We start from the raw sequence: 52,889 nt of genomic DNA on the forward strand, positions 1-52,889 counted from the left end.
CAACCTCAACCAGTCCAGGTCGGAGACACCAGGCTGCAGCAGGTAGGGGTGTATGCGGGTCGTCTTGTGGACCACCGCGGACAGGCCGTAGTCCTCGGCGATTTTCAACGCGATACCGCTATCGGTGATCTTGCGCCAGTCCTTGGTCCGCTGGGTCTCCATCGCGTGGCCGGTGCCGGCCAGCACGTAGGAGACGGCCTCCATGCCCGGCCCCTCGGGGTGGTCGTGGTCGGGCCGCGAGTGGTGGACATAGCCCCACCAGGTCCGCAGCTGCGCCGGCGCGATCCCCCACTGGACCTCTACCGGCGTGCCGGCGGCCGGCAGCTGCGGCCGGTAGCGCATCGGCAGCGCCTCGGGGTACAGCGCCCGCACGGTGGCCACGGTGTTGTGGGAGACGGCCCGCTCGAAGGAGACCGAGAACGGTGCCGGCGACAGTTTGCGGCCGGCGAACCGCACCTCATAGTGAACGCGCAGGTCAGACATACTGCACCCGGATGACCGTGCCGGGCTTCAACGTCCCCCAGTACAGGATTTCGGGGTTGACGTCGGCGATCTCCGACCACAGCCGGGCATCTCCCCAGTACTTGGCGGCGATCAGGTCGACGCGCTCGCCGGCCTCGTCCACCTGGTGGAAGGTGAAGGAGAAGGCCCGCGCCGGGTTGGGCCGCAGCGGTATGCACCGCGTCAGCTTGCCCCGGTAGGTCGTCATCTGGGGCGCCATGGTGTCGTAGCGGCTCATCGCTACCTCCAGACCGTCGGGTAGGGGCTGCCGTTGGGCACCCATCGGTTGGGAATGTCTCCCAGGTCGAAATCAGCCGGATCCCAGGTGGCCTTGTCGGACGGGAACTGATACCCGTCAGCCCACGGGCCGGGGCCTTGACCGTTTCCGGTGTCCCACCCCAGGTAATCGTCCAGCGTGCGCACCGGCGGCGGCTGGTACAGCGAACTGGACTTCATGGAGGGAAGCATGTTCGCGCTCATCCGCATTCCCACGCGGATGGGCACCATGTCTTTGCTGAAATGCGTGTACTCGATCGAAAGGCTGGTCAGGTATCCGTAGTAGGTCAGGCCGCTGCGCTGGTTACCGAAATGGAAATACATGGGGATCGGCAACATCGGCCCGGTGTCGAAATTCGACCCTGAGGAGTACATGGCTTCCTCGCCGACCCGATTCATGATTCCGGTCATGGCCAAAGCTGCCCGCACGTCTCGCCAGGCGCCCTCGTTGTCGCCGTCCATGACCTCATACGTCCGGTCGAACAGCAGGGAGAAGTCCAGGCCCTGCTGCAGCTGGGTGAGCGGGTCGGCCTGGCCGGAGTCGGTGCGCACGGCCAGCGCAGTGGTCGGCGCGTCCCACTGCATGCCGTAGTTGGTCGAGATCGTCGCGGGGTTATACAGGAAGTACAGGTAGCGCAAGGCCGGCTTGGTGCCGTCGGCTCCGAACGCCTTGGGGTCGGTGCGGATGTAGCCGCGCTCGGGCGCCACCTCACGGGCGGCGACGCCGCGGCCGTAGGAGTCGACAGTGCCGACGGACCCGTAGGTGGTGATCCGTCGGTCGAACGTGCCGTTGCTGTTGGGATTAACGGGCGCCAATGGTCTTTACTCCTCCGCGTGCGATCTGCTGATACAGCTCCTTGCGTTCCAGTTCCTTGATGAAGGCCGACGCGGCGCTCTTACCGGTCTCCGGGGAGGTGCCGGCGCCGAAGGTGAGCACGACGGATCCGGGGCCGAAGTTGAGCGTCACCCCGCCCGTGCCGGGCGCCCCGGTCGACGACGTGCCGCCGTTGCCGGTCACCGCGCCGCCGAGGTTCTGCTGGATCAGGGCGTCACGGATCGTCTGGGCCTGGGCGGACGGGATGATCATTTCGCCCTTGTGGACGACGGCTTCCTGGTCGTCGGGCACCTGCCAGGCGCCGGAGTCGTACCACCCCTTGGCCACGCTGTGCGCCCAGGCCTTGGTCGGGCTGCCATAGCGGTCCTTGATGTAGCCCATGCCCCACTTGATCTGGGTGGCCGGGTTGACCCGCCAGTCCTCCCCCGCGCTGGACATCTTCCAGGCGGGCAGCGCTTGGGGGATGCCGTAGGCGTCGGAGCCGTCGTTGTCAGCCCACTCGCTCCAGCCGCTTTCCTTGGTCCAGAGCTTCTCCAGCGGCGACCACTCCTTGTCGCTCCAGCCCTGCGCCTTGAGCATCCGCTTGGCCAGGCCCTTGTTTCGGCCGGTGTTGGCGGCCGGGTGGCCGGCCGGGGCGTAGTTCAGCGTCAGGTCGCCGCCGAAGCCGAGCTTGTTGCCCGCCCGGGTCAGGGAGGGATCCCCGCGGCGCTTGGCGTGACGGTCGGGGTTGACGGGGGCGTCCTTCAACCCTCCCAGCCGCTTTTTGTCCTTGGAGCTCAGCGCCGTGGAGACCTCGGAGTCCTTACCGCTGGGCTCCTGGCGAGTGCCGCGCAGCTCCTGCGGCAGTTCCTCCTCTGAGGTGGCTGCGTCGCCGGCCGCGCCGCTGACCACACCACCGCCACCACCCCCGCCGCCGCCGCCGGCCAGGATGCCCGCCAGTGCCGACAGTTCGCTGGTGGAGTAGGCCGCGGCGTTGGGCGAGCCGAGCCCCATCGAACCGCCGCCACCGCCTCCCCCGCCGCCGCTGTAGCCGGCGGTGCTCGCGGTGGAGCCGGAGGAGTCCGCGGAGTCCGCGGAGTCCGTGGCCGCGGTGGCGACGTCGCCTCCCCCGCCGTCTGGGCTGGTCTCCTTGGTCGCCTTACCCCGCTTTGATCCGGAGCCGACGATGCGCCGCGCGTCGTCCCAGTCTCCGCGGCGGAACTGCTGGATCTGGATGGTGTTGCCGTTCTTGCCCTGCGAGCTCGTGCCGACGGTTTTGCCGTTGCCGATGTACATCTCGGTGTGCTCGGCCGCACCGGAGGCCGCCCCGGGCTTGCCGCGCGCCCACAGCAGGATGTCGCCGGGCTGCAGATCGTCCCAGTCGACGTGCTCACCCTGGGACCACATGTTGGTCGTGATCGGACCGACCTTGTAGCCCAGCTGCGAATACACCCGGGACACGAAACTGGAGCAGTCGAAATAACCGTCCTCGTCGCGGTACCGCATCGAGTACTTGTACTTGCGGCTGCCGGTGGCGTAGCTGGTGGCCAGGCTGGCCAGCCGCTTTTGCTGGGCCTCAATGTCGCTGCTGCCGGCCCCGCCACCCGGGGGAAGGCCACCGGACAGCACCGGAGCCGAGGCGCCGCCGGCCGGAGCGTCACCCTGGGAGAGCATGTACGACTGGCCGTTGATCATCATCTGCTGGGGCATGTCGCCGGCGCCGGAGAACCCGGCGGCCATGCCCTTGAAGAAGTTCTTGATGTCGCCGATGATCGGCGCGTTGACGAAGGCGGCGACCGCCTCGGAGAAGGTGTGCATGGCGCTGGAGGAGGTATCCAGGGCGTCCATGTACTCTTCGTTGCCGGTCAGCTCCGAGGCGCGCGACTTGGCGTTGGCCCGCTCCTGGACCTTGGAGAACTGGTCCTTGATGCCGTACTTGGTGTCATTGATCTTGCGGAATTTGTCGTACTTGTCGCCGGCCAGGTTCGACTTGGACTGGACCTCGTCGAAGTCCTTGGTGTCCTTACCCTGGGCCGTGGCGCGGTTGTAGCCGGCCAGGTAGGGCAGCATGGCCTGCGCGCCTTCCTCACCGACGATCATCCGCAGGTTTTCCAGGCCGACGCCGCCTTCGCGGAAGTCGTCAGAGAAAACGTTCTCGGGAACGGCTTTGCGGCCCTGGTAGATGCGCTTGAGGAAGGCGGAGTAGAACGCCGCATTGCCCTTGTAGGAGCCGTCGGAGGCCACCGGGTCTGGCAGGCCCATCAGCATCATGTTGAGCCTGTTGGAGGGCTTCATCATGTTGCCGACCAGCTGCGTGCTCTTGGACCAGCCCATGCCGACGTTGGCGTAGCCCAGGCCCGCGGCGGCGTTCTTCAGCGCGTCGTAGCGCTTTTGCCCGGAGTTGCTGTTCATCCCGCCGGAGTAGGCCGCGGCCACGCTCCAGCCGCCCATCGCATCCTGGGCGTTCTGTACCGACGCCTGGGCGTTGATCCCGATGCCGCCGTAGGTTGCGGGGGTGGTGCGCGAGGCGCCGAGCACGCTGCTTAGGACGCCGTTTCGGTCGACCTGGCTTTGGGTGTGGGAGCCGTAGGTGTTGAGCAGGTTGTTGTGGGCGCCGATGCCGACCTGAGCGTCCATCTGATCGACACCGCGCTGTGCGGCGATGCCGGCGCCCCAGCGCAGCGTGTTGAGGCCGGCTTCCATCCGGTTGTACTGGGTGCCCCAGGACTTGGGGGTGGTGCCGGACACCGCGGCCATGGTGCGCGCGAAGTAGCCCGGTCCGTGGCCGCCAGCCGGCGCCGCGCCGGCGGCCATGCCGCCGAAGGTTGATCCGCCGCCGTTGGTGCCGTAGGAGTGTCCGCCGGTCGGGGTGCGAGCTCCGCCCCGCGGGGTCTGGCCGCCGGCCTGCTGGGGGCCGTGCTGGTTTGTCCCAGGCAGGCCGGAGCCGGCCACCATGTTGTTGAGCTTGGCCCAGACCGACCCGGCCGGACCGCTGCCGTTACCCGCCCGGACGCCGCCGGAGTTGCCCAGCGCGGCCGACAGGCCATTGAGCGCCTTGGTCAGCTGGCCGAGCTCGGTCACCAACTTCTTGTGGTCGCCGGAGATGAGGGAGGTCGCGTGGGCGAATTTCTCGGTGGCGTCCTGCAGCGGCTTGAGACCGAGCATGGGTGACTGCCCGTCGGGCGGGTTGGTGCTCACAGGGTGGCCAGACTCCTTCGTTGGGCGCGTTCAGAGGCGCGGTGCAGGAAGAACCTGCGTTCGGCAGCCGTCAGGGCGCGGGCGTCGGCGAGAGTCCATCCGGTGAAGCTCAAAATGATCAGCTCGTAGGCGTCGAACAGCAGGTCTCGATCAATCGCGAAACAGCACGTCGAGAGACAGCGGTACCTCCGTCTCCTGCTCGCACTCCGGGCAGGTGACCGTGGCGTCTTCCTGGCGGGGGCCGGGCCGCTGGTCTTCCAGGGCGCGCAGGATGGCCGAGCGGTCGGGCATCGACATTGAGCGCGCGATGTCGAGCGCCTCCCCATTGGGCAGTCGGATCCCCGCGCCGTGGGCGTCGGTCAGAGAGGTGAGGGTCCGGGCCAGCAGGATCGTGTCCTGCTCGGCGCGGTTGATCTGGCGGTCGCGGATGGCCGCGAGGATGGCCTTGGTGTCGGCGCCGGTGGCGAAACGGGCCTGGGCTCGGCCGCCCCTGCGCAGTGCAACGGAAACCACCGCGGGGACCGTCTCGTCAAGGCTGGTGGTGGGGACGTCGTCCAGGTCGTAGCGGAGCTCGAAGTCCTTGCTGCAGCGCTGGCAGCGCAGCTTCTCGAAGTGGATTTCGGAGCCGTAGGTGGCCGTGCGGATGGCCAGCAGCAGCGCGTCCCGCACACCGACGGGCAAGTTCTCCAGGTCCGCCGGCGAGGGCTTGGTGTCGCCGAGAGCGACTACGCCGCGCTGCAGCAGGGTCTCGGGCATTCGCTCGGGGATCCCGGAGTTGGCGGCGCGGGCCAGCTCCTCCTCGTCGTATCCGGTGAGCTCGCGCACGCGGCCCGTTCGCACCAGGACGCCGTTGAAGACGACGGGGACGGGCAGGGTGATGGTGTCGGGGGCCGGCGCCCCGATGGTGGTGTGGTTGATGGAGGAGGACATCACCGCCGCGACGTCGGAGACGACGCCGGGGTTTTCGGCCGGGTGCTGGGCGTCCGCCATGGGGTCGTACGGCGCGGGGGCCATCGGGTCGAACACCGCGGGCTGCGGGAGCGGGGGCAGGCTGGGGAAGCCTGCGGGGTCGTTGCGGGGCAGTACCGGAGCGGCCGGGACGATCGGGTCGTGGATGATCTGGTTGTCCATGGGGGTGTCCTTGTCGGGGTTGTCCCGGCCGCCTGAGCGACCGGTTTGGAACGGTCCAAATTGCGTTTAGAGAACGACGCCGGTACCAGAGATGTCCGGGTTGAGCTTGAAGTACCAACCCTCGTGGGCCAGCGACATCTGGTTGATCGAAATACTGTTGGCGCCGGCGTCAAGATCACTGAACGCAACCGACGTGGGCCATGCATTCAGAAGACGCCAACCGGCAAGCGCGATCGGGTCGGGACCAGGCCACGGGTGAGCCAGAAGATAAATGTCGATGTTCATCCGGAAATCCGGAATCTTCGACCCGGCAGAACCCTGAAGGGCGTCGAACAGGTCATTCATCCAAAGCATCATCGCCGGCTCGCCGACCATGAGGCCGCGCGACATCGACACCGGAGAGAAATCGCTCTGACCAGGCATTTTCCGCGTGGTCGTGTTCATCCCGCCCTCGCGGTACGGAATTACCTCCGTGGTCATGGAAAGGCCGGAGACGTTCATGAAGCCGGCCTGGCCAAACTTATAGCGGTCGCCTGTACCGGCGCCGCCGAAAACGACCTTGAATCGGAAAGACCGCAGCGGGTCTTCCTTCAGTCGGGTGGCCTGAGTAGCCATAGGGGGAACCTACCTCCGGGGGTTTAGAAAATGGCTTCCTCGTTGGTGTCAGTGCCACCGTCGAATTGCCCGATTTTGATGACCACAAATTCGGCCGGATACCTCAGGGCAACCCCGATATCGACGTTCACCCGGCCTGCGTTGATTTCGCTCTGCGGGTTGTTGTCGCCGTCACAGCGGACGAAGAAGGCCTCGGAATCCGACTTGCCCTGGAGCATTCCGGCCTTGCGCAGCATCGACAGGTAGTGAGTGATCGACAGCCGCAGCCGGTCCCACAGATCGGGGCCGTTCGGCTCGAACACCGCCCACCGCGACTGGTCGGACAGGGACTTGCGCAGGTAGATGAGGAACCGGCGGACGGGAACGTACTTGTCCGGAAGCTCCCGCTTCAGCGTCCTTGAGCCGAAAATGCAGTGGCCGTAGCCGGGGATCATCCGAATGACGTTGATGTGCGCGTCGCCCAGGATGTCCAGCTCGGGCTCAGTGAAGCGCGCCTCCGCGGAGAGGACGTTGGCCAGAACCGTCTCGATGCCGGCCGGCGCCTTGGCCACGTGCCGGAAAACATCGGTCTTGGCCATCTGGCCGATCACCGCGCCGCCCGGGGGAAGCAGCCGCACCGCACCGAACATCGAGCTCGCGGGATCCGAGCACATCAGCCACGGCCCGTACACACCCGCGTAGGAGTTGGCCAGCAGCGAGGTCGGACCCTCCACCAGCGCCTGGTAGCCCTGCATCACCTGCGCACTGGTCGCGCCCTCGGCCGCCCGTGGGCCGTCGATGACCACGAACACGCGGCCGTTCTTGGAGGCCCAGTCGACGATCGGGTTGATGATGTTGGGGTCAGAGATCGCCGGCAGATTGAGATCGAACGTCGCGCCCGGCACGTCGGCCAGCAGCTTGGTGTTCTCCACATAGTCATACGGGCCGGTGCCGTCGGCGCCGCCGGTCAGGGTGACCGACTGAGCCGGGATGATGTCCTTGACCTCGTCGTAGACGTAGGCTTCGGTGATCTTCTTGTTGGTCAGCTTCACCAGCAGCGATCCCGCGTACGGCGAGTTGACGATGGAGATGACGTAACGCGGGTCGTTGGGGTCGCTCGACATGTCGCCGAACCGCTCGGCTACCCGGCCGTCGTCGATCACCTGCAGATCGAACCGGCCCCGCGTCGCGCCGGTCGGGAGGATCCGCACGCTCGTGGTGTTGGACCACGATCCCTCGGCCAGGGCGGTCACCTGGAAACCGGCCAGCGGGGTGCCCGTGGTCGAGTCCATCAGATCTGCCTTGGCCGCCACGGCGTCAGAACGGGTCGTACGCACGATGAAGCACGAGCCGCCGCCGTTGGAGAAAAAGGTGTAAACCGCGTACGGCAGATAGGACCCGTTCGAGCCGGAAAAGCCGCCGAACAGGTTGACGTACTGCGCCCAGGACCGAACCCGGGTCGGGATGGTCGGCCCCTTGGGAGCCAGGCCCACGAATGCGCCGATCGCACGCGAAGCAGATCCGTCGCCACGATTCGCGGGCGCCAGATTCTCTTCGACGTAAACTCCGGGCGTCAAGTAGGTTGCCAAGAAAAACTCCTAGACTTCAGGTGCGGTGAAGGACCCGACGACGGCCCCGTCACGGTCGGACTGGTAATCGAAATCGTTGATTTTCCCGGTGACCTTCTCGACCGCCTCGAAGCGCTTGACCTCATACGGCGAGAATTCGGTGAACACCCGTACGACGTAGTTGACGGAGAACAGGCGCTTTCCGTGAGAGTCGACCTGGGAAGAAAGCTCAGGGCCGCCCAGCAAATCCAGGCTGGCGATGACGCCCATGGGCTCGATGTGGATGTAGCCGCCGCGCTCGGGGAGCAGGTCTCCGCGGGCCAGGCGTGCCATGAGCTCGCTCTGCTGCGCCTGCAGCCGCGTAAGTACGCTGACCTGGTAGTCGATGTTGTAAGGGATGGGCCGGTCGCCGTAGTAGCCCCACCGGTCATCCGGACCGGGCATGGGCCGGCCCTCTTGGATGTAGCGGAAATCGGTGAACCCGCGGCGCTCTCGATCCGACGCCCTAGTCACAGCGGTGCGCGTAAGAACAATGACGGGATATGTCATTGACGTGTTTTCCGGCTCAGGGGTTGTGAAACGCGCCGGAACAGTCGCCGGACCTGCAGCCGAGGACGCCTGAATGCCGGACAGCTTCGCCTTGATGGCGGCGTCCTCATTCAAAATCCACGGCATCGGATCACCTAAACCTGAAAGGAATCAATCGTCACATTTCAGGGTAGGGCGGAGCCGCTTTCAAATGGTAAAACCAGTTGGTCGTCAGCTCACTCCGACGAGCGGCATGAATGGCGAGGGGACACCGATTGCCGTCGGGTCGAAAGACGCCGGAAGCGCCGCCTGCCCAGATTGATAAAACCCGCGACGGTGCGCCGGACCCGTTGCGGGAATCGCGAACCACACCCCGTTGGCGTCGTTCGCCGCCGCGGGATACGGAATGGTCAGCCCCGTCATCCCGCCGGCGAGGGCGATGATGTAGACGAAGCGCCCGCCGGCCTCGGCCGCGATCGGAGCCGGCAACGCCCCACCACGCCACCCTGCCGCGGTCCACAGGGTGGGGTCGTTCGGCAGCGAGGAGACGAGCGCGCCTGCGTCGGTGTAGAGCCCGAGCACGTTGGGGGTCGCGCTGGTGGCGTAGGTGCCTCCGTTGCGTACGGCCGCCCACAACTTGGTGATCACGACTCCGGCCGGAATCCACACCCGGGCACCCATCAACGTGTTGTTGAGCACGCCGCTGTTGCCCATGTACTCCATCGGGTCGGCCGAGGCCGCGAGCAGACCGTAGCCGCTCAGCGGAAAAACAGGCCCCCCGCCTGAGCCGCCCGGGTGGCTATGGCCGATCGGTGCGTAGGCGGCGTTTCCTTCGGTGAGTGTCAGGTACTGCGGGTGAGGGTCGCCGGCCGACTCATGGGCGGAGATGCTCGCCGGATCTCCGGGGTCGCCCTTCGGCCCCTGCGCGCCAGGAGCGCCGTCCGCGCCGGCCGGTCCCCTCTCTCCGGTGTCGCCCTTGGGTCCGGCGGGGCCTGTCTCACCAACCGGACCGGTACTGCCGGGAGACCCAGGGATGCCCGGAGGACCAGTCTCCCCCGCCGGCCCCGCCGGCCCGGTAGCGCCATCTGCGCCCGGGGCTCCCGGAGCACCTGTCGGCCCGGATGCTCCCTGAACGCCCTGCGGACCAGTCGGCCCAACGGGACCTGTGTCACCCTTCGGACCCTGCGGGCCGGTAGCACCGACCGGACCAGCCGGGCCGGTGTCACCCTTCGGGCCGGCGGGACCGGGCGGCCCCGCGGTACCTGACCCGGGCGGCAGGGGCTCCCACGGGGTGCCCTGAATCGGCGCGGTCGCCAGATCCCCCGTCCACCAAGCGGCGAACTGCGGGTCGTTGGCGATGTCTTCCTTCTTCAGCTGGATAGCGTCGACACCGACCACGACGTCCCGGGTCTTGAGCTGGCCCAGGACCGCGACCTTCGTGACACGGAAAAGCCGCCCGTCATAGGCCAGCCTGTCGTTGAGGTAGGAGCCATGCTTGACATCCAGCTCAGTCAGGCCGGTTTTCGTCAGGTGCGAAAACGACGCGGTCAGGTGCAGGGTGTCAGTCCAACTCAGACCCGCGGGCGCCTGCTCGGCTGGGCCTTCCTCGCGCACCACACTGAGCACCGGTACGGCGACTGGCGCGAAGTAGATCCGGCCGGCGTCGTCGGCCTCGCCGTAGACGTCGTGAGTCTCCGAGTCGGCCCGGTCATACCGGAAGTACGTGATCTCCTGGCCGTAGACGGTCTGATAGCCCTCCAGCGCCCCGTCGATCTCGTCCGACTCGTAGACGGGATCGAAGCGCCCCTTCTTACGGTCCAGGCGGGCCATCATCAGTACGGCCCCCAGATCGGCGAGGGCAGGCCGGAGGTGTCCTCGTTCGGAGCATCGATGGGCGGCAGCAACCGCTTGGGGTAGGACTCCGGCCCGGACTCGTCGTACTCGCGCTCTCTGAAGACGGGGACCAGGCGGCCGGTGGTACGGCTGACGCGCCGCAGCGTGGTTACCTGGATACGGGCCATGCCGATGTTGAGCTGCTGACACAAGGTGGCGTAGCGCTCGCGCAGCAGACCGATGTGGGAAACGATCTGGCTGTAGCGCTGGGACCGCGCCAGGTGCGTTCCCTCGGCCGTCCACACGTCGGTGTCGGAGGCGGCGTCGGTCGCCATGTCCCACAGGGCCTCGATGGTGGCCAGGACGACCAGCGGCTCTTCCTCCACGATCGGGAGGTTGGCCAGGGTGATCGGCTCGCGCTTGTACCTGATGTGGCCGTTGGTGTCGCGGTAGCGCTCTGAGGTCTCGGCATCGTGGGTGTGCTGGACGACGGCCGTGGTGATGTAGGCGTCCATCTCGGCGTCGGTGAACAGGCTGTATGCCAGGCCGGAAATCAGGATGCTCGCGTCCGCGGGGATGGGCGCGGGGAAGGTGATCGTGCCTTCGAGCGGATCCAGCACATAGTCAGCCGGCGTCAGCTCGGTCACCGTGGATCCGCTCACCAGGTCCACCAGAAGCTGCGTGACGCGGCGCCGGCCGATCTCGTAGGTCGCTTTGCCTCCGGGCAGGGTCACACGGAAGCGCTCCCCCAGGTCACCCAGCGCCGATCGGACCTTCTTACGCACATCGCCAATCACAGCCATAACAAAAGTGTCCGTTTTCTCACGGTAAATCTGGTATTTCGAGTTCCTGGGCAGTACCATCCGCGCCATGGGCCACAACGGATTTGGGCAGTACGGGGGCTACAGCGACCCCTACAACCAGCGCGACAACAGCTTCCACTCCGTCGTGGAATCAGCTTTGAACGCCGACGTCCAGGCCCGTGCGCTGGAAATCGCCCTGGACCCGCAGTGGCAATATGTGCGCCACCCCGAAACCGGCGAAATCCTCTACGACCTCAACGGAAACCCCGTGGTCGAGCGGATCCCCATGGAGCAGCGGCTGGCGCCGGCCGTCGAACGCAGCAACATGATCATGGGGATGCTGTTTCGCATCATCCCCGGGATCGGAATCCTGGCGCTCATCATCTACGGCATCATCGCGACGATCGCCAAGGGGTAACTCCCAGCGCTGGGAGTTGGCACTGCGAAGGCCCCCGCACGAGATCGCCTACACAGGGCGGTGGTGCGGGGGCCTTCTCCCATCCCCTGGTAGCAAGCAGGGGAGCCTCAGGACTGCGAGGCGGTCAGCTTGTTCTGGGCGATCTGCAGCGCCTGCCCGTTGACCGCCTGCTGGGTCGTGTCCAACTGCCAGGTGTAGAGAACCTCGCCGGTGTTGCCGACCTGAGCGGTGACGAGCGCGCAGTGAGTCACCGGCGCCGCCATGTCAGCCGTCACCGGGCCGAACGTAACCACCGTCGCGTTACCCGAGGTGCTCGGCCGCGAGGCCGTGGCCGGCGTCCAGGTGATCGGCTGGCGGCCGTAGCCGGGGGTGGCCACCTCAGGCAGCGAGGACAGGCCGACGTTGTCCGGGACAGACGACGTCAGCAGCGCGAGATACACGGCCTGGGGGGCGGTCCACTTGAGCGCTCGACCGGTGACGTAGTCGAGCTGGGCCTGCGCACCAGTAGCCGTCGGATTGCCAGCCATCAGGCCTCCACAAACAGTTGCTCGAACGCACTCACCACGAGCGCGATGGTCTGAACCGCGCCGCCAGAGTTGAAGTAGTTGGCCAGGACGGTGTCCTCCTCGGCCCACCCGATGCCGGGGGTGCCGGGCGGGTAGATGCCGGTGGCCTTCACGATCGCGCCGGCGGGCAGAGAGCCAGGGCCGACGCCGAAATCCTCAGTGAGCCGGTAATCGGCCCCGATCACGATTTCCATCAGTGGTACACGAACCCGATCTCTTCGAGCCGGTTCCACACGTTGATCGGCACGGTGTAGGTCTGGCCGCGGAGGAACGTGTAGTCCGTGCCCTGCCCGATGGTGATGTTCTCCAGGTCGGTGTTGACCCGCAGCCGCTTCGTGGCCGCCGAAACCTCGACGGTGTCCGACAGCTCCAGCTCGTCGTCGCCGTAGTCGACGACCGTGGGCGGGGTCATGGTGGAGATGCGGCTGGCGTTGGCGGCGATCTCTTCGGCGTGCAGCTCGGCCAGCTCGACAGCAGCGCGGCCGGTGGCGTCGCGGGGGGACTTGCGGGAAGAAGCACTCATGCTCTGGGCTCCAGATTTAAATAAGAATGGGGTTCCGGGTGCCGGAGAATGGCTTTACTAGCTCTTTTCTCCGGCACCCTGATACGCCTTATGGGGCGTAGGAATTAGTTCGTCTCTAGGGTCACGATTGCATTGTCGGTGATTACCCCGAGTCCCCACACGCTATACCAAGCGATCGAGTGTTCCCTTCCATGATCAAGAACGCCCCCATCCCTCAGTTCGACGGGCAGAGAAATGGCGTGACCGAACGCGTTGTCTCCGATCATCTGCGCCTGGTAAACGCTCTTACCGGTTGCGACATCGGCCGCGGTGTCGGCCGTGTTCCAGTTCACCGGACCTTCTCCGGTCTTGAAAAGCTGGCGAACCTGAGTGGTCTCGATGAAAACCACGTCGTCGATTCGGCCAATTTCACCGAGAGCGAAGTTGCCGGGGCTCGCGTATTTCGTCATCTCGATCCAGGAAGGGTCGTCGCGAAGCTTCCTGGACTGGCTCGGAGAAACGAAACAGACGTAGGTCTCCCCAAGTCGGGGGATGTTCTTCTGCGCGAGTGTCTGGACGCCATCCTTCACCAGGGCAGTGGTGAAGTAGTGGTCGGTCAGAGTGGACCGTCCGGCGGCCGGAGAGCCCAGGTCATAGGGGCTGAGGGAGGTGATGGCACCGGCAGGCTGCTTGAGCTTGTCGTAGCCATAGAGCACGCTACTGCCCTTTAGCAATGTGTTTCTCGCTGAGCGATCCAAGTAGAGGGCCATGTTACGCCCGAGGAGCCTGGAAGCCGACGAGAGAATATCGTCATAGGAGGCGTTCAGAAGCATCTCGGAAACGGCGACAGCCATGCCATGTTCCGCAACCGTGATTGAGAACTGGCTCGCAGAGAGAGCGTAGGTCTCCATGCGGACACCTTCCACGAGTTGCTTCGCATCGGGGAGGTTGTTATAGCGCATGAAATTGATGGTCAGGCCCGGCTGGACGCCCAGTTCCGTGCGCTTTACCGCGAATTGTTCATACCGGAGTATCGGCATGGCGCTGAACAAAATTTCTTTCGACCAGATGGTGGCAATGGCCGCGCCGAGGCCAGAGCCGGCGCCATACATGGAGCCCGGAACATTGGTCGCGAGGTTCGGCGTACCGGTGATCGCGGAGGTGGTGGGAAAACCGCCGTTGAATGCCATAGGAGTTTACTCAGTCCTTTACCCGAAGAGTCCCTGGTTGCTATTCGGCTGCGCCGCCTGACCGATCAGCTGGTGTCGGATCTTGGCGTAATCAGCCATTGACATCTGCCTGAGCTCTTCTGGGGTGATCATTTTCTGTACCGAGTCGATGTCCATAGGCCCTGTCGCGGCGTACCCGGCAGGGGACACACCGCGGGGAGGTGCAGGCGGGGCCACCGAGCCGGCGGCGGCCTGCATGTTCGTGATGATCGAAGAGGTCTTCTCGCGCAGCACCGCAATGCGGCGCTCGACCTCGTCCGGGGTGGAGCCGTCGACCAGGTCCAGAAGCTCGGGGGCGATCGTCTCGCCCTGCTGCTCCTCACGGACCCGTCGCTGTACGTAGGCCTGGAGGGCGGAGAACTCTCGCTCCTTCTCCAGGGCGGCCTTCTCGGCCTGCCGCTCGGCTTCCAGAGCGGCGAACTTGGAGTTCCACTCCGCACGCTCTGTCTGGAGGAGCTGCCGTACGGACATCTCCTCCTCAGCCGCCTTACGGGCGGCCTCGGCCTCTGCAGCCTGACGCGCCTGCTCAGCGCGCTGGATTTCTGCCTCACGCTCGGCGAAGGTGTCCACCTTGCCGCGGAGCTCGTTCAGCAGCTCTTCCTGCTTGGTGAGCTTGCCGTAGAGCTTCCCCTTCTCCTCCGCACGGATCTGCTCGACCTGGGCGGCGGTGAAGTACTGCTCACCGGGCACCGGAGCGGCCGGGGCGGCCGGCGTGGGAGTGTGTTCCTCGGATCCACCGGCGATGAGATAGATCGGGCCGCGCTTGCCGTGGCCGATGATCTCACCGGGCTTGATAGTACGGGTCACTAACTCGTCTCCTGCTAATTATCTGCGTCCGGATTTCGGCGCTGCGGCAATTTCGTGCCGTAGGCCTGTGTCACCAATTCGGTAATGAGTTGGTTTTCCTGTGCTCCGACCAGTCCCGTGAGCTGAGTGCCCATCGGTCCTGGATTCGGCGCCGGACCCGCAGGATTCGAGTTAGTGCTGCCAGTTGCGGGGGTTGAGTTGTCAAGGGGAGTTCCGTCAGGATTCATCCCCGTCACTTCGACGATAGCAGCGCCGATCTGAGCATTGATAATGTCGAGTGCGCCTTGTTCCTTGGCGTCCAGGACCATCTCAGCAAATATCTCGGCTGCCTTTTCGTCTGGGAACTCACATCCCAAGTCCTTGAGCGCGCCACGCTTGGACTCCAAACCGAGCGCCATCTTCGCCTGAATCTCGTTCAGCTTGATGAGCTTGTCGGTCGGCATAGCGTCCGGCCAATCGCACTCGGTGCGATAAACCAGCGGGTCAGCGGGGTCAATGATGACCGGCTGACCGTCCTGAATGATGCCGTCGGTGTCGGGATCGTAGAGCATTGTCTCGGGCTCGAAGATGAACAACGTACGCAGGGCGAGCTCGTTTATTTTCTTCAGGCCCCGCGTGAAATTGACCAGCTTCGCGTCGCGATTGTTGGTGGCCGGTAGCCACTGGATGGACAAAGCGACGCCCGACGTATTGGAAATCGGCTGGACCTGGCCCAGCGACGTTTCCGGGACTCCCGACATCTCGTGCATGGACGTCTTGAGGAGCTGCATGAACTGCAGCGGCCCCGACAGGTCCACGCCGTTTTCAAGGTTGAAGACGGACGCGTCCTTCGGGAGGCCGCCCCATACCTTGCGTGGCCCCTTTTCGAGATTGCTCGCTTTGGCACCGAGCAAGATCGTTACGGGGGCCGCGTGGTACGAGATGATGTCTGCGATCTCCGTTGCCGTCTCGTTGTACTGCCTGTTCAGGGCGATGAGGTCCTGACAGTCAGACAGCCCCCACGGGGATCCGGAGACCGAGATGTTCGGCGTGTGGACGATCGGGATTACGCCAAGAGGATTCGGCCGGCGGTCGATCAGATCGTCATTTACATACTCTTCGATCCAGTCATCCGTCACGATTTCCGTGTACTGGAATACCTGCCTGGTCCCCTCTAGGGAAGTCGACCAGAAGCGGTATTTGATCTTGACCCTCAGTAAACGTTCCCGATCATGTGGGTGCCATTCTGGGAACACGAATGCCGAGTTCAACGGAAGGATCCGAACGCGGCCAGGGTGGAGATTACCGGCCGGATCGGTGTACGCCGGATCGTAGGCGACCTTCACAAATGAGTCGCCGGACACGCCGCCCTGCTGCGCCATTTCGCGCAGCACCTGGGGCTTGTCGTTGTCCGTCTCCCAGATGCGATTAAGTAGCGCCGGCACGATGTGCGAGTACTGCTTCGCCGACTGGAAGGTCACCCCGCGGGAGAACGCGAAGTTGATCTGGAAGTCGGTCAGCCGCCGGACGTAGTTGAACGTCATGAGCGGCTCGCCAGGCTCACGCCTGTATGCGTGGTGATGGCCAAGGTAGAAAGCCCAGTTCATCGCGTAGCGATTCAGCCGAGGGCTCAACCATGAACTTCAAATTCGTCGAGTTACGGATGTAACTCGTCCGCCAACTCCACAAGACCGAGGGGCGAGATACTGATAGCGAGATCAGAACCGGCCGCGCGGGTGGAGGGCGGATAGAAAGCGATGCTCATCCTGGCATCACCTCCTTAAGACCGCGTCAACGCGGACGCACCCGACATTTCGCTTTTCAGCGTATGGCGGGTGCGTCCGAGAATTGTAATGTGGAGTTATGAGGGGCGGCCCTGGAAAGGGCTACTGGTTAATGTTGGCGGGATTCTGGCGCAGGTAATGGCCGCCGGAGCGGGTCACCTGCTCGAACTCGATTACGCCGTGGTCGCCGTAGGAGCCGTGGGAGAACTCGCTGAGGAAGGTGGGGGCCTCCACCCAGCTGGCAGAACCGGCGTGGGCGCGCTCGGCCAGGGTCTCGTGCGGCCACTTGGTGTCGACCTTGGCGTTCTGGTTGGGGCGGCCGGGATTCGTGCGGTAGCCCTGCATGATGCCCTCGGTGAAGCCGTCGGGCACGTCGCTGTCAGTCCCCAAGCCCTCCTCGAACCTCAGGGGGCCGCGGCGGACATCGTTCTGTCCGTACTTGGCCTCCCAGCGCGGAGTCATGCGCTCGGGGAAGTGGGGGGCCGGGGCGAAGGGGGAAGTCTGGGTGGGGTCAGCCATTTTGAAAGCTTTCTCTAAAGGGATCCACTTACCAGAGTAGAAACCGGGCGGGATCGGGTTGTAATTCAGCGCCGGCCGTGGAAGGGAGACGAGCTCTGCTCGGCCTCGGGCATCTGGTGGTCGATCGTGAGAATGCAGGCCATCGCGAGACTGTCGCAGTAGTCGTCGTGGGCGCCGGCCTCGTTGGGGGCCTCGGCCAGCATGTAGGGGCCGGTGTAGACCAGCTGCAGGTCGCTCATCTCCTGAATGAACCGGCGGTAGGTGCGTAGCTTCTTGGTCTTGGCATGCGCCGGCCAGGACACCTTGCCGCGCTCCATGAGGGCCTGGAGGTGCTTCCAACGCGTGGACTGGTCGGGCCGCTGGCTACCGAGCTCTACGACCTCTACGTGCGGCATAAGGATCTTCAGTCGCTCGGCCACCGCGTCACCGACGCCGCCACTGTCCACGCCGACGCTCAGCACGTGATAGGCGGACAAAAATTCTACGATGCGGTGGTATTGGGCTTCCCATGTAGTGGTTCCACCGAGGTCAAGCCAGTTGAGGACGCGGTGCTCGAAGAAGCCGAATTCGTCAGGGTTGTCCCAGTCGACCCAGACCACGGTCACGATGGTCGAGTCTTGCTTGCGCGCAGGGTCGATGCCGACCACGACTGGTGACTTGTACCAGGCCTTGACGGTCTGCATGGATCGGTCCCCGAGCTCGTCCAGCCGCTCGGAGGTCGTGAACATGCCCGCCTCCAGCAGCCAAACCAGGCGGTAGCTCAGTTTGAACTCGTCGGAGTCCACGCCCATCTTGAGCTTCTGCTTCTCGCAGTGGATGTGGTACTTGGGGTTCTCTTTGGCCGCGGCCCGGTAATCGGCCTCGAAGTGGTCTTGGCGGGCGCCGCGCTTGGTCTGGTCTCGCTTGTTCTGCTGGATCGTGCGGTAGAAGACGTTCTTGGTATAGGTGGGGGTACCGGTATAGATGTGAGTAGCGTTGGTGCTCGCACCCATCGGCGTGATCGACTTGTCCACCATGCGGTCGTCGGCGCCCTGGCACTCGTCGATCAAGATCAAATGGTAGGTTCTGCCCTCGATCGTCGCCCGCGGGTGGCAGGTTTGCCTGCGCACCAGGGAGCCACTGTTCAAGGTCAGCGTGCGGCCCTTGGCCTTGACCCCGTCCATGATGTCCGGGTCGTTCATGAGCTCGATCGCACGCTCAGACGTCAGCCGCGAGACGATGCGTCCGAAAAGGGTGTCCGCTTGTTCGTCGACCGGGGCGAACGCCCCCACCCAGACGCCCTCGGCGAAGCCGCCGAGCAGGTTGGGGTAGACCCGTGCCAGCACCGGAAACATGATCATGATTGCGGCAATGGTGTTGGCGACCGTTTCCGACTTGCCGGACTGCCGGCTGAATAGTGCGGTCAGGGTCGCGCCATCATTAATGATGACAGACTCTATGATTCGGGCTGAAAACGGGCGTTGGTATCGATACAGGGGGTGGCCGCTCAGCTCGTCGACCACGACCAGCATCTTGTCGACGATCTCGTCCACCGTGGCCTGTGTGAACTCGTCCAGGACGACCTCGGTAGCCGCTCGCGCCGCGCGCTCTTCCTCGGTTTCCTCGTCGAAAAGGTCTTCTAGCTCATCATTTGTGAGCTCTGCGTATTCGGTCGCCTGAATCGTCATATAAACCCTCGTTTGTCCTATATTCGAGGGTAAGAAAAAAGGCCTACCGCGTTGTAATGCGGTAGGCCTACGACCAGGTCAGACGGTCTATATCTTGGTCCGCAACGCCCTCGCGCGGCCGGTCTTGATGCGGTCGTGGACGTCGGGCCGCGGGAGTTCCGCGGCAGCTGCGATGGTCGCCGGCGCCATGTTGTGCGCGTCGGCCATGTACGTGAACAGGTCCGTGTTCTCGGTGTCGGTGTCCCACACCCACTCCCTTGCAAAAGCACACCAGATGTCGGAACAGAACGCCCTGATGTCCTTGTACGCATACCCCATGAACGCCCGGCAGGCGCGGCACTGGACGATCATCAGCTCGCCGTCCTCCGGCTGCTGCGCCTTGCGAACGGAGATCTTAGGCACCCTCTGACGCCCCCTTCTTCTTCAGTCCGTAGTCGGCCTCAATCTGCTGCAGGCCTTCACGGACCGCGATGACGCAGTCCATGGGCAGCAGGTACCCCGAACTCGCTCTCCACTCGGTCGCGCCACCGACCTCCTTGGGGACCTCCACGAAGTCCCGCAGCTCGACGATGTCGTGGCCGGCGAAATTGAGCACCGCCAGGCGCGTTCTCTTGTCGGGCCGGGCCGCGTGGATCCGCCGCTCGAAGTAGATCTTCCGCCGGCCGACCGGCCTAGTCTCAGCCATCTGTTCTCGTCCCTTCCTTGAGGAATCTACCGCGATACATTCTATGCGTGGCTGGCCGATCAGCACAACACGCAGGGGTTCGTGTCGGCCGGGCAGCAAAAAGCGGCCGGAAGCACGAGCCTTCGGCCGCCATGGTGACACTGTCTTACACCGGCAGCAGCTCCTTCTGAGACATCTGGTGCCGAGCCACCTGCAGCGCCGCCCGCACGGTGCGCTCCTTGAGCTCGTACGGCAGCCGCGCTGCCACCACACGAGCCGTCAGCACGTCAGCATCTTCACCGGCAGCTGCTGCCGCCTCCAAGACTGCTGCCACCTGTCGCACATGCTTATCGGCAACGCGCGGCAGCTCGGCGTCAGCAGTCTGCTGCCGCACGGTCTGCTGCCGAGGCTTGGGCGGCAGCACTGCTTCGACTCGATCGCGGGCGCCAGCGGCAGCAATGACCGGCGGCAGCACGTCGCGGGGCGGGGCCGGCGGCAGCACCGGAGGCTCGTCCGGCAGCACGTCGGCAGCAGGGACCGGCAGCGGACCACCCTCGGCAGCAAGATCGGCAAGGAACGCGTCCCAGCGCGCGTCGTCCGCCACGGCCTTCTCCTGCTGCCGCTGCCGGTCCAAGCCCGGCTTGTCGCTGCCGGCAGCAATCGGCAGCACGGCAGCAGGTGCTGCCACTCGCTCGGGCGCCTTGGGCGGCAGCACCGCCGCCGCGGCGGCCACTGCTTCCGGTCGCTCTGCTGCCGGTGCTGCCGCGGCGCTTTCCTGCTGCCGCTGCTGCCGCCACTGTTCTGCTGCCTGCTGCCGCTCCTTGCGGTGTGCTTCTGCTGCTGCCATTGCTGCCGTTGCTGCCGCGTCTTCTGCTGCCAGCTCGGCAGCGATCCGCGCCTCCTCGTCGGCCTCGGCTGCTGCCACTACTGCCGGCTGCCGGGAGAACCAGACCAACACGAGCATGTGGCCGAAGGCGGCAGCAACGAGAGAGGGGATCGGCTTCAAAGCCAGCCGGAGCCAGAAGTCGGCAGCAAGAAGGCCGTCGTCGATCGCCAGCCACAGTGCTGCCAGGCCGATGGTCAGGACCAGACCGAAGATCGCGCCGAATGCTGCCGACCGCTTCAGGGTGCGGTGCCCCCGGGGGGTGAGGAAGTAGACGGCGGTGGACGCGAACTCGTAGCCGATGACGGTGATCGGCAGCGTCCAGTCCAAGGCGCCGAGGTGGATTGCGCGGCCGAGCTGCAGCAGGGAGTCGTAGTTGGTGCTGGCAGCAATGAGCATCGCCGGCGGCGTGATCGCTAGCAGGATCCGCGGGACTGCTCGGGGCAGTGCGGCAGCAGACATCGTGGGGACCTTCCGTGGTGCGCGTTCTTGGTGGATTCGGGCCACCGTAGCGATCACCCCGTCTCGGTGTACAACCTCCCAGCTCAGCGACGTGCCTCTGATGGCACATTCAGCACGGCAGATGGCGCAAAAAAGGCATGATTGGTGCGCCGAAGGCCGCTCGGATCGCCTAAAACCGCCCTGCTTCGCACAGTCCAAAACAGGCTCTGAACTGCGACAATAGGACTGTGCAGGGAAGCTGTTAGACCACCGAAAGATTCTGATTGACAACTTCCAGTTGTGCGCCTAGTATCCTAAAAGCGCAGGTAAAGCGCCTGTGCGTAGGATTCTAGGGCACAAAAAAGCCACAAGGCCGTGCCCATCTGGAAGGGTTAGGGGCACAATGGCGCGCAAGAAGCTGATCCGGGGCATGGGCAGCCTGAAGAAGGTCGACTCCTGCAAGCACGGCGAGGACGCGCGCTGCAAGTGCAAGTGGCTCGGCCGGTGGTACGACGCGGCCGGCGAGCCCACCAAGCTCACCTTCGACGACTACGACGCAGGCTTCGAGCACCTGTTCCAGGAGTACACCAAAAAGCGCCAGGGCGTCGGCAGGATGTCCAAGGCCAAGGGCAAGGCCCCCTTGTTAGAGGTCTACGCCATCGAGTGGCTAGCCAGCATGCGCGACCTGGAGCCCGCCAGCAGGCGCAACTACAAGTCCATCCTGGAAACCCACGCCTTCCCCAGGCTCGGCAAGGTCCCCGTCAACCGCATCAACAAAGATCAGATAGCTGACCTGATCGACTACCTCTACTCCGAGGACCCGGAAACGGGGAAGGACCCGGTCTACGAGGGCACTGTCAAGAATCTCATCATGTACGTCCTGCGCCCGATTTTCCGCCAGGCTCAGGCTGACGTATGGCGCAGTGACAACCCCTGCGACGGACACCGGTTGCGCGACGTTCCCGACGCCGAGCGCTACGTCCCCACCCCGGCCGAGATCCACGACATCGCCCACACCATCAAGCCGATGTGGCGCCTGGCGATTTACCTCATGGCCGGGTGCGGCCTGCGCGAGGGCGAATTCCTGGGCGCCAGCACCGACATTCGTAAGAAAGACAACCGGCTCTGGATCTACCGGCAGTGGCACCATGAGGGCCGCTGGGCGCCGCTGAAGTACTGCAAGGCGAAAGAGGGGCGCTGGGTGCCTCTGGATCCGATCGTGGCCGCGGAGTTGGAACGGCACATCGCCGACTACGCGATCCCCGAGGGCGGGCTGCTGTTCCCCTCCCTCAAGAAGCCCGGCCAGGCGGTCAACAACTCGGTATTCAACCGAGCGCTCAAGGAAGCCTGCATCCGGCTCGGCCTCGACGACAAAGACATCACGGCCCACAACTTTAGGCATGCCTTCGCCAGCCACGTCATCGACGCGGGCGTCCCCCTGCCCGACGTCTCGCGCATGCTCGGCCACAAGTCCTACGAGACCACCTTCAAGACCTACTACAAGATGGTCGACCCGTCCTGGGAGCGCATCCAGCGCAACGTCAACACCTACCTGTCCACCGGCATCCCGGTCGACGCCACGCTCGGCGGCGTTGACGCCTTCGCCGAAGACAAGCAGGCCGAGGTCACCGATCTGCTGGCCAAGCTCAAGGCCCTGGGCGTCACCGTGACGCTGGAGCAGGCCGCCTGAACCAGATCAACTTCAACGACAGGATCCCCATGGCCACGTTTGAATCGCAGCCGCCCATCCACACGGGAACTACCGGAGCTGAGCACTACTCCTTCGCTCGGGAGTGGTTCGCCTCCAAGCCTCCGAAAGTCGAACGGATCGCCCGGCAGCGCTACCGCTGGGAAGAACTCCGGGAACGCTGGCCGTCTATGACCGCTGCGAAGACCGCCTACCGCCGTCGGCACCGATGACACTGTCCCGGACAGCAAAACGCCCCCGTACCGAGCGGTACGGGGGCGTTTTGCTGTGCAGTCAGGCGCTCAGCTCGCGCTGTTCCTTCTCCAACTGCTCGATCTTGACCAACGCCTGCTGGTATCGAATCTCGCGCTCGTGGTCGATGAGCGGTGCAGCGTTTGCCAGATGGTCACGCAAGCCACTTACCGCGATGTAGAACGGCCAGATGAACGCGACAAACATAGCTTCGGCCGCTGCATCCTTACGCCACCTGGCGAGATGCACTGCATCCTCTGCCAACGTTGGGTAGAGACGTACGTGATCCTCCATCGACCGCTTGATAAAAATCGGCGCGACGCGGGCAAGCCCGACGTACAGGTGCAGCGCGACGGTGCCGAGCACGATACCCAGGACGATCATGACGCAGCCTCCACCGCGTCCCGCAGCCTGTCATAGGCGCCGAAATCTACGCCTGGCATCGGGTCGGCACGGTCCAGGTAGTAGGCCAGATCGGCCTTGGAGACGATCACGTATCCGGCGCGGGCGTAGGCCGCCGCGAGCTCATCGTGGATCTTAAACATTGGCGCGGATCGCCTGCTCGGCCTCGGCACGCATGCGGAGGGTCTTGTCGTAGTCCTTGAAGCGCGCCTTGCTGATGACTCGCCGATCATGCGACCTCAGCACGATGCCCTCGCTGCGGCCGGGCGTGCCGGTCGACACCCGGGTTGCCGCGTAGGGTGCCATGAACTCGCGCATGCCGGCGATGCTGCGCGGAAGCTCGGCGGCGTCCAGGGTGAACAGCCTCGGAGTCAGGAGCAGGTATGCCATCTTTGCCTGAGCCTGCAGCGCGGCCTCGCCGGCGAAGTCCTGGCCGCCGCGGTCACGCCACATGGCGATCTCGTTGTGGTCCATCGAGATCCTGTCCGGGTCCACCGTGGCGGCGTCGAACAACCGGAAGGCCGCGGTGCCGTCCCCGTACTGCTTCCATTCCGGCAGCTGCTTGCCGCCGTACACCTCCAGGTACAGCACGAGGATTTCGTCCCAGGCGCCCTCGACCTTGTAGCCGACCTCGCGCAGGGCGTCCACGATCCCCTGCTGAGGGTTGTGGACTCGGTCGCCTGAGCAGGTCAGCAGCTCACCGCGGGAGCCGATCAGGAAACGGCCGTCGGGAAGAACGATCAGCCGAGCATTGGTGCCGTCGACCTTCTCCGTCCCGATCACCGTGCCCTCGTATTCGGTGGGCTCTTCCAGCAGGATGCCCTTGGCCCGGGGGTTCAGCGCGTGGTGCGTGGGGATGCTCGGGTATTTCGTCAGGGAGTTGATCTTCTCCAGGTCCTGCTGCCGCAGACGGTACATGATCAGACCTCCTGTGCCTGCGGATACATACGCTTGTCGATTTCGGCGATCCACAGCTCGTCAAGCAGCTCGTAGCCCGCCTCGAAATTGTCGTATTCGCCACAGCGGAGGAAGAAACCCCGTGCGGCGGCGTCGTCGTCGTCCCAGTCCATGACCGAAAGGGCGCTGTCGTAGCCGTCGTACAGCTGGCCGAGGGGGCACAAAACAGTGTGGGACGTGTCAAGCCTGGCCTTGTCGATCTTCTCCCACCAGTCGGGCTTATTGGCATCGAGGCTGGCCGCTCCGAACGCCACCCTGGCGCCGTACTTGGCGAGGATCTCGGGGGTAACCGTGACCATGCTCAGACCTCCAACGCCTGCGCGGCCTCGCGCATGTCGATTTCAGCGATCCACAGCTGCGTCCGGAGCTGGTAGGCGTCCCTAACCGCTTGGGAGAGGGAGTCACCACTGCAGTACAGGCCGAGCCGCTCGGATTCGCCCAGGTTCAGGCCGAGGAGCTCCAGGCCGATCTCGAACTCGTCGAACAGCTGACCGAGGACACAGTCATAGGAGTTGCCCAGGTCGAGAGAGACCCTGTCGATCCCCGTCCACCAGTCGGGAAGTCGGTTGTCCATCTCCGCGGCGCCGGCGGCGACCTGCTTGCCGGCCTCAATACGCAGGGCGTCGTCCGTGACGAGGATTACCGTGCTCATTCGACGTCTCCTAAGCCTGATCGGCGTTGGCCGCGGCGGCCTCGCGCTTGTCGATTTCGGCGATCCACAGGTGCGTCCGCAGGCGGTAGGCGTCAATCACCTCCGAGGACTCTTCCTCACCGGGGACGTACACGCCGTAGTTCTCGGCGTCGTCCGCGCACCAGCGCAGAACGTCCCTGCCGTGCCAGTAGAAGCGGTAGAGCTGACCCAGCACGCAGTCGTAGACGTCAGCCTGGTTGAGCCGACTCTTGTCGATCTTCTCCCACCAGCCAGCGTGACGGTCGTCGAGCTCAATCGCGCCGGCGGCGACCTGTTCGGCGGCCTGCTCGGCAGCCTCAGTGTCGACGGTGGCCATGTCGGGGGTCATCGTGTCCATGTAATTGCTCCTGTTGGGATTCAGATCGTGGGCTGCTGGTTGATCCAGTCGTAGAGCTCGCGCTCCGAGCACCTCGGGCTTCCGCCGATCCTTCTGAGCGGCAGTCCATAGGCTCGGGATTCGCGCTTCACCCAGCGCGGGCTCATGCCGACGATCTCGGCGATTTCCTCGGGGGTGAGGAGCCGGTCGCCCACTTTCACAACGGCCATTGCCGGCCCTCTCTTGCGGTCTACGGCGCCTTGCGGCGTCCTGTGGCAAGAGCAGAACATGCATCCCAACTAGGGCCGCAACCCCCCAAAGAGACATCCCAACTAAGGAATGGAATGTGATGTTTTCCGCAGCCGGACAATCGGGTTATGCGGGGTCAGGTCCGCGGCGTTGTCTGGCCTGCGCGCCGCCGGCGCAGGTCGTCCACGGCGCCCAGGGCCATCTGCAGGCCCTTCTCCAGCTCATCCAGCTCGTCGTCCTGGAGGTTCTTGCGGTGGTCCTCAGCAGCCTTCCAGGCGCCGGACAGGCACACGTCCAGCCAGTCTAGGACCTGCTCCCTGGAAATACGGGCCAGCCGAGCGGCTGCGCGGGCGCGGACCCTGTCCGGCGACCTCTTGAACAGACTCACGGAATCACGCTCCGATAGATCGCCTTCCAATGCCGTTTTCCGTCCATGGCGATGTATGGGGACCGAATGCAGTCGATCCGTCCGAACTGGGTGCGCGAGGTGTACATGTGGCGGAAATAGCGGTCGGCCCGACGCTCGACAAGCCACCGGGGTGTTCGACAGTGGCTTGTGAGCTGTACCTCTACGGGGCCGATGATGTCGCCTCGTGAGTAGCTGCTGACCACTCCGGTGCGAAATCGTCTGGGAATGAGTCTGCACAGCTTCACCGGTCCTCCCCCGCCTCGTCCTGGTCATCGGGCTGTCCGTCATAGGCCAGGTCCATGAGGGTGATCAGCTTCCACTCCTCGTCCACGTCGCCGGCGGCTTTCTGAGCGATGATCTCCCGTTCGACCTGGCGCTCGAACCGCGGACTGATGCGGCCGTCGTCGTCGAACAGGCCGTCATCTTCTACCGCCTGCAGAGCACGGAGGATCGCGGTGTCCTCGTCGAGCTCGTAGCCGGTCCAGCGGCCGATGGCGATGGCGCGGCCGGCGCGGCCGTATCGGATGATGACGCAGCGGCCGAATCGGTAGGGGTAGTTGTCCTCGCGCGTTTCGGCGGTGTGGAAAATGGGTGAGCCCGGCTCCAGCCGCAGGGGCTGGCAGAAGACCGGACCAAAAACGTAGGCTCTCGACATACCCGGAAAGCTATTTACCCCGCCACCAAATGTGGTAGCGGGGTACTTAGTCAGCGGATTCTTCCGCGGTATTCACGCACTTCCGCGGGGCGGTAGGCGCGAGCGATTGGGCAACCGCAGCGGTGGCCTTTTTCCGCCGGTCAGGTCATGCCGGTGGGCTGGTCAAGGGCCGGTTCCGGGGCGTAGGGATAGAAGTTGAGGACACGGTTGATGTAGCGGCCCGGCGACTTCTGCCTCTTAAAGTTCCGCCAAATGTTGGCTGGCACGTCGTAATAGCCGTACACCTGGCCGTTGCGGAATCGTACGCGCAGGGTGTTGGTGGTCTTGTCGTAGCCGGCGGCCAGGGTCCGCGGCCTGGGCGGATTAATGCTCGGGGTCGGCTGATAGGGCATGAGGTAGATGTCATTACCCTGCCGGGCCATTTCCAGCGCCCACCAGGCCATGGGATCCATGTGGACATGGCGGGACTCTTCTTGCTCGTTGAGATAGTCGAGCAGGTCGAGCTGTTCATGCTGGGCGTCGGCGTCCTGGGTGCCGTCGCGCTGGGCGCGCTGCTCGGCGGTGGGGATCAGGGCATCGGCGGGGCGGGCGCCCGTTCGGCTCGGGAGGGGCCGCAGGGCCTCAGCGAAGCGCTGAGCGCGGACCTGGGCACTGGTGGCCGGCGCACCACGGCGGGGCGGCCGAGGGGCTGCAGTGGGCACAGGGGCCGGCGCAGGGGTCGATGCCGGCGCGGGCTGCGGTCCGGGATTTCCCGGGTTACGGGGTCTGAAGACCTTGCTCTGCTTGCTCTGCCGGCCACGGTTGCCGGACGGGCGGCGGGCCATCAGATGCTGTGTCGGGCGATGGCGGCGTTGGCCCAGAACTGGGTCTCGTCGAGTGCGTCGATGGCCTTGTTCTTCTCGTGACCGTCGGGCATGAGCGTGTTGAGGACGTGGGCCAGGTTGAGACAGGCGGCGCGGACGCTCTCGTGCGCCTTGGCGCGGCTCTCAGAGATGGGCGGGTGGTGCGTAAATCGGCGATTGAGGGAGGAGGCGGGGATCATGTGGTGCTCCGATCAGCGTGGTTCCCTGGTCGGTGCGTGGTGGAGCCCGGTCCCGTCACTGTCTGAATCGGCCGTGACGGGACCGGGGTAAGGGGGGCTTACGCCGGAGGGGTGATGGTGCTGAGCGGGGGGCGCTTGGCGTCGTCGAAGGCGTAGTCGAATACGGCGGTGAGGTGCAGGCCCTCGTGGCCGTAGACCTGGCCGGAGTTGAGGTGGGGTGCGGTCGCACCACCGTTCTGCGCGGTGCCGCCAACGTTCGGCTCGTCGCGGTCGATCGACTTGTAATTCGGGTAGCCGGGGGCGACCAGGTTCTGGGGGTTCTGCTTGACTGCCATTATCGGCCTTTCGGGGATTTACTGGGACTCATCCCAGTATTGCTGGTTTTCGCCTTGAGGTGTTTGTGCGGTCGTGCCGGGCGCCCATTCGTATCCGAGCTCGTGGTTGGACACTGTTTCGTGGTAGCAGCCGGGCGGGCCGTAGTGAATTCCGTCATGGAAGTAGCAGGTCTGGACGTGCATCATGAGCCTTCGCGAAGTGCTGCCGACTTGATGGAGGTCGCTCGGAGCCGCTCGGCGTTCTCGGCCATTTCCGCCACGACGCGTTGGAGAGCGGTCTGTGCGGCGGTGATGTAGTCGGCGGGCTCAGATTCAGCGGTGCGCCGGGTTGTGCTCCAGGCCATATGCTCACGCCTTCGCGGTGTTGGAGTCCTTCGCCTGCGGATTTTTAGCTTCCGCCAGTCTGGTGGTGACGTCTTCCAACACGGCTACGACGTCCTCAAGCACGGCCGCGTTCTGCTTGGCACTGTCCACCATCGACTGCGCGATGGGGACTACTGTCTCGATGACGCCGGAAAGTCTTGCGTTCTCATCGACTACGCGCCGGTATGCGCGTCCGGGCACGACGATCTCGTTTACAAAGATGAGAAACACAAAGGCCGCGAGTGGGCCGAGGAACAGCGGATTCGTTAGAAAATCCCCCGCGGGTTCAACGGCGTTCGCAGCCAGTGTGAAGAGAAGCACGGTACCGCCGATCAGTCGAAATAACGTCTGTATTCGAGGGTACCGTTTTGTCGCTATTCGGTTGTTATGCGCGGGCGATGATGTCGTTGATGTCGTCGTAGGTGAGTTCGACGAACCCGTCAGGCTTTTCTACCTTGCCGTCCGGCCGCTTCTTCACCTTTCCCGTTTCGGCGTCGATCTTCGTCTTGTTGTTGTCGTCGACCAGCTGGAAGACGGCGGGCAGATCGATACCCATCACTTCGGCCGTGCCGTAGACGACGTACAGCAGGTCGGCAAGCTCTTTCGCCAGTGCAGCGATGTTTCCGCGCCCGACCCGGAACTTGTAGATCTCGGTGTCGACCTCGTCGCTCTCTTCGCCGATGAGGGTCCGCCGCAGGACCAGGAGCTTCTGCTGAGCGTCGGTATCGAGCTCCAGGAACGGCTTCTGGTCGATCGCCTCGTGCCACTCTCGAAGCTCGGCCATGGGGTCGTAGCGGCGCGGTCGACGCGGCAGGGGCTGCACGGGCGGAAGCTTGAAGCGCACGGATCCGTCGGCGTTGACGCCTACCGGTTCGGGCAGGTCGTACATAGGCGGGCCGACCTCTTCAAACAGATCGTTGAGACTCTTCCAGACTTCCTGGCGAAGGAACCCGGGCTGGCCTTCCTTGAGGGGCTCAGTCATGGGTCAGACCTCCAGCTGGAACAGGACAAAGTCACGCATGAGCTGGTTGCGGTCGTTCCACAGGTCTTCGGCGATCCAGAAGTTGACCTTGGCGCCGAAAATCTCGACCTCCTGGCGCCGGTACTTGGTCGGGTAAGTCGTCGAAGCGCTGGAGCGGTTGATGCCGGACAGGGAGGAGATCAGGCGGAAGCCCTGGGGCGGCTCGGTGTGGACGAAGTAGGTACCGAACGGCCCGTTGGGGTCGGTCTTACGCTGGCCGTGCTTCGGCCCGCCCAAGAAGATCTCCTTGTAGACCGGCTCGGGCGTGGGCTTCGGCTCGGCGGTCTCCGTGGGCTTGTCCCCGGCCGCGTAGCTCTTGAGCTGCTCGACGAGCTTGTCCTTGTCCAAGGGGGCCGAGGCCAGGGTGCCGTTCGGGCCGCCGCTGACGGACGAGAGCGCGGTGCCGAAGGAGTCGGAGAGGGAGAAGAAGGGGCGCCTGGAGGGGGCGAGACTGAGAGTGGGGCGGGCGGTGGGCCTGATCGGCTCGGGCTTGGGCTCAGGCTTCGGCTCGGGGCGGACGGGCACGGGCTTGACCGTGGCGCCCTGCTCGATCAGGTTGTAGATGCGGTTCCTCATCTGAGAGTTCCAGCACCTGGAGTAGAGGTAGGAAGGCCCGTAGATGAAGCACGCGTCCTTGGGGTCGATGCCGTCGAGCTGGGTCTGTGAGGTCAGGTAGATGATGTTGTTCGACCGCAGGCCGTTCTTGCGCAGGGTGTCCATGATCGGCTTCGCCACGGTGAGAGAGTGGGCGAGGACAAAGTGGCGGCGCTGCCGCTGCGTGGTGGGCATGGCGAGGACGCTACGAATGCGTAGTTGGGATGCGTCAAGTTGGGATGTTTGCCCGGAAATGAAAAAGGCCCCGGAGGGGCAACCTCGGGGCCTGGCATCCGGACCATGGATGCTCTAAGAGAGTGGGCCGGCTTCCCCATCCACTGGATCCTCTTGCCCAAGATCCACCAAGAACAATCGCATCCGCAAGGTCGGGGAAACCGGCTTGTCGCTGACCCTACCGGTTCGTGGTCAGCGGGTGCTACTTAGGCCGCTACTGGTGAGCGGCCGAACTCTACCCAGCGGAACATCCCATAGGCGAACTTGTAGTGGAAGCCGTGGAGTGAGCCGTGCTGCTCGAAAATCAGGATGCCGTTGGGGATGGTGACCTGGCCGAACTCGACCATGCCAGTGATGCGCCAGCGGTTGCCGTTGCGGGTGTAGATGGCTGCCTCACGCTCGACCCAGGCCTGGGCGTCGGCGAGGTCGTCGTACCAGGGTTCGGGGGCCGGCAGGCTCTGGGTGCCGATCTTCCAGGCAGGCTTGGTGAGGTAGGCCCGCCATACCCAGTCGGTGGTGGGGGCCGTTGCGGTCGCTCCTTCAGGGCTGTTGTGCACGGGGTTCCCTTCGGTGGTGCGTGGTGGTGGTTCTTAAATCAGGTGGTCCAGGGCGCCGGCCTTGATGTCGGCCGTCCAGGCGCCGATGTCGTCCGGGGTGAACACCAGGACGTGGCCGGTCGGGTGCTTGGTGTCCAGCATGCCGACCACTCCCCCGGCCAGCGGGGCGAGGGCGACACAGTTGCTGTTGCCGTGGGAACGGCTGCTCTTTCGCCAGGCAACGTCGGGCAGCTCGGTGGCGAGCATGCCGTTGCGGATATGGGTCATCTGCATGATCCCAGGATATTTGGAGGTGGCAATACCTGTCTATGGCCAGCTATTGCTGTATCGCATCAGGCCTGGTAGAGACCCCCTGCCTAGGGTCAGCTACATGGTCGAATTTTCGGCGACGAAGCCGAAGTGGAAGCAGATCGCGGGGATACTGCGCGAGCGGATCCGCACGGGCGAGTATGGGCCGGACACGCTCATCGTCGAGCTGCAGCTGGCTCAGGAGTTCGAGGTCGCCCGCCAGACGATACGCAAGGCGATTACGAAGTTGCGTGACGAAGGGCTGCTGGAGACCGAAGTCGGGGTCGGGTCGTCGGTCCGGGCCGGTGCGGTCGAGAGGCTCCAGGCGGTCGACGAGTAGCTCGCCGCCGGCCGGCTCGATGGGATGCGGGCGGGCCGACGGCTCGTTTACGGCTGGCCCGTAGAGGGTAGATCATGATCTTGTCGTTGCCTACCAACTATATGCAATTGGTCGTTACGAACCCTTCTGACCTGATCAGAGCGTTGATACTCTTCGGCTCGCGACGCACCTGTGCGCATAAGGGGTATTTGGAGCTGACATGGCAAAAGAACTTCGGGAACAGCTCGTCGACGATTTCGACGGGAGCGAGGCGGTCGACACGATCAACTTCGCGGTGTCGGGCTTCGCGTACGAGATCGACGTGTCAGAGGAGCACCGCAAGGAGTTCTGGGAGTTCATGGAGCCGTGGATGAAGACGGCCCGCCGTCAGGCTGTGCTGCGTCGCCCGCGTCGGTCGGGGATGCGTGGACCCGTCTGGGCGGATTCTCAGCGGGTACGGGCCTGGGCCAAGGAGGCCGGCTTGGAGGTCAGCGATAAGGGCTACCCGTCGCACGAGGTGCAGATGAAGTTTGTGGCCGCCTACGCCAACGGGGATCTGCCCGACAAGTACTTGTGATCTGTCCGCTGACCGGACGTTAAGAGAGGGGAGTCCCCCGGATACCACCCCGGGAGACTCCCCTTCTTCCTGACCAGCCTCGACAGGGCTTGAAGAAGGGTTCCTCCCCCTGATCGGTTGGTAGCTGGTGACTCACACCCAGGGAGTGCGCCCGCAACATCGACAAGCGGCGCTCGGTGAGCTGGAAGGACTCTACAGCCAGTTATGCGAGGCTTACCAGATCACGACTGTCCGTTCTGGACATATTTCATCTGTTTTTAACTTTTTGCCGTTGACCTGGTCAAACTTTTTACTTCGAGCCTCCGCGCACCCTGATTTTGATCTTGTTTTTTGATCGTCTTTTGTCGTTGACCTTGTATTTGATCTTCCCCACTCTCCGGGGCCGAGAGCCGGGAAGCGCAGGGCGGGGATCTCCCCTCCCCTCGCGCAGACCTGGGCCAAAAAAGGCGGTCTACACGAGGTGAGGGGAGACACGGAACTCTCCGTACGCCGCTTCGCGGTCGCTTGGTTGGTCACTCGTGCCGGACCGGGCATTACCACCGGTCCCAGGGCGAGATGTTGTGCAGATCTAGTACCCGGCCCCATCTCGATGGGTCGTCATCCGTAGTACGACTGGACTGCCAGCCCCAGAGTGAGCCTGTCTTAGCGTGCGCTCCCGGCCTCGCGGCGTTCACCCCAGCCCCGGGCCGAGCTCTACCGAAACGGCGGTCGCACCCGAGTACTGAAGCTAGGGAGCCAACCTCTGGCTGCCTACACATTCAGTAAGACCGTTTACCCCCTCTCGGGGGCTCTCTCTACACCCGGTGGCCAAGCCGGTGGGAGGTTACTCATTCCGCCTTTTCCTCCGCTGGCGGGACTGCCATCCACCGAGCCTCGTACGAGGGGCAGGGACTGCGCAGGGGCATGTTTCAGAGGGTGCCCACTCCCCAAAGTTGTTCGACGCGGCCGAAGTTACCAGGTATGGCCAGGTATGTACAGCTGTTGCCAGCTGCAAGATCGGGGCAGCCTCGCGAGCGACCGCGGCGCCCGAGCGCATCGGGCCGGCCCCCGCACGCGGCCGTCCGACAGACATGACAAGGCCCCCACCACTCGGCGGGGGCCTTGCCTACGTCTCGGGATCTACCGGCGCCGCTGCGCCTTCCTGTGCCGCTTCTGGGGCGTCTTTGGCTTCTCCTCTGGGTACGGCTCCAACCCCATGGCTATACGCCGGGCGTTGTGCATCTTGTACCGAAACCTGAAACCGCCTTGACCGCGTCCACGCGGCTCACGGCACGGTTCGCCGGCCACCGCGGCGCACTTCTGCGCGGTGCAGAACACCGTGCCCCGCTCGTAAGGCTGCTGCGCCACTCGTACCGTTCCCATGCGGCGATTCTAGCTGGAAGATCGCGCCGGAGCCACGGGGAAACCTGCTCACGAATACCGGAATGGTGTCCATAGACAGGTATGGCCAGCCACTAACACCTATAAGATGCACATAACATCCACCAAGAACAGCGGAGTACCCGTGACGCATCACACCGGATCCCACTACACGCCCGGCTACGGCTACCCGCCTGCACCGGTTCCGTCCCGCCCGGGATTCAGCGGCTTGACCGTCGTCCTCGTCGCCTCTGGAACGCTCCTGTCCGGCTGCTTCGGCGGATTCATCATCGGCAGCGTGAGCGGATCCACCGCGGCGGCTCCCTCCGAGCGCACGACCCTCCCGCGGGCCAGCAAGGCCGCCGTGCCGACCCACAAGTCCACCCAGCCCCAGGCGGCCGAAGCCGAGGGCGAGCCGCGCAAGCCTCGCCCTGGCGACTTCCAGCTCTCGGTTAAGACCCTGAAGCAGTCCTGTTTCAGCTCGGCCGGCTGCCTCATCACCTTTCGAGTGGTGCCGTCCTACCGCGGGCCGGCCCTGGGTGACCAGCAGTACACCGTCACCTACAAGGTCACCGGCGGTAAGGAACCGAAGATCGGATCGTTCACGATGGTCGGCGCCCAGCTCTCCTACGACCGCCAGGATTTCCTCTCCACCAACTCCTCCGCGGACCGGCTCGCTGCCGAGGTGACCGAGGTTCTCTGACCCCTGGCAGCAGGAAGGCCCCGCACCAAGCTGGTGCGGGGCCTTCCTCGTTCCTGGTCAGATGCGGAAGATCCTCGCGGTGCCGCGCTGGGCAGAGTAGACCCAGTAGTTGCGGTGGCCGGTTGCCTCTTCGTGGTCGGTCTGCCAGGTGTAGGCGACCTGCTCTTCCTCCGACGCCTCCGACCGCTCGGGGCAGTGACGACACTCGCTGTAGCAGAACGTCACTACGGCCCGATTGTCGGCCATCTTGTCGACCGGCCGCGCGTGGATCACTTCGCCAGCCGCGTGCACAAGCTCGCCAGCAGGCTCGGCCCCGGGCTCGGGGGCCGGCGGGGACAAGGTGGCGCCGATGGTGGCGGCGCAGTCGGTGAGGATGGTTTCGGCGAGCTCCTCCAGGGCAGCCACGTCAGCATGTCGCCACTTGGTGCCGGTCAACCCGGGGAGATCGGCCCGCATGAGGTTTCCCGGGGCGCTTCCGGCCGGGGCGATGAAGAAGACCGGCGCCTTGCCGACCAGTCCTTCCCGCCGGCCCCGCGGGGTGTTCTTCCACACGATGCGACACCCGGGCTTGGGCAGGCCGTCGACCTGGACGGGGCGGCCCTTGTCGTCGGTGATCACTTCTGGCTCCCGAACAGCTCGCGGCCGTCGTGGACGGTGTAGACGATGCCGCTCAGCGTGAACTGGGCGTTGATGATCTGGGCCATGGCGTCCCAGGCCCGGCTGTCCATCACCGCGGATCCGCGCCGCTCGGGGAGGTCGACGTACTCGACAAGGACGGCCTTGTCGGCGTCCAGGAGGGTGCCGATGTAGGGGCAGTGGATCTCCCTCTCGACGGCGTAGAGCAGCCTCAGACGGGCCAAGGCGGCGTCTGCGTCGGTATCGCCGACAATGGCTTCAGTGATCTCGTTCATCCCGATTTCCCTTCGGTGTTGCGTGGTGCGCCGTTCCTGCTGGCGTGCACCAATACTCTCACGTTAAGGAATCCAGCGCAACTCATTCCTCAAAGACGCCGTGACCTGGGAAAATGCGGATAATTTATCGATTTCCTAGACAGTGTCAGAGCTACCGCGCCACGCGAGGCGCGGCAAAAGGCCCCGTCGAAAGACGGGGCCTTTCTTCGTACGCCGTGGCCCCGGGGAGTCCCGTACCCGGAACGGCTCATCCCAGAGCCACGAACCCTGGTTACCCTCGGCGGTGGCCGGTCAGGGGAAGCGACCGGAAAAGGCGCACGTTATGGGGATGACACACGCCGCGCACCGCCGAGGGTCCGCCGACCAATCAACCTGCCTATCCCTCGGGCTCACGGTCACCAACCGGCCGGCGGAGTCTTGTGGGTCAGTACATGAACAGGAACCAGACGGTGCGGCCCTTGGCGCCGGCCTCTTCTCGAACCCCCCAGGCCTCCGACCGATCGCTCAGCAACTTCATGCCTCGGCCGCTCTCGGCGAGCTCGTCGACTTCGAGCACCTGCGGCGCCGACGACTCCGATCCGTCGTCGCGGACTTCGACGAGCACGTAGTCCGGACCGGTCTCCAGTCCGACGGCGACTTGCCCACCGTTTCCGGAACGCGTGTGGCGAACCGCGTTGGTAACGAGCTCGGAGACCGCCAGCACGAGGTCATCATGTAACGGGTGTTCGCTGCTGATCAGATCTCGCACCCAGTCGCGCGCCTGGCCGGGGGCCTGCGTTCCGCCCGGAACCTGGTACTCGGAAAGCAGTCCGATCATCATACTTCGACCCTTTCGCCAGCCCCGATTTCGCTCAATGGTCAGCCCAAGGAGGCCCCATCCAGGCGAGAGCGCGAACGCCCAACATGCGGTGGAGGACCCGTTACTCTCGATCGTGACGGTTCGACACGCCCATGTAAAGCCGTTCGATCGGAACGGTTCGAGTGACTTACGTTCCAAATCCAGGCAAAGGGTGCAGAAGGGGTGCGGTATGGGTGGTAGATCAAGCCCGACCATCGGGCGGCGGCAGCTCGCTGGAGAACTCCGCAGGCTACGTACGGCAGCCAAGATGACTCGCGAGGATGTAGCCGAGCAGCTCGACTGCGCGCCGGCCACCGTCACGAAGTTCGAGAACGCAACGGCCGCGGTCAGCGTGGCCACAGTCGCAATGCTCATGGAGATCTACGGCGTCGCCGGCCCCGCTCGCGACGACATGCTGAAGCTTGCCCGCGAGGCCCGCCAGCGTGGATGGTGGCACCAGTACAGCCGAGCGATCCCAGCATGGTTTTCCGTCTACGTCGGCCTGGAGGAAGCAGCATCGGAGATCAGCTCCTGGCACCCCGAAGTGCTTGACGGCCGACTTCAGACCGAAAGCTACATGCGCGCCCTGATCAGCGCCGAGCTGCCAGTCCCCGACGCCTCGGAGATCGACCGCCGGGTGGCCGTACGACTCAAGCGCCAGGAACGCCTACACGAATCCGAACCGCTCAGCCTCTGGGTCGTCATCGGCGAGGCCGCGCTGCGCCGGCTGGTCGGCGGCCCCGAAACCATGCGCGAACAGCTCGAACACCTTGTGCAGCAGTCCCTACTGAACAACGTGACCATTCAGGTTCTTCCGTACAAGACCGGCGCCTACCCCGGCATGCACGGCGGATTTCACCTGCTCCGCTTCCCAGAAGCCACCGGGGACGCCATCGTGTACGTTGAATACCAGCAGGGGTCCATTTACCTGGAGAAGAAGCCAGACGTGGCCTCCTATGATCGTCTCTTCGACCACCTCGTGGCCAGGGCTCTCGGCCCGGACGAATCCCGTGCCATGATCACGCAGGTGGCCGAGGAATACTCGTAGCACTACCAGCAGAAGGGTGCAGGTGACCTATGGCACCGAAGCAGTGGCGTAAGGGCAGTCTCAGCGGCAACGGCGGCGCGGACTGCGTCGAAGTGGCGGTCGTTCCCGGCAACGACCCCGAGGTGGCCGAGAACAAGGCCGGTGAGCCCATCGTCTACCTCGTCCGCGACTCCAAGAACCCCGAGGCAGCCCCGCTGTCGTTCGACAAGCGCGAGTGGGCCGCATTCATCGGCTCGGTGAAGCTCGGCGAGTTCGACCCCGAGGCGGAGCCGGCGACCGTCTGATCAGCTCGTTGATAGGCCCTCCCCGGGATCCGGGGAGGGCCTATCTATTTGGAACGGAACCTATGTGGGAGATTTCCGGAACGGTTCGATCCGAACTTGTTACCTTGAACGGATAGTCCGTAGTCGCTCGTGGCCGTAGCGTCATGGGCGACCGATCACCAACACGGAGGTGTGCACCATGTCTGCCAGAGAAGCCGAGGTTACTGTTGAGGTCGTCCCGGGAGACCACCCGTCCGTCCCCCCTCACAAGCGCGGAACCGACGCGCAGATCTGGCTCGTCATCGTCGGCAATGAGGGGCTGCTGGCCTTCAACAAGGCCGAATGGACGGCCTTCATCGGCGGCGTCAAGGACGGCGAGTTCGACATCGAAGACGCTGACGAGCTGACGACCGTCTAACCGCACACGTCCGTACACAACCCCATCAGTGAGGAGCAAGACCATGGATCTGACCGGTGCGAAGTGGCGCAAGAGCAGCCGCAGCAACGGCAACGGCGGCGAGTGCGTCGAAGTGGCCGACAACCTCCCCGGCGTCGTCGGCGTGCGTGACTCCACGGACCCGAGCGGGCCGGCCCTGGCCGTCAGCCGCCCGTCCTGGGGCGCCTTCATCCGCGCCGCGAAGTCGGGCATGTACGACGCCTGATGACCGATAAGCGGAGACCCTCCCCGATGAAGGCGGGGAGGGTCTCACAGAGCGAGGATACCCACATGCACAAGTACGCTGGCGCCCTCTGGCGCAAGAGCCGGCGCAGCACCAACGGCGGAGACTGCGTCGAAGTGGCGGTCGTTCCCGACGCCGTCGGCCTCCGGGACTCCACGGACCCGCACGGACCTGTGCTGGACCTCACCCGGGAGCAGTGGCACCGCTTCGCCCGTTCCGTGAAGGCCGGCGAGCACGACGTCTGACCCCGTCTTAAAAGCGGGAGACCCCGAGCGAGTGGAATTCCACTCGCTCGGGGTCTTTTGTTCCTACAGTCTCTCCCCGTTCTCCAGCATGCGCCAGACCGCCTCCAGCTCGGCCGGCGTCTTGGTCGACAGCTCGATCAGCTGGTCAGCATCACGCAGCCGCTGCCAGAGCGGATACGACCGCCGAGCCAGGACCAGGCGCGGCCTACCCTCATGCCGGCCCATCTCCAGCAGCCACCCGTCCTCACCAACCGGCCGCTCGGCGGCCAGGTAGTAGTACTGAGAGACGGAGTTCCAACCGACGGTCGCGTCCCAACCGTTCTTCACCACGACCCGCGCCACGGCAGAGACCTCGCCCCACCAGTCCGCGGACACATCGCCCGAGGGAGCCGTCCCCTCCTCCCCGCGGACCAGCGGCGTGCACCGGCCGTCCTCGTCGATCTCCCACAGCCCCGGGCCGGGAAGGAAGTACTGCCGGTTGTCGGCGGAGAAGGCAACGACCAAGCCGAGCTCGTCCTTGATTGCCTGACGGGCCGCGGCCGGCGACGGGATGTGCTGACGCACCCGGGCGATCACCGCTACGCCGAAGTTTCGGATGTCGCTAAGTTCTTTGTCAGTCAGCTTGGCCGCCTCGGCCACGGTCAGTGCGCCGGCGCCGGCGACCAGCCCGCTAGTCGCCCGATGGCCGATGTTGTCGTGGCCGAGCAAGTCAGCGAGCTCGCGCGCCACATCCGCTCGGCAGCTGAGGCTCAAGCAACGGGTAACCGTGGTCTCGCTCACTCGCCTGCCTCCAGGTCCAGGCGCTTCGTGTAGTCCTCGATCGCCGCGTCCAGCTCGTTGCCGGCCAGCTCGACTGAGCCGTCCGGGCCAATCACTGACCGAGGGGTCAAGGTCCCGCTGTCCAGGCCGGCCCACAGCCGCCCCAGTGCCTCGGCGCGCGTGGCGAAGTCGTCTTCGGTCTCCACTTTGTGGTGTCGGAAGTAGGTGACCGACCACGGCCCCTTGGCCCTACCCGTCTCGACGACCGCGGCCCCGAGCTTCACCCTCTTCTCCCAGATCTGGGCCAGCCGGTCGGAGTCCTTGCCGGCTAGCCGGATCATGTCGTAGGTGCCGGTCGCCTTGATGTACCGGCCGCCGGCCAGGTCGACCAGCCGTTCCTCTACCACCGGGACGTCGTCAACCAGCTCCAGCGCCCAGTTCCCGCGCTCGCCGCGCAGGTAGCACTTGGACCGGTTGCCCGTGATGGTGACGTCCCAACCGTGCTTGACCAGGGCGTCCGCGATCGGGAAGATGCCCGCCCACTCGCTCGTCTCGAAGTCGCTCACAGCAGGTCCCCGTCCGTCTCGAAGGTCTCGACGACAAGGCGCGTGCTACCAACGCAGGCACCCATGCCGTCACCCGACATGTAGACGGCGTCGTCCGGCAGCAGCTCGGCGAAGTGGCGCTCACCGAGCTGTTCGACAGAGCAGTCAGCCATCTGCCGCACTTCCAGGCCCGGCCAGTTCTTGGAGAAGTACGTCCAGAGCATCTCCCGCAGCCGCGCGGGCGACGACGCGACACCGACCGGCGACAAGATCTCAGGGCCAACGCACCAGCCCTCGGTCTGCATGATCACGTAAGACTTGCCTGGCTCGCCAGTATGGAGGGCGCTATTGACCGGCTCCTGCTCCCAGGCCCTGATGTCAGAGGATCCCGCCTCGGCCATGCGCCGCACGAGGTCCAGAGAGTACGTGGCGAGGCGGGGCCGGTCGTCCTTGACGAAGTCGGCGTGCTTCGGCTCCTGCTCAACGACCTCGACCGGCGGGTAGGTCCTGTGGCCGATCGCGATACGGATCCTCGCCAGATTGTGGGGTCCGAACAGCTTCAGGTCGACCAGCTCGCCGTTGCTGAGGTTGGCCAGCCGCTGCAGCGTCGTGATCTTTTCGCGAACCAGCTTGTTGAGAATCGTGTGGCCCAGACGGTCGTGTCCGAGGGCCTCGCCGAGCTCAGGAGCCCTCTCGTACAGGCAGGCCCCGTTAGGGCAGGGGGTGTCGGTGCTGATCACTGCAGCTCCCCGTCCATCTCGTAGCCGATGATGTGGAAGGCGCTGTAGCCGACGAAGGCCGCCATGCCGTCGGCCGACAGGGTGATGACGTCGATGGGACGCCGGCCCTTGAGGTGCTGGGCGTGCAGCTCCTGCTCCTTGTCCGCGGTCTGCACGATGGTCTTGCCCGGGTACTCGCGCAGGAGGTACTCGCCGAGCCGCTCCTTGGCCTTCTGCCGGGAGCTGGCGACGCCGATCACGTAGTCCCTGAGCGACTCGTCGGAGTCAGGACTGCTCTCGCCGAAGACGATGACGTAGGCCTTCGTGGAGTCGTCGATCTCCTGCTCGATCCCGTACTCAGCCACGAGCCGCTGCGTGTAGACGCTCTGCCTTGCGAGCACGTCGGGGTTGGCGCGCAGGTACTCGACGACCTGCCGGTAGGCGACCTGGTCCCGGGAGCTCGTCGTGGAGGCCGGCGGGTTGTAGAGCAGGACGGGGACGTCGGCGCACGGGTTGCTGGAGTAGGTGGGGGGATCGTTGTTCTCGGTGGATCTCATGGGGCCATTATTCCGTGTCCCAGCGCCCCAGGCACCCATTTTCGGACGTTTTTTCTCGTATTTTCGTGCTTGTCGACTCCCCCGTCGGTGACTTGCTGCGTCAGGCCACTGTGCGCCTTTTTCGAGCATTTTTCCCATATTTTTTATGGTCTGACCTGCAGTGCTAGCAGCCTTGCTCGCGAGCCCGGGAACACTGAATGTCCATGCATGGCGGCTTAGGCCACTGTTATGTAAATATCCCTGTCAGCTACCTGATTTACCAGGCCGGCGACCTCCGGGCAAGATCATTTAAGGGTGGGGGGTCTCGCCATTTGTCAAGCCCCTGGGGGAAGTTGCACGAAACCTACAACATGCACACAAAGTTACACTGTGACACGCTGTGTAATACGGACAAGGTAGACATACCTCTTGCCGTGCGGAACGTGCCCATTTTGTGCCCCCGCAAGCCTGTGACCTGCGCATATACCCCAATGCCTGAGAACTAAGAGTTGTGGGGCGCAATGTGCCCGACCCCCTGACCTGCGCATATACAGGGGCGCCCAGAGGGCCAGACGGCACGCATTGGCGCTCACGCACGGCGACGAGGCGGCGCACCTGTTGTCACTTGTCGCCAGCGCCCTTGACTTTTTGAGGCCACTGCTATATAGGGCCGGCCGCGCGTCTGGCCCCACGCCCCGGAAATGAACATGATGACCATATCGCCTACCCACTGCATACTCATGCGCTGCCCTGCATGTCTTACCCCTGCTTGCATGTGCAAGCGTGCTGCAAGCGCCCATGAATACCAATCACAAAATAAAATACCGCAGATAAATACACGGTAACGACGCGCTATTTATTGAGACCATGCCGCACGGCGCCCGGCGCCCACTGGCGCCCACGCTGACCACGGCGCACCGACCACGCTACCCGGGGGAATGGGTGGCTGTATCCCTATGTATCTGTAGGGCTCTCAGAGCCACCGAGCGGGCCGATTTTGTGGACAGGTACAGACAGGTATGCCCAGCCTTGATACGCTCCCCCACAGCGCAGACAGACAAGCGGCGGTTCCCCAGGGTCGGGGATCGTGTGGCCCTGTCTGCGTACGTCGGGCAGTAGTGCGCGCATGCTGCCTGGCGGTCGGTGCTCTCGTATGGCCGATACCCGAGGGCGCCGATTTTCGCCCGCAACACGAAGGAGCCCCCCGGCACTACGGCCGGGGGGCTCAGGTGGTTCTGTGGGCTGGCTACAGGTGGGGATACCGCATGTTGACGACCAGGGCGCCGCGCGGCATACCGTGGGCGGCTGCAACGTCCTCGGCCGCCGCGGAGATGCTGTATCGCTGCGGGAGGTGGGGCATCCCGGGGCGGCTACGCGCGGCCCAGGTCCCGCCGGTAACGGTGTTGTTGCTCCACAGCGTGCCGCCGGTCTGGTGGATCACGGCGTGAAAGCCGTTCGGACCGTGCACCGCGGCGCGGCGTCCCTGGTATCGCTTGGTCATGGTGACAGTGAGCGTGATCATGGTGGCCGGTTCTTGGACCGGTGCCCACTGGACATGGTGGTGGTACATCTCGCTTGTCACCTGCGCGCCGTTCTCATACCGGGCGCCCAGGACGTAGCGGCCGGTGTTCTCGCCCCCATACATCCGGTCACGCTCGGCCTGGCGGACGCGGGTCTCAGCAACGCCCATGGCGGCCAGTGCTTCGAGCAACTCGGCGCGGTCGGCCACGTGGGTCACGTTCCAGACGGGCGCGGGCGCGAGCTTGCTCGTGGTGCTGTAGTAGATGTGGACATCGGCGGTGCGGAGCTCGATCATGGCTGATTTCCCTTCGGTGCTGTGTGGTGGTGGGGAGCGGCGCCCGGCGCCGTGGTGGTGACGCCGGGCGGCCGGTGGCTAGATCAGGCTGGCGGGCTGAGCGCTCATGCTCACCAACAGGCCGTGAGTCGACCCGTTGTAGATCTTGCGGATTTCGCTCTGCGCGCTGATCTCACATCGGCCGCACGCCAGCACGTAAAACATGACCTCGGCCCGCATGTCGTAAGCCGCGTACCAGTCGGTGAGGGTGACCATTCGGACCGTGATTCGCGGGGCGAAACACAACCACGCTTCCAGGCTGGCGGCGTCGACGTCACGACGGCTCATGTTGTAGACACGGGCGGCGAGGATCTTTGCAGCCTCAGTGATCACAGAGGGCGCGCAGGTCTCGCCGTTTTCGTCGGTGGCCAGCACCGGCACGACGAACCCGGGGAGACGGCCCGCGGCGGTGGGCGCGTGGGCAGCCTCGCCGGGGTAGACGCCGGTCACGGCAACGGCGGCGTAAGACGGGCGGGTCTCGCGGTAGTAGCTGTGCATGGTGCGGACTGCCAGGGAGAGAACGTCGGGGGCGGTCGTGATGTCCATGGGGCGGTTTCCCTTCGGTGCTGTGTGATGGGGGGTGGCGCCCCGGGCGCGGTGGTGGTCACGCCCGGGGCGAGAAGGTCAGGCGTCGGCGAAGCTGAAGGAAACGGCGTCGGCCGGGAGGCTCCAGTACTCGGCGAGCATCTCGGCGGCGTGCTCGGGCCGGGCCAGGCAAGAGAACCCCTGAGCGTCCGGGCGCAGCTGGCCGTCTTGCTTGAGCAGCTTGCGGCCCGAACCAAGCTGAGCGATGGCGGACCATCCCGCGGTCTCCCGCCACACAACGCCCGTGCTCATGGGACCGATCACGCGGAACAGGCGGCCGTTGCCCTCCTCGTGCAGGAACAGGAGGGTCTTAGGCCCGCCGTCGCTGATGGTGTGGCGCTGGCGCTTGATGTCAGAGAGCAGGGACGCGGCGGCGTCAATGGCGTACTGCTCTACGGTGAACCAACGGACCGGGGCGGGGGTGTCGTAGGTGGTGGGAGCGCCGGGGACGCGGCCGTGAACGATGCCGTACCACGTGCAACGGTGGTCGGAGTACGTGATCACCCAGATACGCCCGGCGCGCGGGTGCTTGTCGGTGGGGTCAGCCGGGACCACGGTCTCGCCCGTAATCGTCGCGGCCACGTTGCCGCCGGTGAACCCGGGCGCCTTCGTGTGGATCGTCTCGCCCACGGTGGGGTAAGGGCGCTCTTCCTCGGTGGCCGGGGTCAGGTAGGCCTCAAACCAGGTCAAGATGTCGTCGGCGGCGTCGTCGACCGGCGCCGATTCCTGCGCGGCCTTAACCCGGGCGACGGTGGCAGCCAGAACCGGGACCATCTCGGCGAGCTCGGCGAGGCGGTCGACCGGGGCGGGGGTCTCCTCCCCCTCCCCCTGCTCAATCTCGGCCGGGGTAGTCGCCGGCGACTCCTCAAGGGCGGCTACCTTGCACTCTCGGCAATTGGTGCTAGTCATGGCCCTACGCTCCACCGTGCCGTCTTTCGAGCCCTCGGTGGTGATCCACGCCGTGATCATGTGGCCGCACTGGTGGGTGATCACGCAGACGTGAAGATCATTGGCGGCGATGGTCTCGGCGTTGTCGGCGACAAGCTGCGTGTGCTCCCTGGAACCCAGGTGGCCGACCACGTACATGGGCTCCATGAAAGACCGCTTCTTTCCCTGCCCGTCTTCGTAGTGGCGACGCACAGAGTGGGTCTTGGTGCTGATCTCGGAGCGCTTGATGCCGAACTGGGCGAGCGTGTCCTTGATGCGCTTGGCGTTGGGGCTGAGGTAACCCATTTTCGTGCTCCCTTGCGGTTGTTCTTGGTGGACTACTTGGAGCCTAGCACGCATGAGGAATGTACAGCAACATATTCCTCAAATTGGCCTCTGGGCAGCAGAAAACCCCCGCACCATGCGCGGTACGGGGGTTTGCTGGCGGCCCTGTAAGGGCCTCAGAGGGCGCTGTCGGCCAGCAGGGGGTCAGACATGCGCGGGGGCGGTACCGGTGGGGCTGAGACGCCACACCGACGCCTGGAAGGGCTCCGCGTACTCGTAAAACGCCTCGACCATCGCCGTCTGCGTGACCGGGTCGACGGACAGGACACGGCGCGCAAAGCGGCTGCCCTCAAGAGTGAACGTCTGAGCAGAGGGGACGTTGGGACCGGTCACCTTGACGGGCGCCGATTCCCGCTCGGTCACCTTGTCACCCCACGGGAAGACTTCGGCCTGAACATCGCTCATGGCGTGGGCGGCAGACTTCCAATCGGCGTGGTAGCTGCGCACGTCGCGAGTGACGTACGTTTCTCCGGCGGGGTCGACCGGCACCGACGGCCAGAAGACCGCCACAACGAACGGCGTGACGCCGTGCGAGGGGTCGTAAGTGGATCGCTCGACCACGGCCACGACGCCATCACGGGCGCGTCCCTTGCCCCAGGACACGGCCTTTACGGTGCCCGTGATCGTGTTGAAGGGCGCGTACACGAGTACGCGCGTGTTGGGCACGGGAACCCCGAGCGTCTCCGGCCCCCTGGTCGTCTTCACGACTTCGCGCGACAGGTCGAAGGCTGAGACCGTCGTCAGCATCTTGCCCTCCAGGGTGGACACGTTGACCTCGGCATAGACGCCGTGCACATACATCACGCGAACACGCTTGGTTTCGCCGTTTTCGTCGGTGAGGGTGAACCGTTCGGCGGCGAACAGCTCGGGGGCCAGCTGCCACGCGGACACCGTCTCGGCCCGGCCAGCACCAAATACGGTGATGCTGCCGTCAGGGTAGGCACACAGCGCGCGAACGGTCTCGGTCTGGCCGTTCTCGGCGGTCAGGGTGAAGCTGTCGGCGGATTCAGTGAGCCAGTTGTGGCGCGCGTCATCCTCGGGGCGCTCATCCTCAGTCGTGCGCTCAGTCTCGGCCTGCTCAGCCAGGTACTCGGCCGACGGCACCCGCACGTAAGGCTCAGGGCTCAGAGCGTCGGCGGAAACCGTGGTCTCCAGGCCGTCACAGTAGATGTCGGCGAGCGTGGCCGGGGCTCCGAGTTCGTCCAGCACAACCCGGACACTCCACACGTCGGCGCTGTCGGTGGTGCCCTCGTCGTTGGTGTAGGTGATGCCATCCATTCCCGCGGCGACGGTGGCCGGGGCGGTTACGGCAATCACAGTAGCGGCCTTGTCGTTGAGCTCGATCGTGTACGCCTTACCCTCCACATGCTCAATCAGACGCGCGGCCTTGATCTGCTTGAGCATCTCCCAAACCGGTTCCTGCCAAGTAACGGGCTGGCCGAGACGGCGGCCGTTCTCGTCGCAGCCAGACACGAAGCCCGTCACGACGGTGCAAGCGGCCTTGATCTCGTCGACCCTCTTGGAGTTGCGGGCGATGGTTCGCATTTTCGTGCTCCCTTGCGGTTGTTCTTGGTGGACTACGTGGAGCCTAACACGTCTAAGGAATCTACGTAAACACATTCCTCAGATAGGGCTGTGAGCAGCAGCGAACCCCCACCCCATGCGCGTTGCAGGGGTTCGCTGGCAGGGCGGTCAGGAAGTGGTCAGCGTGCGGCGCTCGGCCTCGGCCCAGAGCGCAGAGTCGTCGGGCGCAGCCTCCAAGCGCTCCCAGAGCTCCGCGTCAGGCAGGCTGGCCAACGTCGCGGCGATCATCTCGGCCAGCTCGGCCGCCCAACGCACGTCGATCTCTGCGCGGACCTGCGCGAGGCGGGCGGCGACCGACGGGGCGAACCGGTCGCCCTCGCAATCCAAGACCCCCGACTCTTCCTCAAGGGCTTCAGTGGTCATGGAGGCGACGTCGGGCCGCGGGGCGATGGCCACCAGTACGGCCGGGCGCGGCGCGCGTCGCTGGGCGGGCACCGGCGGGGCGGCGGGCGCTTCGACGGCGGGCGCCTCGGGCGCGGCCTGGTCGACGTCGGCGGGCGCGGTCTCGGGCTCGGACTCGACGGCCGGGGCGGTCTCGGCGGGCGCCTCGGGCGCGGCCTGGTCGACGTCGGCGGCCGGGAGCATCGCGGCCTTGGTCGGGCGCTTGAAGTACCCAAAACACGGATCGTCTTCGGAGACTTCCACGGCCGCCGTGAACTCCAGCCGGTCGCCCTTGTCGACACTGAGGGCGGACGGGCACGTTCCCCAGACCATAAAGCCGCGGTCGTCCTTGACGGTGATCTTCACCGAACCGCCGCGCCCGTACCCATAGTTATTGTCTCGCCATTCGGCCTTGAGAACCGTTCCCGCGATCTTGATGCGCTTGTCAGTCACCGGGACCGGGGAGGCCTCGGACTGCTCACGGGCGCGCTTGGCCGCGCGCTCGTCGGCCTGGTCGACGATCTTCGCCAGGGTGGCCGACTGCTTAGGGGTCAGGTAGCCGTACCGGTTGAAGGCGCGCACCATGTCGTCAGTGAAGCGGCCCGCCCAGTCAGACAGCACGCGGTAAAGGCGGTGCTGTCGCTGGCTCCCCCGCGCGGGGAGGCCGTTTTCCCGCACGTAGTCCAAGCGGTAGTAGCCCGTGCACGTGGAGACGGGGATCTGTCGCGGGTCAACGTCGGCGTTGTGGTTGGCCGCGGCGAATTCGGCGTCTTCCAGCGCTTCGGCGTTGCGCTCCGCGTGCTCCTCCTCGGTCTTGCACAGAGAGCACATGCGGTCGAATTCCTGCCACTCGTCCAGGAAGGCCAGCAGGCGCGCGTTCTCCTCCCCCTGGGCCAGGAACGCGGCCCGCTTCTCGGCCCGCTCGGCCTCTATGCGCAGCTGCTCGCGGCGGTTGGTCGACTGGACCTGAAGGAAACGGATCTTCCCGGCGGCCTCGGCCGCGATCTCCATTTTCTCGGCGCAGTCCTGGCCGATGGTGATCCACTTGCCGGTAGGGGCGTAGAGGAAAACCGCGATGTAGCGCATACGCGAGCCGCAGATGTCGCACTTCGTGGCCGCGCGGCTGGTCTCGGCGTTGGGCCGGTAGGTCTCACGCTCCCACTTGATGAACTCGTGGGAGTAGTCCTTACGCTCTTCGTCCCAGCAGTCCACCGCGTCCATGAAGTGGTAGGCGGTGGCGTCGATGACGCTCGGTCGGTGGTCGTCGGTGCGGATCATTTGGGGCTCCTTGCGGTCGTTCTTGGTGGATTACGTGGAGCCTAGCACAGATGAGGAATATACGTAAACATATTCCTCAACATGAGCCTGAACAGCAGAAACCCCCAACACCACATGAGGCGTTGGGGGTTTCTGTGTGGGGCTGTGGGGGCCTCAGTCCTCACCGGGCTGCATGAGGGTGAGAACGGGTTCCCCCTTGTCCCCGGGGCCGAGGTGGACCACCAGGGAGACGCGGCGGGCCATCCTCCCGCGGCCACCGCGCGGCACCCGGTAGAGCTCCACCGGGGCCTTGCCACCACGACGACGGACGGCGTTGATGGCAAGGCGGGTCATCCAGACCACGTCCCACAGGCGCCCGGCCTGGTCCTGTACGGTCCCCTTGCGGTTGTTGTCGGCGTCGGTCCACTCCACGCAGTCGGCCCACACGGCCGCCGTCATGGCCAGCGGGATCACAATCCCGGCGTTCTCCAACAGGTCGGCCGGGACTTCTCGGAGCAACTCATCTGCGATCAGGTCCGCCCGGGTGATTACGTCGATGTCATCGCCGAAAAGCTCGTTCATCTCGTCTTTGGTCATGCTCATGATCCGATTTCCCTTCGGTGGTGTGTGGTGGTGGTGGTCCGATCCGCCCCCGGACATCGCGCCCGGGGGCGGATCCGATGTCATGCGGCCAGCGCGGCGGCGTCCTGGTCGGTGGGGCTCTTGGCGTCGAATCCGAGGGCCGACAGGATCTCGTTAGAGACCTGAAGGACGCGGGCGGCGCTGTCCTTCACGGCCTTGACGTCCTTCCCCCAGCCGGCCACGTAGGGGACCGCGTACTGAGCCGATTCGATGCCCGCGACAGTGGCGACCACGAACGACACCGACTCGGCCTCAACCTCCTGGGCCTCCCGGCTCATGCCTCGCGTGTTGTGCTCGCACATGATGTGCGCCAGCTCATGCGTGAGGGACGTCACGGCCTGCGCGTCGACCTGGTGGCCCTTGACCACAACGCGCCGTTCGGCGAAGTTCACGAAAGCCTCAGCGCTCCCGGCGTCGCCACGCTCCAAGGTGTACCCGCGGGCCTCAACCTGCGCGGCCAGCGCATCCCACAGCCACGCCGGAGCATCGCCGGTCAGATCCTGGGGAATCGGCGCGGCGGCCGTCGGCACTGGCTCCCCCTCGGTCTGGGAGATGTCGAACACCGGGACCAGGAAGAACCGCGTGGAGTCGAACCCGGAGATAAGGGTGATCTCGGTTTCCTGACCGGTCGCGGCGTCGGTCTCCGTAACGGTCATGGTGTCGGCCTTCTTGGTGCGGGGCGCCCAGACCTTGAGAGACTTGCTTCCCTTGATCACCGTTCGTCCAAGCTTGTTCCACTCCGAAAGCGGGCGGACGTCGGTTGCTTCGGGCATCTGGGTCCGCAGAAAAAGCGTGTTGTTCAGGCTGTACTTACGCAGGGACGCCCGGAATCGGAGCATCTCGGCCCAACCCTCCGCGGTGGTCAGGGTCTCTACCGCGGCCGTCAGTGCCTCGTGGGCTTCCTGCATGCGCTTGGCGCGCTCCTCCGGGGTGAGACTGAACCGACCGGACTTCTTCTTGCCGGTCTTCTTCTTGCCGTTCTTCGCGGTGGTGGACTTCTTGGCCGGTGCGGCGGCGGCCTTGACGGGCTCGGGCTTGGGCTCAGGCTTGACCGGCTCGGGCTGCTGGCCGTCGATCTCAGCGAGGGCCGCCCGCCCAAGGTCGGTGATCACATAGGCCCAGTTGCTGCGGTCGGTCGGGGTGTTCTTCTCGACCAGACCGCGCCGCTTGAGAGCCTGCACCGAGTTGGCGTTAACGCCAGCCCTGCGCATGTCGTCCAGGAAGGCGGCCACGCTGCCGCCGGCGACTGCGAGATTCCGGAGGCTGGTGATCATCAGGGCGGAGAGGCCGCGGACGTTGTCGAGAGTGTTCGCCATTTTCGTGCTCCCTTGTGGTTGTTCTTGGTGGATGTGAAGACCGTAGCACGTCCAAGGAATCTAGTGCAACACATTCCTTAAAAATGCCTCTGAGCAGCAGAGAGCCCCAACGCCATGCATGGTGTTGGGGCTCTCTGGTGGGGTGATCAGTGGTCGCAGGTGACCGTCTTGCACTTGGCGAGCATCTCGTCAGCCCTGTCGTAACCCACGGTTGGCGACGACTCCCCCAGGCCGAGCAGTGCGGCAAGGCCGACGCGGAAGGCGTGCGCCTCGCCGTTGTAGAGCACCCACAGCATTGCGTCGCCGCCCTGGGTGAAATCCGGGTGGTGGTACTTGGCGGCCTGCCGGTACGCGCCACACGCGTTGTAGGTGAGGCTGCGCGCCGCCTTGGTGATGTGCTCGCGCAGCTGGTCGGCCGGGGAAATGTCCGTGACAGGGGCGTTCTTGATTCGCATATGAGGCTCCGAGCGCTTGGTGTGGGGGGTGATCAGGCGGCGGCCGAAGTGCGGCCGTAGTTGCGGCTGTAGCTCTCGGCCTCGGCCATGCCGTTCTCGAAGTGCTTGGAGCCGTGCAGCATGCCGTACCAGCCGAGAATGCGGTAAGCGTCCACGACAAGCGGGTTCATCTCGGCCTCCTCCCGCATGCCAAGCTGCTCGTACATACCGAGGAGGTAAGCGCAGGTCTGGCGGGTGGCGCGGGCGCCGGTGAAAACGACCTGCCAGCTACCCGGGATCAGCCAGCGGCTACCCCGACCGGTGCGCAGGTCGGCCCCCTGAATGACGTTGCCGATTCCTCCCTCCGTGAGCGCCTCAACCTCCGCGGCGACGGCGTGAACGATCGTTCCCGTAATGATCATGCGGCGCATGTGGTGCTCCCTGCGGTGCGTTGTTCTTGGTGGTGTGCACAGCTAACCACAGTTGAGGAATACACCGCAAGTCATTCCTTAAAACTCTCTAGATCTCTCACATAAGGCCAGGTCACAGCCTTTTTTGAGGAATGAGTTGCAATACATTCCCCAGCTGTGGTTAGCTGATGCCACGCCGGAAACGGCAGCGCCACGCAGCACCACCGAAGGGAATCGAATCATGATCCACTACCACGTCATCAGGCCCGGCGAGTCCGGGGGCGGCAAGCTCGGCGGCCGTACCTTCGAGAAGCTGGACCACGCCCGCGCCGAATTTCTCCTGCTCGCCCCCCACCACGCACAGGGGATCACCGCGGAGTACTGCCGCCAGGTTTTCGCTAACGGCAACGTGGTTCGGCTGCGCGACGGAGACGAACACGGGGGCGCCCCAATCGCCTATTTCGCCGAGTGCAAGCGAGACGGCGTCTCCTGCTGATCTGCCTGACGGGTCCTCCGCTCACCGCGCCGGCGATCCGGCGCGGCCGGGCGGGGCGTCCGCCTGGACGATCCACCACGCACCACTGAAGGGAATCCGATCGTGAACAAGCCGCTGACGCTTTCCACGCCCGAACTGCAGGCCGGGGACGTCGTCTTGACATACGGGATGCGCGTACGTCTCTCCCCTGAGCCGCGGATCTACCAGAACAGGGGGACGGTCTACGCCTGGAACGGCACCGTCGAGAACCTGGACGAAGTCAAGGCGGACGGATTCGTGCCCATGTCGTTCCTGTCCGAAGGGCATTGGGTCGACGGCAAGGGGTGGGTGTACGAAGTGACCGGCCGCTGGGTCATTCAGGGAAACGACCTTGCTACCTGGGCTGTGATGCGGTCGGCCTAGTGGGTCTGTCCGGGGACAAGCGGGCAGCTGCTCGCCGGTCCTCGCGTGGATCCACCCACGCCACCACCACGCACCACCGAAGGGAATCCGACATGAGTTGGTACCAGGATCAGGCGGCCATGCTGCAGCTCGCCCACGACATCGCCGAGCACCTGAAAGACTTCACGGTCGAGCTGTACCCCGTGCCCTTTGACGGCCACAGCAAGATCAGTCTTGTAAACGGAGCGTTCCGCCTCGTGCTCCACCAGGACAGCGCGATGCACCGGAAGGGCAAGGTCACGTTCCTGACCGACTTGCCCTATGGCGACAGGGTCAACGACCGTACGGTTACCTCCCCCGATCTCACCCTGAGCGCTCACCGGACCGGTAAGTCACTCGCCGGCGACATCACCCGGCGCCTGCTTCCCGAATACGTCCAGGCCATGCGCCAGGCGCGCGAGCAGATCGACGCGGCGCGCAGCCGGCGAGCCGAAACGAAGAACATGGCCCAGGCAATCGCCGCCATGCTGCCTGACGGCTACGCCAGGAACAGCGACGACAACGGCACCAACCAGCGCATCACGTGGCGCGGCTCCAAGGGACAGATTGACCTGTGGTCTGGTCGATCCGCGGTGGTCTCTCTGAACGTCGAGAGTCCCGAATTCCTCACCGAGCTGGTTGAGCTGATCGCCAAGCACTCCGCCTGACGGGTCCTCACCTACCGGGCCGGCGATCCGGTCCGGTAGGTGAGATGTCCGCCTGGACGAGTCCACCATGCACCACCGAAGGGGATCCGATATGACCATCAGGGACATGTCCAAGAAAGACCTGGTCCACGTCGCGAACGGCGCTTTCACTAAGATCTACGAGCAGCGTACGGCCGTCCCCTCCTGGGGATCCGACGGCGCTATGACTAACTCGATGAGGGCCAACAACGAGGGCGACTCCGCAACCCTCTTCGCCGAATCCCGGACCTCTGGAATCTGGGCGCCGGACATGCGCGCGGAGATCGGCGTGCGGCTGCCGCTGTCCGAGCTGCGCCAGTACATTGCCGAGCTGACCGCGATTGCCGACGACCTCGAACAGCAGCAGGAGCAGCGCAAGGCCGATAACCGGGCCTTGATGCGCCTGTGCAACAACGGGAACGGCTGACATGGCGATCTCGTGGCGCAAGTACCGGAACACTGGTGAGATCTTCGGCCGGGTGTACATCGAGCACCGCTACGGGCTGTACGACTTGGTCAACATCCTCGCGAAGTACGCTCACGAAAACAACGACGCCGGCCCCTTCGACGAGCTCGACGTCACGAAACCCCTGTCGAAGACGTCGGCGGAGAAGTACATCCGCGAGCAGCTCCACGAATATGGACATCACGCGTCGTGGCTCTGGCGCGACAACACCGACGAGGACATGATCGAAATGTGCTTCGCGTGGGGTCGCGAAACCGCGATCCGAATCTGGCCGGAGTTCGCCGACCAGTTCGCCGAGGTGTCCGGGTGAAGTCCGATCATCTCTGATCATGGTCGGGCCGATTTTGGTCCGTTGGCGGATTGTGCCTCGCATCCCAACTGTGTTTGGCGGATTGCGCCCCGTATCCCAATTAGGATGCGGGGCTTTTCGCTGTTCAAAGGTGCTTTTAAGGAATATATTGTGTTTCATTCCTCACGCTGCCATACTGAGCACACACCACAGCAGTACCGAAGGGAACCCCCGCCCCATGAGCAAGCACGACATGACCGAGCTCACCAAGGCCCTTACAGACCAAGGGTTCGAGGTGGTCACCAAAGGCGTCCGACACCCCAAGGTCTACAAGGTGACGACCAACCCCGACGGCGGTGAACGGCGCCGGCTGATCACTACGCTCCCGTCGTCGTCTTCATCAGGTCGGAACCTGGACAACACACTTCCCTACCTGCGCAGGGCTGGGTTCGTGTGGAAGAACCGCTAAAAGTGACATCCCCCGCCCCGTCCTCAATACTGAGGGCGGGGCTTCCCCGTGCAATAACGACGACGAGG

The 52,889-nt window shown here is 64.8% G+C and carries 70 protein-coding genes; 16 read left to right on the forward strand and 54 right to left on the reverse strand.

The features are described from left to right. The 10 genes from J2S55_RS47400 to J2S55_RS47445 all read right to left on the reverse strand — a co-directional run. On the reverse strand, positions 1-483 hold a 483-nt coding region (locus J2S55_RS47400; protein ID WP_306876174.1), incomplete at its 3' end, for a hypothetical protein. Further along, positions 476-739 (reverse strand): hypothetical protein, encoded by a 264-nt coding sequence (locus J2S55_RS47405; RefSeq protein ID WP_306876176.1) that lies wholly within the window; start codon positions 737-739, stop codon positions 476-478. The genes J2S55_RS47405 and J2S55_RS47400, both read right to left, overlap by 8 nt. Before the next feature lie 2 nt (positions 740-741). Beyond that, positions 742-1,593, reverse strand: a complete 852-nt coding sequence (locus J2S55_RS47410) for a CIS tube protein (protein ID WP_306876178.1) — start codon at positions 1,591-1,593, stop codon at positions 742-744. Then, entirely contained in the window at positions 1,580-4,789 is a 3,210-nt protein-coding gene (locus J2S55_RS47415) for an aggregation-promoting factor C-terminal-like domain-containing protein (RefSeq protein ID WP_306876179.1), read from the reverse strand. Before J2S55_RS47415 ends, J2S55_RS47410 begins: the two co-directional genes overlap by 14 nt. Positions 4,790-4,939: 150 nt before the next feature. Continuing rightward, entirely contained in the window at positions 4,940-5,920 is a 981-nt protein-coding gene (locus J2S55_RS47420) for a T4 family baseplate hub assembly chaperone (RefSeq protein ID WP_306876180.1), read from the reverse strand. Positions 5,921-5,986: 66 nt separating this feature from the next. Continuing rightward, the gene (locus tag J2S55_RS47425; protein WP_306876181.1) at positions 5,987-6,535 is read right to left on the reverse strand and encodes a phage tail protein; all 549 of its coding nucleotides are present in this window, start codon (positions 6,533-6,535) and stop codon (positions 5,987-5,989) included. Between the two features lie 23 nt (positions 6,536-6,558). Further along, positions 6,559-8,103, reverse strand: coding sequence for a phage tail sheath family protein (locus J2S55_RS47430; RefSeq protein WP_306876183.1), 1,545 nt, complete (start codon positions 8,101-8,103; stop codon positions 6,559-6,561). 9 nt (positions 8,104-8,112) lie between these two features. Beyond that, positions 8,113-8,757, reverse strand: a complete 645-nt coding sequence (locus J2S55_RS47435; RefSeq protein ID WP_306876185.1) for a hypothetical protein — start codon at positions 8,755-8,757, stop codon at positions 8,113-8,115. Positions 8,758-8,841: 84 nt separating this feature from the next. Continuing rightward, on the reverse strand, positions 8,842-10,443 hold the full coding sequence (locus tag J2S55_RS47440) for a collagen-like domain-containing protein (protein ID WP_306876187.1): 1,602 nt from the start codon (positions 10,441-10,443) through the stop codon (positions 8,842-8,844). Further along, positions 10,443-11,228, reverse strand: coding sequence for a hypothetical protein (locus J2S55_RS47445; RefSeq protein ID WP_306876188.1), 786 nt, complete (start codon positions 11,226-11,228; stop codon positions 10,443-10,445). The genes J2S55_RS47440 and J2S55_RS47445 overlap by 1 nt, the downstream gene beginning before the upstream one ends. An 85-nt stretch (positions 11,229-11,313) precedes the next feature. On the opposite strand from J2S55_RS47445, the gene J2S55_RS47450 reads away from it, so the two are divergent. Further along, positions 11,314-11,664 carry a hypothetical protein gene (locus tag J2S55_RS47450; RefSeq protein ID WP_306876189.1) on the forward strand — a complete coding sequence of 117 codons (351 nt, stop codon included), beginning with the start codon at positions 11,314-11,316 and terminating at the stop codon, positions 11,662-11,664. A gap of 107 nt (positions 11,665-11,771) precedes the next feature. Here the strand turns inward: J2S55_RS47450 and J2S55_RS47455 are convergent, their stop codons facing one another. From J2S55_RS47455 to J2S55_RS47505, 11 genes are all read right to left on the reverse strand, one after another. After that, complete coding sequence (locus tag J2S55_RS47455) at positions 11,772-12,191, reverse strand: phage tail fiber protein (RefSeq protein ID WP_306876191.1); 420 nt, start codon at positions 12,189-12,191, stop codon at positions 11,772-11,774. Beyond that, entirely contained in the window at positions 12,191-12,424 is a 234-nt protein-coding gene (locus tag J2S55_RS47460) for a hypothetical protein (protein ID WP_306876193.1), read from the reverse strand. The genes J2S55_RS47455 and J2S55_RS47460 overlap by 1 nt, the downstream gene beginning before the upstream one ends. Then, a complete protein-coding gene (locus J2S55_RS47465) occupies positions 12,424-12,753 on the reverse strand; it encodes a hypothetical protein (RefSeq protein WP_306876194.1) in 330 nt (109 codons plus the stop codon). Before J2S55_RS47465 ends, J2S55_RS47460 begins: the two co-directional genes overlap by 1 nt. Positions 12,754-12,857: 104 nt before the next feature. Further along, positions 12,858-13,922 (reverse strand): N4-gp56 family major capsid protein, encoded by a 1,065-nt coding sequence (locus J2S55_RS47470; protein ID WP_306876196.1) that lies wholly within the window; start codon positions 13,920-13,922, stop codon positions 12,858-12,860. 18 nt (positions 13,923-13,940) lie between these two features. Continuing rightward, positions 13,941-14,768: a hypothetical protein gene (locus tag J2S55_RS47475; protein ID WP_306876197.1), complete on the reverse strand. Its 828-nt coding sequence runs from the start codon at positions 14,766-14,768 to the stop codon at positions 13,941-13,943. A 14-nt stretch (positions 14,769-14,782) separates the two neighbouring features. Further along, positions 14,783-16,291, reverse strand: a complete 1,509-nt coding sequence (locus tag J2S55_RS47480) for a phage portal protein (protein ID WP_503167711.1) — start codon at positions 16,289-16,291, stop codon at positions 14,783-14,785. A 342-nt stretch (positions 16,292-16,633) separates the two neighbouring features. After that, the gene (locus J2S55_RS47485; RefSeq protein ID WP_306876199.1) at positions 16,634-17,050 is read right to left on the reverse strand and encodes a hypothetical protein; all 417 of its coding nucleotides are present in this window, start codon (positions 17,048-17,050) and stop codon (positions 16,634-16,636) included. Between the two features lie 65 nt (positions 17,051-17,115). Beyond that, complete coding sequence (locus J2S55_RS47490) at positions 17,116-18,717, reverse strand: phage terminase large subunit family protein (protein ID WP_306876200.1); 1,602 nt, start codon at positions 18,715-18,717, stop codon at positions 17,116-17,118. An 87-nt stretch (positions 18,718-18,804) separates the two neighbouring features. Further along, complete coding sequence (locus J2S55_RS47495; RefSeq protein WP_306876202.1) at positions 18,805-19,119, reverse strand: hypothetical protein; 315 nt, start codon at positions 19,117-19,119, stop codon at positions 18,805-18,807. Continuing rightward, a complete protein-coding gene (locus J2S55_RS47500) occupies positions 19,112-19,402 on the reverse strand; it encodes a hypothetical protein (protein ID WP_306876204.1) in 291 nt (96 codons plus the stop codon). Before J2S55_RS47500 ends, J2S55_RS47495 begins: the two co-directional genes overlap by 8 nt. Before the next feature lie 145 nt (positions 19,403-19,547). Next, positions 19,548-20,726 (reverse strand): hypothetical protein, encoded by a 1,179-nt coding sequence (locus J2S55_RS47505; protein ID WP_306876206.1) that lies wholly within the window; start codon positions 20,724-20,726, stop codon positions 19,548-19,550. Between the two features lie 382 nt (positions 20,727-21,108). Here J2S55_RS47505 and J2S55_RS47510 point away from each other — a divergent pair, with 382 nt between their 5' ends. Beyond that, positions 21,109-22,395 (forward strand): tyrosine-type recombinase/integrase, encoded by a 1,287-nt coding sequence (locus J2S55_RS47510; RefSeq protein ID WP_306876207.1) that lies wholly within the window; start codon positions 21,109-21,111, stop codon positions 22,393-22,395. Between the two features lie 291 nt (positions 22,396-22,686). Here the strand turns inward: J2S55_RS47510 and J2S55_RS47515 are convergent, their stop codons facing one another. From J2S55_RS47515 to J2S55_RS47595, 17 genes are all read right to left on the reverse strand, one after another. Further along, positions 22,687-23,028 (reverse strand): hypothetical protein, encoded by a 342-nt coding sequence (locus J2S55_RS47515; protein WP_306876208.1) that lies wholly within the window; start codon positions 23,026-23,028, stop codon positions 22,687-22,689. After that, the gene (locus J2S55_RS47520) at positions 23,025-23,189 is read right to left on the reverse strand and encodes a hypothetical protein (protein WP_306876210.1); all 165 of its coding nucleotides are present in this window, start codon (positions 23,187-23,189) and stop codon (positions 23,025-23,027) included. The genes J2S55_RS47515 and J2S55_RS47520 overlap by 4 nt, the downstream gene beginning before the upstream one ends. Beyond that, positions 23,182-23,964 carry an RNA ligase family protein gene (locus J2S55_RS47525; protein WP_306876212.1) on the reverse strand — a complete coding sequence of 261 codons (783 nt, stop codon included), beginning with the start codon at positions 23,962-23,964 and terminating at the stop codon, positions 23,182-23,184. The genes J2S55_RS47520 and J2S55_RS47525 overlap by 8 nt, the downstream gene beginning before the upstream one ends. A 2-nt stretch (positions 23,965-23,966) precedes the next feature. Then, positions 23,967-24,302 (reverse strand): hypothetical protein, encoded by a 336-nt coding sequence (locus J2S55_RS47530; RefSeq protein ID WP_306876213.1) that lies wholly within the window; start codon positions 24,300-24,302, stop codon positions 23,967-23,969. A 2-nt stretch (positions 24,303-24,304) separates the two neighbouring features. Further along, a complete protein-coding gene (locus tag J2S55_RS47535) occupies positions 24,305-24,655 on the reverse strand; it encodes a hypothetical protein (RefSeq protein ID WP_306876214.1) in 351 nt (116 codons plus the stop codon). A 10-nt stretch (positions 24,656-24,665) separates the two neighbouring features. Beyond that, on the reverse strand, positions 24,666-25,031 hold the full coding sequence (locus tag J2S55_RS47540) for a hypothetical protein (RefSeq protein WP_306876215.1): 366 nt from the start codon (positions 25,029-25,031) through the stop codon (positions 24,666-24,668). A 20-nt stretch (positions 25,032-25,051) separates the two neighbouring features. Then, positions 25,052-25,240, reverse strand: coding sequence for a helix-turn-helix domain-containing protein (locus J2S55_RS47545; RefSeq protein ID WP_306876217.1), 189 nt, complete (start codon positions 25,238-25,240; stop codon positions 25,052-25,054). Between the two features lie 155 nt (positions 25,241-25,395). After that, positions 25,396-25,647, reverse strand: coding sequence for a hypothetical protein (locus tag J2S55_RS47550; protein ID WP_306876218.1), 252 nt, complete (start codon positions 25,645-25,647; stop codon positions 25,396-25,398). A 262-nt stretch (positions 25,648-25,909) separates the two neighbouring features. Beyond that, positions 25,910-26,323, reverse strand: a complete 414-nt coding sequence (locus J2S55_RS47555; protein WP_306876220.1) for a hypothetical protein — start codon at positions 26,321-26,323, stop codon at positions 25,910-25,912. Between the two features lie 140 nt (positions 26,324-26,463). Beyond that, positions 26,464-27,024, reverse strand: a complete 561-nt coding sequence (locus J2S55_RS47560; RefSeq protein WP_306876222.1) for a KTSC domain-containing protein — start codon at positions 27,022-27,024, stop codon at positions 26,464-26,466. A gap of 122 nt (positions 27,025-27,146) precedes the next feature. After that, on the reverse strand, positions 27,147-27,365 hold the full coding sequence (locus J2S55_RS47565; protein WP_306876224.1) for an Acb2/Tad1 domain-containing protein: 219 nt from the start codon (positions 27,363-27,365) through the stop codon (positions 27,147-27,149). A gap of 98 nt (positions 27,366-27,463) precedes the next feature. Continuing rightward, positions 27,464-27,700: a hypothetical protein gene (locus J2S55_RS47570; protein WP_306876226.1), complete on the reverse strand. Its 237-nt coding sequence runs from the start codon at positions 27,698-27,700 to the stop codon at positions 27,464-27,466. 348 nt (positions 27,701-28,048) lie between these two features. Continuing rightward, complete coding sequence (locus tag J2S55_RS47575) at positions 28,049-28,384, reverse strand: hypothetical protein (RefSeq protein WP_306876227.1); 336 nt, start codon at positions 28,382-28,384, stop codon at positions 28,049-28,051. Between the two features lie 64 nt (positions 28,385-28,448). Continuing rightward, entirely contained in the window at positions 28,449-29,045 is a 597-nt protein-coding gene (locus J2S55_RS47580; protein WP_306876229.1) for a pyrophosphohydrolase domain-containing protein, read from the reverse strand. A 3-nt stretch (positions 29,046-29,048) separates the two neighbouring features. Then, positions 29,049-29,873 carry a hypothetical protein gene (locus tag J2S55_RS47585; RefSeq protein ID WP_306876230.1) on the reverse strand — a complete coding sequence of 275 codons (825 nt, stop codon included), beginning with the start codon at positions 29,871-29,873 and terminating at the stop codon, positions 29,049-29,051. Between the two features lie 245 nt (positions 29,874-30,118). Beyond that, positions 30,119-30,469 (reverse strand): hypothetical protein, encoded by a 351-nt coding sequence (locus J2S55_RS47590; RefSeq protein ID WP_306876232.1) that lies wholly within the window; start codon positions 30,467-30,469, stop codon positions 30,119-30,121. Positions 30,470-30,502: 33 nt separating this feature from the next. Further along, positions 30,503-30,742, reverse strand: a complete 240-nt coding sequence (locus J2S55_RS47595; protein ID WP_306876233.1) for a DUF397 domain-containing protein — start codon at positions 30,740-30,742, stop codon at positions 30,503-30,505. Between the two features lie 97 nt (positions 30,743-30,839). On the opposite strand from J2S55_RS47595, the gene J2S55_RS47600 reads away from it, so the two are divergent. The 3 genes from J2S55_RS47600 to J2S55_RS47610 all read left to right on the forward strand — a co-directional run bounded on the left by J2S55_RS47600 (position 30,840) and on the right by J2S55_RS47610 (position 33,715). After that, on the forward strand, positions 30,840-31,097 hold the full coding sequence (locus tag J2S55_RS47600) for a GntR family transcriptional regulator (protein WP_306876234.1): 258 nt from the start codon (positions 30,840-30,842) through the stop codon (positions 31,095-31,097). 199 nt (positions 31,098-31,296) lie between these two features. Continuing rightward, positions 31,297-31,653, forward strand: a complete 357-nt coding sequence (locus tag J2S55_RS47605) for a histone-like nucleoid-structuring protein Lsr2 (RefSeq protein WP_306876236.1) — start codon at positions 31,297-31,299, stop codon at positions 31,651-31,653. Positions 31,654-33,310: 1,657 nt separating this feature from the next. Then, entirely contained in the window at positions 33,311-33,715 is a 405-nt protein-coding gene (locus J2S55_RS47610; RefSeq protein WP_306876237.1) for a hypothetical protein, read from the forward strand. Between the two features lie 57 nt (positions 33,716-33,772). Here J2S55_RS47610 and J2S55_RS47615 read toward each other — a convergent pair whose 3' ends face one another. The 3 genes from J2S55_RS47615 to J2S55_RS47625 form a co-directional block, all read right to left on the reverse strand. Beyond that, entirely contained in the window at positions 33,773-34,333 is a 561-nt protein-coding gene (locus J2S55_RS47615; RefSeq protein ID WP_306876239.1) for a hypothetical protein, read from the reverse strand. Then, positions 34,330-34,626 (reverse strand): hypothetical protein, encoded by a 297-nt coding sequence (locus J2S55_RS47620; protein ID WP_306876241.1) that lies wholly within the window; start codon positions 34,624-34,626, stop codon positions 34,330-34,332. The genes J2S55_RS47615 and J2S55_RS47620 overlap by 4 nt, the downstream gene beginning before the upstream one ends. 424 nt (positions 34,627-35,050) lie before the next feature. Next, positions 35,051-35,446, reverse strand: a complete 396-nt coding sequence (locus J2S55_RS47625; protein WP_306876243.1) for an ATP-binding protein — start codon at positions 35,444-35,446, stop codon at positions 35,051-35,053. A 208-nt stretch (positions 35,447-35,654) separates the two neighbouring features. On the opposite strand from J2S55_RS47625, the gene J2S55_RS47630 reads away from it, so the two are divergent. The 5 genes from J2S55_RS47630 to J2S55_RS47650 all read left to right on the forward strand — a co-directional run bounded on the left by J2S55_RS47630 (position 35,655) and on the right by J2S55_RS47650 (position 37,700). After that, positions 35,655-36,512, forward strand: coding sequence for a helix-turn-helix domain-containing protein (locus J2S55_RS47630; RefSeq protein ID WP_306876244.1), 858 nt, complete (start codon positions 35,655-35,657; stop codon positions 36,510-36,512). Positions 36,513-36,541: 29 nt separating this feature from the next. Further along, positions 36,542-36,796 (forward strand): DUF397 domain-containing protein, encoded by a 255-nt coding sequence (locus tag J2S55_RS47635; protein ID WP_306876246.1) that lies wholly within the window; start codon positions 36,542-36,544, stop codon positions 36,794-36,796. A gap of 178 nt (positions 36,797-36,974) precedes the next feature. Continuing rightward, positions 36,975-37,193 carry a hypothetical protein gene (locus J2S55_RS47640; protein ID WP_306876248.1) on the forward strand — a complete coding sequence of 73 codons (219 nt, stop codon included), beginning with the start codon at positions 36,975-36,977 and terminating at the stop codon, positions 37,191-37,193. A 43-nt stretch (positions 37,194-37,236) separates the two neighbouring features. Next, on the forward strand, positions 37,237-37,437 hold the full coding sequence (locus J2S55_RS47645; RefSeq protein WP_306876250.1) for a DUF397 domain-containing protein: 201 nt from the start codon (positions 37,237-37,239) through the stop codon (positions 37,435-37,437). Positions 37,438-37,502: 65 nt separating this feature from the next. Continuing rightward, positions 37,503-37,700: a DUF397 domain-containing protein gene (locus J2S55_RS47650; protein ID WP_306876251.1), complete on the forward strand. Its 198-nt coding sequence runs from the start codon at positions 37,503-37,505 to the stop codon at positions 37,698-37,700. Between the two features lie 63 nt (positions 37,701-37,763). On the opposite strand, the gene J2S55_RS47655 is transcribed toward J2S55_RS47650, so the two are convergent. The 13 genes from J2S55_RS47655 to J2S55_RS47715 all read right to left on the reverse strand — a co-directional run bounded on the left by J2S55_RS47655 (position 37,764) and on the right by J2S55_RS47715 (position 50,016). Further along, complete coding sequence (locus J2S55_RS47655; protein WP_306876253.1) at positions 37,764-38,480, reverse strand: hypothetical protein; 717 nt, start codon at positions 38,478-38,480, stop codon at positions 37,764-37,766. Then, the gene (locus J2S55_RS47660) at positions 38,477-39,025 is read right to left on the reverse strand and encodes a hypothetical protein (RefSeq protein WP_306876255.1); all 549 of its coding nucleotides are present in this window, start codon (positions 39,023-39,025) and stop codon (positions 38,477-38,479) included. Before J2S55_RS47660 ends, J2S55_RS47655 begins: the two co-directional genes overlap by 4 nt. Then, the gene (locus tag J2S55_RS47665) at positions 39,022-39,744 is read right to left on the reverse strand and encodes a helix-hairpin-helix domain-containing protein (protein ID WP_306876257.1); all 723 of its coding nucleotides are present in this window, start codon (positions 39,742-39,744) and stop codon (positions 39,022-39,024) included. Before J2S55_RS47665 ends, J2S55_RS47660 begins: the two co-directional genes overlap by 4 nt. Beyond that, positions 39,741-40,280, reverse strand: a complete 540-nt coding sequence (locus tag J2S55_RS47670) for a hypothetical protein (protein ID WP_306876259.1) — start codon at positions 40,278-40,280, stop codon at positions 39,741-39,743. The genes J2S55_RS47665 and J2S55_RS47670 overlap by 4 nt, the downstream gene beginning before the upstream one ends. A 1,225-nt stretch (positions 40,281-41,505) precedes the next feature. Continuing rightward, on the reverse strand, positions 41,506-42,075 hold the full coding sequence (locus J2S55_RS47675; protein ID WP_306876261.1) for a hypothetical protein: 570 nt from the start codon (positions 42,073-42,075) through the stop codon (positions 41,506-41,508). 78 nt (positions 42,076-42,153) lie between these two features. After that, positions 42,154-42,660, reverse strand: a complete 507-nt coding sequence (locus J2S55_RS47680; RefSeq protein ID WP_306876263.1) for a hypothetical protein — start codon at positions 42,658-42,660, stop codon at positions 42,154-42,156. 78 nt (positions 42,661-42,738) lie between these two features. Further along, positions 42,739-43,932 (reverse strand): hypothetical protein, encoded by a 1,194-nt coding sequence (locus J2S55_RS47685; protein ID WP_306876264.1) that lies wholly within the window; start codon positions 43,930-43,932, stop codon positions 42,739-42,741. 183 nt (positions 43,933-44,115) lie between these two features. Continuing rightward, entirely contained in the window at positions 44,116-45,516 is a 1,401-nt protein-coding gene (locus J2S55_RS47690; RefSeq protein ID WP_306876266.1) for a hypothetical protein, read from the reverse strand. Between the two features lie 147 nt (positions 45,517-45,663). After that, positions 45,664-47,214 (reverse strand): hypothetical protein, encoded by a 1,551-nt coding sequence (locus J2S55_RS47695; RefSeq protein WP_306876268.1) that lies wholly within the window; start codon positions 47,212-47,214, stop codon positions 45,664-45,666. Positions 47,215-47,367: 153 nt separating this feature from the next. Continuing rightward, positions 47,368-47,796 (reverse strand): DUF6573 family protein, encoded by a 429-nt coding sequence (locus J2S55_RS47700; RefSeq protein ID WP_306876270.1) that lies wholly within the window; start codon positions 47,794-47,796, stop codon positions 47,368-47,370. A gap of 80 nt (positions 47,797-47,876) precedes the next feature. Next, positions 47,877-49,151 carry an ArdC family protein gene (locus J2S55_RS47705; protein WP_306876271.1) on the reverse strand — a complete coding sequence of 425 codons (1,275 nt, stop codon included), beginning with the start codon at positions 49,149-49,151 and terminating at the stop codon, positions 47,877-47,879. Between the two features lie 146 nt (positions 49,152-49,297). Further along, the gene (locus J2S55_RS47710; RefSeq protein ID WP_306876273.1) at positions 49,298-49,606 is read right to left on the reverse strand and encodes a hypothetical protein; all 309 of its coding nucleotides are present in this window, start codon (positions 49,604-49,606) and stop codon (positions 49,298-49,300) included. 32 nt (positions 49,607-49,638) lie between these two features. Next, a complete protein-coding gene (locus J2S55_RS47715; protein WP_306876275.1) occupies positions 49,639-50,016 on the reverse strand; it encodes a hypothetical protein in 378 nt (125 codons plus the stop codon). A gap of 220 nt (positions 50,017-50,236) precedes the next feature. Here J2S55_RS47715 and J2S55_RS47720 point away from each other — a divergent pair, with 220 nt between their 5' ends. The 6 genes from J2S55_RS47720 (at position 50,237) to J2S55_RS47745 (ending at position 52,821) form a co-directional block, all read left to right on the forward strand. Then, positions 50,237-50,491: a hypothetical protein gene (locus tag J2S55_RS47720; RefSeq protein WP_306876277.1), complete on the forward strand. Its 255-nt coding sequence runs from the start codon at positions 50,237-50,239 to the stop codon at positions 50,489-50,491. Positions 50,492-50,593: 102 nt separating this feature from the next. Next, the gene (locus J2S55_RS47725) at positions 50,594-50,893 is read left to right on the forward strand and encodes a hypothetical protein (RefSeq protein WP_306876279.1); all 300 of its coding nucleotides are present in this window, start codon (positions 50,594-50,596) and stop codon (positions 50,891-50,893) included. Positions 50,894-50,985: 92 nt separating this feature from the next. After that, positions 50,986-51,579, forward strand: a complete 594-nt coding sequence (locus J2S55_RS47730) for a hypothetical protein (protein ID WP_306876281.1) — start codon at positions 50,986-50,988, stop codon at positions 51,577-51,579. A 106-nt stretch (positions 51,580-51,685) separates the two neighbouring features. Continuing rightward, on the forward strand, positions 51,686-52,024 hold the full coding sequence (locus tag J2S55_RS47735) for a hypothetical protein (protein WP_306876283.1): 339 nt from the start codon (positions 51,686-51,688) through the stop codon (positions 52,022-52,024). A gap of 1 nt (position 52,025) precedes the next feature. Continuing rightward, entirely contained in the window at positions 52,026-52,373 is a 348-nt protein-coding gene (locus J2S55_RS47740; RefSeq protein ID WP_306876284.1) for a hypothetical protein, read from the forward strand. A gap of 217 nt (positions 52,374-52,590) precedes the next feature. Continuing rightward, the gene (locus tag J2S55_RS47745) at positions 52,591-52,821 is read left to right on the forward strand and encodes a hypothetical protein (protein ID WP_306876286.1); all 231 of its coding nucleotides are present in this window, start codon (positions 52,591-52,593) and stop codon (positions 52,819-52,821) included. The last annotated feature ends 68 nt before the right edge of the window (positions 52,822-52,889 follow it).

Origin of the sequence: Streptosporangium brasiliense (assembly GCF_030811595.1) — a bacterium.
GTDB lineage: Bacteria > Actinomycetota > Actinomycetes > Streptosporangiales > Streptosporangiaceae > Streptosporangium > Streptosporangium brasiliense.

Bases quoted from the DNA above. Each gene is read 5' to 3' on its own strand.
- J2S55_RS47710 (WP_306876273.1), bottom strand. From the start codon at position 49,606: ATGCGAATCAAGAACGCCCCTGTCACGGACATTTCCCCGGCCGACCAG.
- J2S55_RS47540 (WP_306876215.1), bottom strand. From the start codon at position 25,031: ATGGACACGATGACCCCCGACATGGCCACCGTCGACACTGAGGCTGCC.
- J2S55_RS47485 (WP_306876199.1), bottom strand. From the start codon at position 17,050: ATGGCTGACCCCACCCAGACTTCCCCCTTCGCCCCGGCCCCCCACTTC.
- J2S55_RS47515 (WP_306876208.1), bottom strand. From the start codon at position 23,028: ATGATCGTCCTGGGTATCGTGCTCGGCACCGTCGCGCTGCACCTGTAC.
- J2S55_RS47730 (WP_306876281.1), top strand. From the start codon at position 50,986: ATGAGTTGGTACCAGGATCAGGCGGCCATGCTGCAGCTCGCCCACGAC.
- J2S55_RS47715 (WP_306876275.1), bottom strand. From the start codon at position 50,016: ATGCGCCGCATGATCATTACGGGAACGATCGTTCACGCCGTCGCCGCG.
- J2S55_RS47740 (WP_306876284.1), top strand. From the start codon at position 52,026: ATGGCGATCTCGTGGCGCAAGTACCGGAACACTGGTGAGATCTTCGGC.
- J2S55_RS47405 (WP_306876176.1), bottom strand. From the start codon at position 739: ATGAGCCGCTACGACACCATGGCGCCCCAGATGACGACCTACCGGGGC.
- J2S55_RS47565 (WP_306876224.1), bottom strand. From the start codon at position 27,365: ATGATCCCCGCCTCCTCCCTCAATCGCCGATTTACGCACCACCCGCCC.
- J2S55_RS47480 (WP_503167711.1), bottom strand. From the start codon at position 16,291: ATGACGTTCAACTACGTCCGGCGGCTGACCGACTTCCAGATCAACTTC.
- J2S55_RS47460 (WP_306876193.1), bottom strand. From the start codon at position 12,424: ATGGAAATCGTGATCGGGGCCGATTACCGGCTCACTGAGGATTTCGGC.
- J2S55_RS47650 (WP_306876251.1), top strand. From the start codon at position 37,503: ATGCACAAGTACGCTGGCGCCCTCTGGCGCAAGAGCCGGCGCAGCACC.
- J2S55_RS47645 (WP_306876250.1), top strand. From the start codon at position 37,237: ATGGATCTGACCGGTGCGAAGTGGCGCAAGAGCAGCCGCAGCAACGGC.
- J2S55_RS47640 (WP_306876248.1), top strand. From the start codon at position 36,975: ATGTCTGCCAGAGAAGCCGAGGTTACTGTTGAGGTCGTCCCGGGAGAC.
- J2S55_RS47670 (WP_306876259.1), bottom strand. From the start codon at position 40,280: ATGAGATCCACCGAGAACAACGATCCCCCCACCTACTCCAGCAACCCG.
- J2S55_RS47520 (WP_306876210.1), bottom strand. From the start codon at position 23,189: ATGTTTAAGATCCACGATGAGCTCGCGGCGGCCTACGCCCGCGCCGGA.
- J2S55_RS47470 (WP_306876196.1), bottom strand. From the start codon at position 13,922: ATGGCATTCAACGGCGGTTTTCCCACCACCTCCGCGATCACCGGTACG.
- J2S55_RS47700 (WP_306876270.1), bottom strand. From the start codon at position 47,796: ATGAGCATGACCAAAGACGAGATGAACGAGCTTTTCGGCGATGACATC.
- J2S55_RS47455 (WP_306876191.1), bottom strand. From the start codon at position 12,191: ATGGCTGGCAATCCGACGGCTACTGGTGCGCAGGCCCAGCTCGACTAC.
- J2S55_RS47490 (WP_306876200.1), bottom strand. From the start codon at position 18,717: ATGACGATTCAGGCGACCGAATACGCAGAGCTCACAAATGATGAGCTA.
- J2S55_RS47570 (WP_306876226.1), bottom strand. From the start codon at position 27,700: ATGGCAGTCAAGCAGAACCCCCAGAACCTGGTCGCCCCCGGCTACCCG.
- J2S55_RS47530 (WP_306876213.1), bottom strand. From the start codon at position 24,302: ATGGTCACGGTTACCCCCGAGATCCTCGCCAAGTACGGCGCCAGGGTG.
- J2S55_RS47625 (WP_306876243.1), bottom strand. From the start codon at position 35,446: ATGATGATCGGACTGCTTTCCGAGTACCAGGTTCCGGGCGGAACGCAG.
- J2S55_RS47685 (WP_306876264.1), bottom strand. From the start codon at position 43,932: ATGGGTTACCTCAGCCCCAACGCCAAGCGCATCAAGGACACGCTCGCC.
- J2S55_RS47695 (WP_306876268.1), bottom strand. From the start codon at position 47,214: ATGATCCGCACCGACGACCACCGACCGAGCGTCATCGACGCCACCGCC.
- J2S55_RS47440 (WP_306876187.1), bottom strand. From the start codon at position 10,443: ATGATGGCCCGCCTGGACCGTAAGAAGGGGCGCTTCGATCCCGTCTAC.
- J2S55_RS47680 (WP_306876263.1), bottom strand. From the start codon at position 42,660: ATGGACATCACGACCGCCCCCGACGTTCTCTCCCTGGCAGTCCGCACC.
- J2S55_RS47545 (WP_306876217.1), bottom strand. From the start codon at position 25,240: ATGGCCGTTGTGAAAGTGGGCGACCGGCTCCTCACCCCCGAGGAAATC.
- J2S55_RS47635 (WP_306876246.1), top strand. From the start codon at position 36,542: ATGGCACCGAAGCAGTGGCGTAAGGGCAGTCTCAGCGGCAACGGCGGC.
- J2S55_RS47425 (WP_306876181.1), bottom strand. From the start codon at position 6,535: ATGGCTACTCAGGCCACCCGACTGAAGGAAGACCCGCTGCGGTCTTTC.
- J2S55_RS47555 (WP_306876220.1), bottom strand. From the start codon at position 26,323: ATGTCGAGAGCCTACGTTTTTGGTCCGGTCTTCTGCCAGCCCCTGCGG.
- J2S55_RS47745 (WP_306876286.1), top strand. From the start codon at position 52,591: ATGAGCAAGCACGACATGACCGAGCTCACCAAGGCCCTTACAGACCAA.
- J2S55_RS47525 (WP_306876212.1), bottom strand. From the start codon at position 23,964: ATGTACCGTCTGCGGCAGCAGGACCTGGAGAAGATCAACTCCCTGACG.
- J2S55_RS47735 (WP_306876283.1), top strand. From the start codon at position 51,686: ATGTCCAAGAAAGACCTGGTCCACGTCGCGAACGGCGCTTTCACTAAG.
- J2S55_RS47450 (WP_306876189.1), top strand. From the start codon at position 11,314: ATGGGCCACAACGGATTTGGGCAGTACGGGGGCTACAGCGACCCCTAC.
- J2S55_RS47595 (WP_306876233.1), bottom strand. From the start codon at position 30,742: ATGCAGATGACCCATATCCGCAACGGCATGCTCGCCACCGAGCTGCCC.
- J2S55_RS47720 (WP_306876277.1), top strand. From the start codon at position 50,237: ATGATCCACTACCACGTCATCAGGCCCGGCGAGTCCGGGGGCGGCAAG.
- J2S55_RS47690 (WP_306876266.1), bottom strand. From the start codon at position 45,516: ATGCGAACCATCGCCCGCAACTCCAAGAGGGTCGACGAGATCAAGGCC.
- J2S55_RS47580 (WP_306876229.1), bottom strand. From the start codon at position 29,045: ATGACTGAGCCCCTCAAGGAAGGCCAGCCCGGGTTCCTTCGCCAGGAA.
- J2S55_RS47420 (WP_306876180.1), bottom strand. From the start codon at position 5,920: ATGGACAACCAGATCATCCACGACCCGATCGTCCCGGCCGCTCCGGTA.
- J2S55_RS47630 (WP_306876244.1), top strand. From the start codon at position 35,655: ATGGGTGGTAGATCAAGCCCGACCATCGGGCGGCGGCAGCTCGCTGGA.
- J2S55_RS47510 (WP_306876207.1), top strand. From the start codon at position 21,109: ATGGCGCGCAAGAAGCTGATCCGGGGCATGGGCAGCCTGAAGAAGGTC.
- J2S55_RS47435 (WP_306876185.1), bottom strand. From the start codon at position 8,757: ATGCCGTGGATTTTGAATGAGGACGCCGCCATCAAGGCGAAGCTGTCC.
- J2S55_RS47535 (WP_306876214.1), bottom strand. From the start codon at position 24,655: ATGAGCACGGTAATCCTCGTCACGGACGACGCCCTGCGTATTGAGGCC.
- J2S55_RS47600 (WP_306876234.1), top strand. From the start codon at position 30,840: ATGGTCGAATTTTCGGCGACGAAGCCGAAGTGGAAGCAGATCGCGGGG.
- J2S55_RS47465 (WP_306876194.1), bottom strand. From the start codon at position 12,753: ATGAGTGCTTCTTCCCGCAAGTCCCCCCGCGACGCCACCGGCCGCGCT.
- J2S55_RS47585 (WP_306876230.1), bottom strand. From the start codon at position 29,873: ATGCCCACCACGCAGCGGCAGCGCCGCCACTTTGTCCTCGCCCACTCT.
- J2S55_RS47675 (WP_306876261.1), bottom strand. From the start codon at position 42,075: ATGATCGAGCTCCGCACCGCCGATGTCCACATCTACTACAGCACCACG.
- J2S55_RS47500 (WP_306876204.1), bottom strand. From the start codon at position 19,402: ATGGCTGAGACTAGGCCGGTCGGCCGGCGGAAGATCTACTTCGAGCGG.
- J2S55_RS47605 (WP_306876236.1), top strand. From the start codon at position 31,297: ATGGCAAAAGAACTTCGGGAACAGCTCGTCGACGATTTCGACGGGAGC.
- J2S55_RS47505 (WP_306876206.1), bottom strand. From the start codon at position 20,726: ATGTCTGCTGCCGCACTGCCCCGAGCAGTCCCGCGGATCCTGCTAGCG.
- J2S55_RS47705 (WP_306876271.1), bottom strand. From the start codon at position 49,151: ATGGCGAACACTCTCGACAACGTCCGCGGCCTCTCCGCCCTGATGATC.
- J2S55_RS47620 (WP_306876241.1), bottom strand. From the start codon at position 34,626: ATGAACGAGATCACTGAAGCCATTGTCGGCGATACCGACGCAGACGCC.